The sequence below is a fragment of the Ensifer sp. ENS11 genome, assembly GCF_014851895.1.
Classification (GTDB): Bacteria; Pseudomonadota; Alphaproteobacteria; order Rhizobiales; family Rhizobiaceae; genus Ensifer; species Ensifer canadensis.
Map to the genome: position 1 here is coordinate 344017 of NZ_JACVAN010000003.1, position 57076 is coordinate 401092.

General features: G+C 62.5%; 51 protein-coding genes and 1 riboswitch (1 of these 52 cut by a window edge). Of the genes, 31 read left to right on the top strand and 20 right to left on the bottom strand.

What is annotated here, in order from left to right; all coding sequences use genetic code 11:
• Positions 1–222 precede the first annotated feature (222 nt).
• Positions 223–1212: a zinc-dependent alcohol dehydrogenase family protein gene (locus IB264_RS08610; RefSeq protein WP_025429281.1), complete on the bottom strand. Its 990-nt coding sequence runs from the start codon at positions 1210–1212 to the stop codon at positions 223–225.
• Between the two features lie 104 nt (positions 1213–1316).
• Between IB264_RS08610 and IB264_RS08615 the strand changes: the two genes are divergently transcribed.
• The gene (locus IB264_RS08615; protein ID WP_113568484.1) at positions 1317–2216 is read left to right on the top strand and encodes a LysR family transcriptional regulator; all 900 of its coding nucleotides are present in this window, start codon (positions 1317–1319) and stop codon (positions 2214–2216) included.
• 159 nt (positions 2217–2375) lie between these two features.
• On the opposite strand, the gene IB264_RS08620 is transcribed toward IB264_RS08615, so the two are convergent.
• From IB264_RS08620 to IB264_RS08640, 5 genes are all read right to left on the bottom strand, one after another.
• The gene (locus IB264_RS08620; protein ID WP_025429279.1) at positions 2376–2741 is read right to left on the bottom strand and encodes a VOC family protein; all 366 of its coding nucleotides are present in this window, start codon (positions 2739–2741) and stop codon (positions 2376–2378) included.
• A 107-nt stretch (positions 2742–2848) separates the two neighbouring features.
• A complete protein-coding gene (locus tag IB264_RS08625; protein WP_225906260.1) occupies positions 2849–3766 on the bottom strand; it encodes a LysR family transcriptional regulator in 918 nt (305 codons plus the stop codon).
• Between the two features lie 22 nt (positions 3767–3788).
• Positions 3789–4946: a M20 aminoacylase family protein gene (locus IB264_RS08630; RefSeq protein ID WP_107027547.1), complete on the bottom strand. Its 1158-nt coding sequence runs from the start codon at positions 4944–4946 to the stop codon at positions 3789–3791.
• 64 nt (positions 4947–5010) lie between these two features.
• Positions 5011–5526, bottom strand: a complete 516-nt coding sequence (locus IB264_RS08635) for a hypothetical protein (RefSeq protein ID WP_057222838.1) — start codon at positions 5524–5526, stop codon at positions 5011–5013.
• Between the two features lie 17 nt (positions 5527–5543).
• Entirely contained in the window at positions 5544–6359 is an 816-nt protein-coding gene (locus IB264_RS08640) for a DUF3100 domain-containing protein (RefSeq protein WP_107027454.1), read from the bottom strand.
• Positions 6360–6822: 463 nt separating this feature from the next.
• Here IB264_RS08640 and IB264_RS08645 point away from each other — a divergent pair, with 463 nt between their 5' ends.
• The 6 genes from IB264_RS08645 (at position 6823) to IB264_RS08670 (ending at position 13707) form a co-directional block, all read left to right on the top strand.
• A complete protein-coding gene (locus IB264_RS08645) occupies positions 6823–7848 on the top strand; it encodes an ABC transporter substrate-binding protein (RefSeq protein ID WP_025429274.1) in 1026 nt (341 codons plus the stop codon).
• Between the two features lie 67 nt (positions 7849–7915).
• Complete coding sequence (locus tag IB264_RS08650) at positions 7916–9421, top strand: sugar ABC transporter ATP-binding protein (protein WP_025429273.1); 1506 nt, start codon at positions 7916–7918, stop codon at positions 9419–9421.
• Positions 9421–10413, top strand: coding sequence for an ABC transporter permease (locus IB264_RS08655; protein ID WP_025429272.1), 993 nt, complete (start codon positions 9421–9423; stop codon positions 10411–10413). The genes IB264_RS08650 and IB264_RS08655 overlap by 1 nt, the downstream gene beginning before the upstream one ends.
• On the top strand, positions 10410–11366 hold the full coding sequence (locus IB264_RS08660; RefSeq protein ID WP_025429271.1) for an ABC transporter permease: 957 nt from the start codon (positions 10410–10412) through the stop codon (positions 11364–11366). The genes IB264_RS08655 and IB264_RS08660 overlap by 4 nt, the downstream gene beginning before the upstream one ends.
• Positions 11363–12388: a LacI family DNA-binding transcriptional regulator gene (locus IB264_RS08665; protein WP_025429270.1), complete on the top strand. Its 1026-nt coding sequence runs from the start codon at positions 11363–11365 to the stop codon at positions 12386–12388. The genes IB264_RS08660 and IB264_RS08665 overlap by 4 nt, the downstream gene beginning before the upstream one ends.
• A gap of 74 nt (positions 12389–12462) precedes the next feature.
• A complete protein-coding gene (locus IB264_RS08670) occupies positions 12463–13707 on the top strand; it encodes a Gfo/Idh/MocA family protein (RefSeq protein ID WP_057209846.1) in 1245 nt (414 codons plus the stop codon).
• Between the two features lie 82 nt (positions 13708–13789).
• On the opposite strand, the gene IB264_RS08675 is transcribed toward IB264_RS08670, so the two are convergent.
• Positions 13790–14260 carry a pyridoxamine 5'-phosphate oxidase family protein gene (locus IB264_RS08675; protein ID WP_057209844.1) on the bottom strand — a complete coding sequence of 157 codons (471 nt, stop codon included), beginning with the start codon at positions 14258–14260 and terminating at the stop codon, positions 13790–13792.
• A 252-nt stretch (positions 14261–14512) separates the two neighbouring features.
• Between IB264_RS08675 and IB264_RS08680 the strand changes: the two genes are divergently transcribed.
• Both IB264_RS08680 and IB264_RS08685 read left to right on the top strand, forming a co-directional pair.
• Positions 14513–15559, top strand: coding sequence for an SLC13 family permease (locus IB264_RS08680; protein WP_057222841.1), 1047 nt, complete (start codon positions 14513–14515; stop codon positions 15557–15559).
• Entirely contained in the window at positions 15556–15768 is a 213-nt protein-coding gene (locus IB264_RS08685) for a hypothetical protein (protein ID WP_057209838.1), read from the top strand. Before IB264_RS08680 ends, IB264_RS08685 begins: the two co-directional genes overlap by 4 nt.
• A 3-nt stretch (positions 15769–15771) precedes the next feature.
• Here IB264_RS08685 and IB264_RS08690 read toward each other — a convergent pair whose 3' ends face one another.
• The gene (locus IB264_RS08690) at positions 15772–16266 is read right to left on the bottom strand and encodes an Lrp/AsnC family transcriptional regulator (protein WP_057210102.1); all 495 of its coding nucleotides are present in this window, start codon (positions 16264–16266) and stop codon (positions 15772–15774) included.
• 104 nt (positions 16267–16370) lie between these two features.
• Between IB264_RS08690 and IB264_RS08695 the strand changes: the two genes are divergently transcribed.
• The 3 genes from IB264_RS08695 to IB264_RS08705 are packed head-to-tail and all read left to right on the top strand — an operon-like array spanning position 16371 to position 20043.
• Positions 16371–17579, top strand: coding sequence for a diaminopropionate ammonia-lyase (locus tag IB264_RS08695; RefSeq protein WP_107027455.1), 1209 nt, complete (start codon positions 16371–16373; stop codon positions 17577–17579).
• Between the two features lie 5 nt (positions 17580–17584).
• Positions 17585–18760: a M20 aminoacylase family protein gene (locus IB264_RS08700; protein ID WP_107027548.1), complete on the top strand. Its 1176-nt coding sequence runs from the start codon at positions 17585–17587 to the stop codon at positions 18758–18760.
• 44 nt (positions 18761–18804) lie between these two features.
• Positions 18805–20043 (top strand): Zn-dependent hydrolase, encoded by a 1239-nt coding sequence (locus tag IB264_RS08705; protein WP_192433269.1) that lies wholly within the window; start codon positions 18805–18807, stop codon positions 20041–20043.
• Between the two features lie 266 nt (positions 20044–20309).
• Here the strand turns inward: IB264_RS08705 and thiC are convergent, their stop codons facing one another.
• The 3 genes from thiC to IB264_RS08720 form a co-directional block, all read right to left on the bottom strand.
• Entirely contained in the window at positions 20310–22133 is a 1824-nt protein-coding gene (thiC, locus tag IB264_RS08710; protein WP_107027456.1) for a phosphomethylpyrimidine synthase ThiC, read from the bottom strand.
• Positions 22134–22227: 94 nt separating this feature from the next.
• Positions 22228–22359: riboswitch (TPP riboswitch) on the bottom strand.
• 177 nt (positions 22360–22536) lie between these two features.
• Positions 22537–23898 (bottom strand): sigma-54 dependent transcriptional regulator, encoded by a 1362-nt coding sequence (locus tag IB264_RS08715; protein ID WP_057209831.1) that lies wholly within the window; start codon positions 23896–23898, stop codon positions 22537–22539.
• 3 nt (positions 23899–23901) lie between these two features.
• Positions 23902–25770: a sensor histidine kinase gene (locus IB264_RS08720; protein ID WP_057209829.1), complete on the bottom strand. Its 1869-nt coding sequence runs from the start codon at positions 25768–25770 to the stop codon at positions 23902–23904.
• Positions 25771–26000: 230 nt separating this feature from the next.
• Here IB264_RS08720 and IB264_RS08725 point away from each other — a divergent pair, with 230 nt between their 5' ends.
• From IB264_RS08725 to IB264_RS08775, 11 genes are all read left to right on the top strand, one after another.
• Entirely contained in the window at positions 26001–27326 is a 1326-nt protein-coding gene (locus IB264_RS08725) for a dicarboxylate/amino acid:cation symporter (protein WP_057209827.1), read from the top strand.
• 251 nt (positions 27327–27577) lie between these two features.
• Positions 27578–28846, top strand: a complete 1269-nt coding sequence (locus tag IB264_RS08730; RefSeq protein WP_057209825.1) for an ABC transporter substrate-binding protein — start codon at positions 27578–27580, stop codon at positions 28844–28846.
• Between the two features lie 37 nt (positions 28847–28883).
• Positions 28884–29759: a sugar phosphate isomerase/epimerase gene (locus IB264_RS08735; protein ID WP_057222846.1), complete on the top strand. Its 876-nt coding sequence runs from the start codon at positions 28884–28886 to the stop codon at positions 29757–29759.
• Positions 29756–30556: a hypothetical protein gene (locus tag IB264_RS08740; RefSeq protein ID WP_107027458.1), complete on the top strand. Its 801-nt coding sequence runs from the start codon at positions 29756–29758 to the stop codon at positions 30554–30556. Before IB264_RS08735 ends, IB264_RS08740 begins: the two co-directional genes overlap by 4 nt.
• On the top strand, positions 30553–31479 hold the full coding sequence (locus IB264_RS08745) for an ROK family protein (protein ID WP_025429251.1): 927 nt from the start codon (positions 30553–30555) through the stop codon (positions 31477–31479). The genes IB264_RS08740 and IB264_RS08745 overlap by 4 nt, the downstream gene beginning before the upstream one ends.
• Positions 31476–32549 (top strand): ABC transporter ATP-binding protein, encoded by a 1074-nt coding sequence (locus tag IB264_RS08750; RefSeq protein ID WP_025429250.1) that lies wholly within the window; start codon positions 31476–31478, stop codon positions 32547–32549. Before IB264_RS08745 ends, IB264_RS08750 begins: the two co-directional genes overlap by 4 nt.
• Positions 32550–32553: 4 nt before the next feature.
• On the top strand, positions 32554–33468 hold the full coding sequence (locus IB264_RS08755; protein WP_051509250.1) for a carbohydrate ABC transporter permease: 915 nt from the start codon (positions 32554–32556) through the stop codon (positions 33466–33468).
• 1 nt (position 33469) lies between these two features.
• Positions 33470–34309 (top strand): carbohydrate ABC transporter permease, encoded by an 840-nt coding sequence (locus tag IB264_RS08760; RefSeq protein ID WP_057209818.1) that lies wholly within the window; start codon positions 33470–33472, stop codon positions 34307–34309.
• A 37-nt stretch (positions 34310–34346) separates the two neighbouring features.
• The gene (locus IB264_RS08765) at positions 34347–35432 is read left to right on the top strand and encodes a Gfo/Idh/MocA family protein (protein ID WP_057222847.1); all 1086 of its coding nucleotides are present in this window, start codon (positions 34347–34349) and stop codon (positions 35430–35432) included.
• Positions 35433–35467: 35 nt separating this feature from the next.
• A complete protein-coding gene (locus IB264_RS08770) occupies positions 35468–36034 on the top strand; it encodes a TetR/AcrR family transcriptional regulator (protein WP_038577941.1) in 567 nt (188 codons plus the stop codon).
• Between the two features lie 34 nt (positions 36035–36068).
• Positions 36069–36920 (top strand): cupin domain-containing protein, encoded by an 852-nt coding sequence (locus IB264_RS08775; protein ID WP_025429245.1) that lies wholly within the window; start codon positions 36069–36071, stop codon positions 36918–36920.
• Between the two features lie 33 nt (positions 36921–36953).
• On the opposite strand, the gene IB264_RS08780 is transcribed toward IB264_RS08775, so the two are convergent.
• On the bottom strand, positions 36954–37670 hold the full coding sequence (locus IB264_RS08780) for a YafY family protein (protein WP_113568532.1): 717 nt from the start codon (positions 37668–37670) through the stop codon (positions 36954–36956).
• Positions 37671–37746: 76 nt separating this feature from the next.
• On the opposite strand from IB264_RS08780, the gene IB264_RS08785 reads away from it, so the two are divergent.
• The gene (locus IB264_RS08785) at positions 37747–38358 is read left to right on the top strand and encodes a glutathione S-transferase family protein (RefSeq protein ID WP_113568468.1); all 612 of its coding nucleotides are present in this window, start codon (positions 37747–37749) and stop codon (positions 38356–38358) included.
• Between the two features lie 107 nt (positions 38359–38465).
• On the opposite strand, the gene IB264_RS08790 is transcribed toward IB264_RS08785, so the two are convergent.
• The 4 genes from IB264_RS08790 to IB264_RS08805 form a co-directional block, all read right to left on the bottom strand.
• Positions 38466–39359, bottom strand: a complete 894-nt coding sequence (locus IB264_RS08790) for an aldose 1-epimerase (protein ID WP_192433271.1) — start codon at positions 39357–39359, stop codon at positions 38466–38468.
• 7 nt (positions 39360–39366) lie between these two features.
• Positions 39367–40317 carry an L-arabinose ABC transporter permease AraH gene (araH, locus tag IB264_RS08795; protein WP_192433273.1) on the bottom strand — a complete coding sequence of 317 codons (951 nt, stop codon included), beginning with the start codon at positions 40315–40317 and terminating at the stop codon, positions 39367–39369.
• Positions 40318–40319: 2 nt separating this feature from the next.
• The gene (gene araG / locus IB264_RS08800) at positions 40320–41846 is read right to left on the bottom strand and encodes an L-arabinose ABC transporter ATP-binding protein AraG (RefSeq protein WP_025429240.1); all 1527 of its coding nucleotides are present in this window, start codon (positions 41844–41846) and stop codon (positions 40320–40322) included.
• A gap of 70 nt (positions 41847–41916) precedes the next feature.
• Positions 41917–42900, bottom strand: a complete 984-nt coding sequence (locus tag IB264_RS08805) for an arabinose ABC transporter substrate-binding protein (RefSeq protein WP_025429239.1) — start codon at positions 42898–42900, stop codon at positions 41917–41919.
• A 198-nt stretch (positions 42901–43098) separates the two neighbouring features.
• On the opposite strand from IB264_RS08805, the gene IB264_RS08810 reads away from it, so the two are divergent.
• The 6 genes from IB264_RS08810 to IB264_RS08835 all read left to right on the top strand — a co-directional run bounded on the left by IB264_RS08810 (position 43099) and on the right by IB264_RS08835 (position 49650).
• On the top strand, positions 43099–43860 hold the full coding sequence (locus IB264_RS08810) for a FadR/GntR family transcriptional regulator (protein WP_025429238.1): 762 nt from the start codon (positions 43099–43101) through the stop codon (positions 43858–43860).
• Between the two features lie 71 nt (positions 43861–43931).
• Positions 43932–45080, top strand: a complete 1149-nt coding sequence (gene dgoD, locus IB264_RS08815; RefSeq protein WP_025429237.1) for a galactonate dehydratase — start codon at positions 43932–43934, stop codon at positions 45078–45080.
• Between the two features lie 38 nt (positions 45081–45118).
• Positions 45119–45895, top strand: a complete 777-nt coding sequence (locus IB264_RS08820) for an SDR family oxidoreductase (protein WP_025429236.1) — start codon at positions 45119–45121, stop codon at positions 45893–45895.
• 292 nt (positions 45896–46187) lie between these two features.
• On the top strand, positions 46188–47903 hold the full coding sequence (locus tag IB264_RS08825) for an IlvD/Edd family dehydratase (protein WP_025429235.1): 1716 nt from the start codon (positions 46188–46190) through the stop codon (positions 47901–47903).
• 12 nt (positions 47904–47915) lie between these two features.
• The gene (locus tag IB264_RS08830) at positions 47916–48824 is read left to right on the top strand and encodes a dihydrodipicolinate synthase family protein (RefSeq protein WP_025429234.1); all 909 of its coding nucleotides are present in this window, start codon (positions 47916–47918) and stop codon (positions 48822–48824) included.
• Between the two features lie 115 nt (positions 48825–48939).
• The gene (locus IB264_RS08835; RefSeq protein ID WP_057209797.1) at positions 48940–49650 is read left to right on the top strand and encodes a FadR/GntR family transcriptional regulator; all 711 of its coding nucleotides are present in this window, start codon (positions 48940–48942) and stop codon (positions 49648–49650) included.
• An 18-nt stretch (positions 49651–49668) separates the two neighbouring features.
• Here the strand turns inward: IB264_RS08835 and IB264_RS08840 are convergent, their stop codons facing one another.
• The 4 genes from IB264_RS08840 to IB264_RS08855 all read right to left on the bottom strand — a co-directional run bounded on the left by IB264_RS08840 (position 49669) and on the right by IB264_RS08855 (position 55491).
• A complete protein-coding gene (locus IB264_RS08840) occupies positions 49669–50169 on the bottom strand; it encodes a hypothetical protein (RefSeq protein ID WP_025429232.1) in 501 nt (166 codons plus the stop codon).
• A gap of 477 nt (positions 50170–50646) precedes the next feature.
• Complete coding sequence (locus tag IB264_RS08845; protein WP_025429231.1) at positions 50647–51567, bottom strand: response regulator; 921 nt, start codon at positions 51565–51567, stop codon at positions 50647–50649.
• A complete protein-coding gene (locus tag IB264_RS08850) occupies positions 51560–54946 on the bottom strand; it encodes an ATP-binding protein (protein WP_192433275.1) in 3387 nt (1128 codons plus the stop codon). The genes IB264_RS08845 and IB264_RS08850 overlap by 8 nt, the downstream gene beginning before the upstream one ends.
• A 113-nt stretch (positions 54947–55059) precedes the next feature.
• Positions 55060–55491, bottom strand: coding sequence for an OsmC family protein (locus IB264_RS08855; RefSeq protein WP_025429229.1), 432 nt, complete (start codon positions 55489–55491; stop codon positions 55060–55062).
• 300 nt (positions 55492–55791) lie between these two features.
• Between IB264_RS08855 and urtA the strand changes: the two genes are divergently transcribed.
• Positions 55792–57076 carry the 5' portion of an urea ABC transporter substrate-binding protein gene (gene urtA / locus IB264_RS08860; RefSeq protein ID WP_025429228.1) on the top strand. It continues 8 nt past the right edge of the window, so only the first 1285 of its 1293 coding nucleotides appear in the window; the start codon lies at positions 55792–55794; its stop codon lies beyond the right edge, outside the window.

Here is a 57076-nt window from a genome sequence, read left to right on the forward strand (position 1 = left end):
TTGTTTTGGTGCTGAGAAGGTGGCACGGGGTATTCGGGGCGGGTAGACGGCGGGGCCGGTACACTGCGTTGCTGGCGCCGCAACGTCGGTGGTTCAGCGGATGCCGGCCCGAGGCATCGAGCGTTTCCGGTTTTGGCGGAGTGGCAGAAACGCCCGATCCGTTTGCTTTAGGCATTCCCGACGGAAAACCGCTTGGCTCTTTTCCTGGAAATGCTCCAATCGTCAGATTGTCACGACGATCTTGCCGAACTGTTCGTTCGTCTCGAGATAGCGATGCGCCTCGACGATCTGCTCGAACGGAAAGGTCCTGGCGATGACCGGTTGCAACGAACCTGAGGTCAGCCCGTCGAGGATGAAGGCCTTGGCCGCCTCCAGCCGCTGGGGATTACCGATGATCTCGTGGACGAGGTAACCACGCAACGTCAGCGTCTTGCTGAGGACGGCAAACAGCGGAAAAGGCGTGGGCTCAGGGCTGAGGCCGCCATATTCGATCAGGATGCCGCCATGTGACATCGCCGCCGTCAGCGGTTCGAATATCGGCCCGCCGATCGGGTCGAATACCACGTGGATGCCCTGCGGACCGGCAATCTCCTTCAGTCGGGCTTCCAGGTCTTCCTCCGCTGAGGCGATCACATGGGCTGCGCCGAAATCGAACAAGGCCTGCTTCTTGGCAGAGGTTCGCGTGACGGCAATTGCGGTTGCGCCGACCAGGTTGGCGATCTGGATGGCCGCCAATCCGACACTGCTCGAGGCGGCGGTGATCACGACCAAATCTTGCCTGCCGAGCTTGGCGATGTCGATCAGGGCGCCATAGGCCGTGAGATATTGCATCCAGACGGCTGCTGCCGCTTCCCAGTTGAGCGACGGCGGATGCTTGACCACCTGCGCGGCAGGGACGGTGACCAGCTCACCATAGGCGGGCCAGCGGACCATCGATATCGGCGGAATGATGCTGACGGCGTCGCCTGGCGCGAAACCGTCGACCCCGCCGCCAATCGTTTCGATCACCCCCGCAGCCTCGAGGCCAAGACCGGACGGCAATGTCGGCGTCTCGATGTACCGGCCCGAGCGCAGCAGCGCCTCGGCGCGATTGAGGCCAAGGGCCTTGACGCGAATCTGGACCTCGCCGGTACCGGGTCCGGCAACATCGTGATCCTCAATGCGCAGAACCTCCGGACCACCATGCTCATGAAAACGAACGACGCGTGCCATCAGCCATAAACTCCGTAATGATTGAACTGAATAAGCTATGCGCGTCGGCTGGAATTCGATAAATGTCGGATTTGGCAGAGCAGTAGAAACCAGGAGTTTCGAATATGGATCGCCTTACGAGCATGGCGGTGTTCGTCAAAGCCGTGGATCTCGGCTCGTTTGCGGCCGCCTCGGAAGCGCTCGACCTTTCCGGGCCGATGGTCGGCAAGCATGTTCGGTTTCTCGAAGAGCGGCTCGGCGTGCGTCTGATCAACCGCACGACGCGTCGACAGAGCCTGACCGAATTCGGTCGCGCCTATTATGACCGCTGCCGTGTCATCCTTGCGGAGGCCGAAGCGGCAGACGCACTTGCGGCCGATCAGCTTTCCGAGCCGCGCGGTCGGTTGCGCGTCACCATGCCGGCGCTGCTCGGCCGGCGGTGCGTCGCGCCCATTCTGATGGAGTTTGCCCGGAAATACCCAAGGCTCGAGCTTGAGCTCTCCTTCGGCGATCGCATCGTCGATCTCGCCGAGGATGGTTACGACCTTGCCATCCGCACCGGCACTCTGGAGGACAGGTCCGGGCTGATCGCCCGTCGGCTTGCCAGCCACAGCATGGTTGTGTGCGCATCGCCGTCCTATGTCGAGCGCCATGGCACCCCGAGACAGATCGACGATCTGGGCGGCCATCATGCGGTGACATATAATAGACCTGGATGGGTGCATCCCTGGCTTTTCCCGCGCGACGGGCGGCAGGTTTTGGAAGTGACGCCCGCCAATCGCTTGCGGCTGGACGATCTCGAGGCCATCGCCGATGCTGCGGCTGCCGGAATGGGGCTGGCCTGGTTGCCGTCGTGGCTCGTTCGCCACCGCATCAAGTCCGGCGTCCTTGTCGAAGTGTTGCAAGGCGAGCCGGGATATGTGTTCGACAACTATGCCCTTTGGTTGCGCACGCCGCACTTGCCGCTGAAAGTCCGTCTTGCGGTCGATGCGCTGGTGGCCGCTTTGCCCACGGCGATGATCTAAGCCGTGAACCCATAAACCGGACGACTGAGATGGGCGTGGATTCCGGCCCGTCCGTTTGGTCAAAGACGGGAACCTGACGTCGGTGGCGGAACGCGCCATGACCATGAGCAGACGACGTATCGAAGGCAACCGCCCGCCGCCATCAGCTTTACGTCAGGTTCAGTCCTTCTTGAACTCGAATAGCTCGATGACGTTGCCCGACGGATCTTCGAGTAGGATGGCGCGGCCGGCACCGCCGTCGCTGATTTCACCACGGAATCTTGCATCAGCGCGGCGCAACCGCTCAATGAGGACATCGACCTCGTTTGTAATGATCATAAATCGGTTCCACCCGCCCGGCTTCGGATCACCGCCGGCCTGACCACCGCTCCCGGCACCTGGGGCGCTGAGATACAGCGTCAGGTCGTCGCGCAGCAGCGCGGCGAACTTGCCCGGGTTGTGCTTGTCGATCTTGAAATCGAGATTGTCTCGATAAAACGCGACCGCCTCGTCGACGTCCGCGACGATGTATCGGACGGATGCCATTCAACCTTCTCCTCTGTCCTGGAGCTACAACGGTCAACTCGCGTAAAGGTTTCCTGTCGGTGGAACTGAGTGCAGAACGGGCCGTCCGGATGCCGGTTCGGTAAGCCTCAGGCTTTGAAGGACTGCATTTCCTGCGCGAGATGCTGGCCGAGTTTTTCTACCGAGAGCGGCAGGCGGCGATGCGCACGCACCATCAGGTGAGCGCTCGCCTCGCGCAGCAGCGGATCTTCAAGGTCGACCGCCTGCATGACGCCGCGGTCGATTTCGCCGGAGACGGCGGTCCTCGGCAGGAAGGTGACGCCGAGACCGGAGGCGACGAAACGGCGCAACACTTCGATCGAATGAGTTTCGAGCAACGGCGCCAGTGCCATGCCGGCGTCGGCGGCGACGCGGGCAACGATCTGGGTGACGCCGTTGCCTTTGCCGAGCATGGCGCAGGGCGAGGTCAGACAGTCCGCCAGTTTCAGACCGGTGCGGCTGGCGAGGGCATGCCCGATCGGAGCAATGACGCAAAGCGGCTGGCGGGCGATTGCCAGCGCCCGGATGCGCGGGTCCGTCAGCGGTGTGTAGGCGATGCCGATATCCGCGTCGCTGTTGGCGATGGCATCGACCACGTCCTCGGTGCTGCCGAGTTCGACGATATAGCGGACATATGAATGCGCCCTCGAGAATGACGACAGCCCGTGTTCGACAAGGTCCGCCATGAAACCTTCGCCGCAACGAATGCGGATGCGCGTCTGCTGGACGCCGCGGATCTGGTCGAGCTGTTCGGCGAGCAGGCCGTTGTCTTCAAGAACACGCTTGCCGTGTTCGAGAACGAGTTCGCCGGCATCCGTCAGCACTGTGCCGCGTGCTGTTCGTTCGAACAGCGCAAGGCCGATCTCGCGTTCGGTGTCGGCGATCTGGCGGCTGACGACCGACGGCGCCAGCCCCATGTGTTCGGCCGCACCCCGGATCGATCCGATGCGGGCAACGGCCATAAAAATCTTGAGCGCTTTCGCGTCGAGCACGTCCATGGTGGTCATGTGCGACGGAAACGGTTTGAGGTCAACGACCAAGAGATGTGGCGATCAGCCTTGTCCAGAGGTCGACGCCCTGCGGAACGATCGCATCGTTGAAATCGTAGTGCGGTGAATGCAGGCCGGGGTTGGCGCCTTCGCGGCGTGCGCCGAGCCAGAGGTAACAGCCGGGGCGTTCCTCCAGCATGAAGGCGAAATCTTCCGCAGCCATGCTGGGGGCGGCATCGACGACCGAAAGGGCACTGTCCTTTGCTGCGACCGAGCGCACGAAGGCGGCCGATGCAGCATCGTTGATCGTGGCGGGATAGCGGTACTGATAGTCGAGATCGGCGCTGCAGCCGAGGCCCTCGGCGATGGCCGCCGTCAGCGTCCGCATGCGCTTTTCGAGGATTTCTCCGACTTCTTTCGCAAACCAGCGTGTCGTGCCGCGGATGACAGCTTCCTGCGGGATGACATTCCAGGCATCGCCGCCGTGGATCTGGGTCACGGAGACGACGGCTGCGTCGAGCGGCGAGACGTTGCGGCTGGCAATCGTCTGCAGCGCGGAGACGATCTGGGCTGCGGCAACCAGCGGGTCGGCGCCCTCATGCGGCATCGCCCCGTGGGCGCCTCTGCCGGTGATGCGGATTTCGAACACGCCGAAGGCGGCCATCATCGCGTCGTCGCGGGCAACGCAGGTGCCGACGTTAAGCGCCGGCCAATTGTGCAGGGCATAGACTGCGTCAGCCGGAAAATCACGGAAGAGGCCGTCGGCGACCATGGCGCGGGCGCCACCTTCCGCTTCTTCCGCCGGCTGGAAAATGAAGTGTACGGTACCGTCGAAATCCATCTCGGAGGCTTGTCGCGCCGCGGCGAGCAGCATCGAGACGTGACCGTCATGGCCGCAGGCATGCATCTTGCCGGATGTTTTCGACGCGTAGGCAACGCCGCTGGCCTCGACGATCGGCAGCGCGTCCATGTCGGCGCGGATGGCGATGGCGCGGGTCGAAGTACCGCGTGACAGCGTGCCGACAAGGCCGGTGCCGGCATAGCCGGTTTTGGTCGCGATGCCCCATTCGGCAAGCTTGCCGGCAATGAAGGCGGAGGTTTCCCGTTCCTCGAAGGCGAGTTCCGGGTGGGCGTGCAGGTGATGGCGCCAGGCGATCGTTTCCGCGATACGGTCGGGGCTGATGTCGTGGCGGCTCATCTCGTTCATCCTGTCTCTGCACATTGGAAACCGGCCGCAAACGCGGCCGGCCTGCTGTTCTATCCTACTGGCCCAATCTCAGGAACAGGTCGGCAACGACGACGGAGCCCATATAGGTTCCGATCATCACGCAGATCGCCACGATGACGATCTTCCAGCCCGAACGACGGGCGATGGCGAATTCGCTCGCTGTCAGCGCCAGGCCGCCATAGGCAAGCGCCGGCGTGGCGAGCGCCAGGAAGTTCAGGTGCTCGACCTGTTCGCTGACCCAGGCAGCCCCCGGGACGCCGGGAATGGTGATCAGGATCGCGATCAGCGATACCCAGGCGACACCAGGCAGGTAAAAGGGTACGAAGCGGGCAAAGCCGAGGCCGATGATGCAGGCGACATAGAGCACCGCCATGCCCGGCAGGGCGATGAGCGGCGACGTGCCCGTTCCGACCCAGTTGGCGATCAGGCCGATGGCGCAGGCGATCAGCAGCAGCCCGGAGTGTTTGACGACATCGATTTTGCGCTCATCTTCCGCATTCAGCGGCAGGTCATCAGCAAGATTGGTGGTGGTGTTGGTTTGATTGGCCATTGTTCCTGTCTCCCCGATCAGGCTGTTTTGCGGTCGGACGGGCGGGCTTTGTTGTAAAGCCATTCCGTCAGCGGCAGGGCGACGAACATGCCGACATAAAGGCCGGTCGCGTAGGTCAGGATGTTGCTGGCCGCTGCCAGCGCCAGGATGATGTCCTTCTGGTCCGGAACGACGGCGACGAGACCGCCGGTGCAGGCCGCAAGCATCGAGCCGGAGCCGACGCCGCAGGACATGGCAAGAGCGCGCACGTCGAAGATGCCGAGGCCGTGGACGAGCGGCGGCATGATCGCGAAGACGAATGTGCCGATGAGTGTGCCGGTGGCATAGACTCCCATGGCGCCGGCGCCTTCCGGCGAGTTGAGGCCGTATTTGTCGGCGATCAGCGCGATGTTGGGCTCGCGATCGATCGAATAGGTGGCGCCGACGGCTTCGCGGCCCATCTTCAATAGGAACACGGCGACCGGGAAGGCGATGAGGATCGTGCCGAGATTGCCGAGTTCCTGGAGCACGAGTGCCGGTCCGGCCTCGATGATCTTGGAGATCTGTGGTCCGACTGTTGTGCCGAACTTGGCAATGAAAGGCATGATCGCAACGGTGATCATGGCGCCGGACAGCTTGACCGCATCCTTGGAAATGAACTTGGCGCTCGCCTTGAAAATGGCGGGATTGAGCATGATGCCGAGTGCGAAGGCATAAAGGATCGGCAGGAAGATCACGGTGCCGAGGCTGATCGACAGGCGTTGAATGCCGATCAGCTCGGAGACGATGACGATCGCGAGCACAAGGATGTGCAGATAGAGCCCGCCTGCGGCGGCTCCGGGTTTTCCGGTCATGATGTTCTCCTCTGGTTGGGGACCAGTTGTTGTTCTTTGCCCAAACTTAACACTATTGGCTGAGGGCAAATGCCGGCTAGCCGGTCGGCGAGCAACGAAGTGTTGCAGTTCCAGCAACAGGTCGCTGGGTTGAAGGCGGCTTCTGCAAAACCGCTCATCGCTTCTGTCATTTCATGGTCGCGGTCCTGCTTTGGCCGAGTGCGGATGCGAATCGAGCTTTCGCCTTGCCTTGCTTTTGCATGTGCCGCCTCGATGGCCAAGGACACATACGGCCAAGTGGGGACGAGCGGCACGGAAAGCGCCAACTTTCCCCAGCAATCCGGGCGATTGGCCCGGCCAGATCACACCTTGCGCAGGTTCACGACAGAAATTCGAAAAACCCATCAAAAATCGCTGAAAACCCCCATTGAAATCGATTACATTTTCTGGCTTCATGGTTCTCGCAAGATTTTGGGAGGATCTTATGAAGAAGCTTATCGCCGTAGCACTCGGCACCGTCGCATCCATTGCCATCTCCGCCTCGCTCGCCAATGCCGAGACCTTCAAGATTGGTCTGTCCAATGGTTGGGTCGGCAGCGAGTGGCGCACGCAGATGATCGACGAGGCCAAGGCGGCCGCGGAAAAATGGAAGGAAAAGGGCGTCGACGTCGAAGTCAGCGTCCAGAGCGCCAATGTCGACGTGCCCGGGCAGATCGCCCATGTGCGCAATTTCATTGCCGAGGGCGTCAACGCCATCATCATCAACCCCAACAGCCCGACGGCCTTCGACCCGATCTTCGCGCAGGCGAAGGAAGCGGGCATTCTGGTGATCGCCACTGATGCCGAAGTCTCTTCGCCGGATGCCACCTATGTCGGCATCGACCAGACGGCATGGGGTGCGGCCGGTGCCAAGTGGCTTGCCGAAACGCTCGGTGGTAAGGGCAAGGTCGTGGCGATCAACGGCGTCGCAGGCCACCCGGCAAACGAGATGCGGGTCGCCGGCTATAAGAGCGTCTTCAAGGACTATCCGGATATCCAAGTCGTCAACGAGGTCAACGCCAACTGGGATCAGGCGCAGGGCCAACAGGCCATGCAGAACATCCTGGCGACCTATCCTGACGTCAACGGCGTCGTCGTGCAGGACGGCATGGCTGCCGGCGCCTGGAAGTCGATCATGGATGCCGGCAAGGCCAGCCAGATCGCAGCAACCGGCGAGATCCGCAAGGACTTCATCGATCTCTGGAGCAAGGATAAGCTGAACTCCGGCGCGACCGTCAATCCGCCCGGCGTCATGGCAAGCGCGCTCAATGTCGCCGTCCTCATGCTGCAGGGCAAGGAACTGAAGGAACCGGCAACGGCTGGCCAGTACAAGAACGCCATGTACCTGCCGATCCCGTTCATCGACTCCAAGAACCTGGCGGATGCCGCCAAGCAGGTCGACGGCAAGCCGGGCTACTACTCCTACACCAGCGCCCTTTCAATCGAAGACGCTGAAGCGCTCTTCAAGTAAGCGCTCAAGACCGGGCGGATCTCGTGGTCCGCCCGGCGCTTCTGACCCGATCATACGGACGATCCTCATGTCGAAACTTAAGATGAACGGAGTAAGCAAGGCTTACGGCGCCACCCTGGCTTTGCGCCGCGGCGACCTTGAGATCGCCGCCGGCGAAGTCCATGTGCTCATGGGCTCGAACGGCTCGGGCAAGAGCACATTGTGCAAGATCATTGCCGGCAGCGTGCGCCCCGATGGCGGAGAGATCCTCATCGACGGTCGGCCGGTCACGATATCAGGGCCGCAATCGGCCAGGGCGCAGGGCATCGGCATCTTCTACCAGGAGCTCAGCCTTGCCGGAAACCGCTCGGTCGAGGAGAATATCTGCCTTGCCATGCTGCCGGTCAAAGCCGGAATCTTTATCGACCGTGCCGCCCTGAAGGCGCGCGCGGCGCGCTACATCGATCTTTTCTCCGGCGTTTCCGGTGATGGTTTTGCGGCCGAGACGCTCGTCGGCAATCTGCGCGCCGATCAGCGACAGCTTGTCGAGATCATGAAGGCACTGGCAAGTGAAGCCCCGATCCTGATCTTCGACGAGCCAACCTCGGCACTCGACAGGGCACAGGTCGACCGCTTCTTCGATATCCTGCGCGGGCTAAAGCGCGACGGCCGCGGCATCATCTTCATTTCGCACCGCATGGACGAGATCACCGCGATCGGTGATCGGGTGACGATCATTCGCGACGGTGAGACGATCAAGACGCTCAATCTGAACGAGACCGATCCTGCCGCGGTCATCCGGCTGATGGTCGGCGGCGCCGGCGACATGCCGGCCTCGCAGTCCTCAGTGCCTGCCGTGGCAAGCTTTTCGGCCGGCGACGCCATGACCGTCGACAAGCTGTCGGGTGCCGGTTTCCGCAATGTCAGCTTCGAGGTCGCCAAGGGTGAGATCCTCGGTCTCGGCGGGCTTCACGGCCAGGGGCAATCGGCGGTGTTGCGGGCGATTTTCGGCGCCGGCTCCACAACTGCGGGCGAAATCCGCATCGGCGGCGATCGTCTCGATGCGAGAAGCCCGCGCGACGCCATCCGGCGCGGTTGCGCCTATGTCTCGGGTGACCGCGGTCGCGACGGCGTCATTGCCGGCAGACCGATCATCGAGAATGTGACGCCCATCCATTACCTGCGTGATCGGCTGATGATTGCACGTCCGTCAACGCTCAAGGAAAAGGCGATGCCGGCGCTTGAGGCGATGCATACGAAGTTCGCGAGTCTCCTGCATCCGATCAACTCGCTTTCCGGCGGCAACCAGCAAAAGGTGATCATCGCCCGCTGGCTGATCGATCGGCCGGATGTGCTGCTGCTGGACGACCCCACCAAGGGCATCGACCTCTCGGCCAAGGCCGATCTCTTTGCCCTCATTCGCCAACTGGCAGGCGAGGGGCTCGGCATCCTGCTCTATTCCTCGGAGGACGCCGAATTGCTCGGGAATGCCAACCGCATCCTCGTCTTCAACGGCGGGTCGGTCACTCGCGAGCTCACCGGCGAGGATCGCACCCGCTACAATCTTTACCAGGCTGCATACGAGGCCGCGTGATGACACCGACCACGACAGAAATTCGACCTTCCCGCGCCGGTGGGCTAAAACTCTGGCTCGAGCGCTATCCGTTCCTGCCGGCGCTGGTCATTGTCGTCGCGCTTCTGGCGTTGAACGGCGTGTTCTCGCCCAACAGCTTGAGCTACCGCTCGCTGACGGGGCTGCTCAGCACCTATATGGCGCTGATCATGCTGGCGATCGCCCAGACCTATGTCGTTTCCGCAGGGGATATTGACCTGTCGGCCGGTGCGACGCTGTCACTCGTCAATGTCGCCATTGTCGTTTTGATGGAAAAATGGGGTGGTGGCGCCGGCGCCGTCATCGGTGCCTTGATCTGTGGCATTCTGCTCGGGCTCGTCTGTGGGGTTATCAACGGCATCGTCGTTGCAGCGCTCAGGCTGCAGGCGATCGTCGCTACCTTTGCGACCAGTATCTTCTTCACCGGCGTTGCGCTCTATGTCATGCCAGTGGCCGGCACGCCGGCGCCGGCGCTGTTCTGGCGGACCTATGGCGGGCGGTTGCTCGGTCTTCCCTTCGTCTTCTATGTGCTTGCAGCACTCGCTGTTCTGCTCTTCCTTTTGTCGCGCACCCGCCTCGTCACCCAGCTTCTGGCCGTCGGTGACGACCAGCAGGCGGCCTACCAGACCGGTCTTCCCGTGGTCCTGGTCCGCATCAAGGGTTATGCGCTCTGCGGCCTGTTTTCGGCGCTCGCAGCGTTCTGCCTGACCGGCGACACCGCCAGCGGCGATCCGCTCGTCGGTGGCAAGATGACGCTCTATAGCGTCGCGGCCGTCGTGCTCGGGGGCAGCGCGCTTGCCGGCGGCTGGACGACCGTGGTCGGTTCTCTGCTCGGCGCGCTGACGATCGGTCTCGTCAACTCGCTCGTCTTCTTCATGGGCACGCCGTCGGAGTGGCAGAACTTCGTTCAAGGTCTCGCCATCCTCCTCGTCTTGATGGCAGGCGTGCTTGCCGGCCGGAGGGCACGCGCATGAACGCCGTTATTTCCTTCCTCAAGAAGCCGCTGGTCATCGCGCTGCTTTTGATCGTGGCACTTCTCTATCTTGGCGAAAGCCTGTCACCGGGCTTTGCCTCGGCCGACCAGATCCTGCGCTTGCTGATTGTCGCCTCGCTGCTCGGCATTGTTGCGGCCGGCCAGAACGTCGTCATTCTCGGCGGCCGCGAAGGCATCGATCTCTCGGTCGGCGGCGTCGTTTCGCTTTCGGCGATCATTGCCGGCAATGTCATGAACGGCGCCGACGGCGGCATCCTGCCGGCGATCCTTGCCTGCGTGGCGACCGGGGCTTTCTTCGGCCTCCTGAACGGGCTGGGTGTCACGCTGCTGCGTATCCCGCCGCTGGTCATGACGCTCGGCATGCTCGGCGTGCTCCAGGGCCTGCTGGTCGTCATCCGCAACGGCATTCCCTCCGGCCGCGCGGCACCCGGTCTTTCCGCCTTCGTCACCCAGCCGCTGGTGTTCGGCATTCCCGGCATCATCTGGCTCTGGATCGCCGTCGGCCTGTTTATGGCCTTCATGCTCAACCGCACCGTCTTCGGGCATCGCATTTATGCGATCGGTTCCAACGAACATGCGGCCTATATGGCCGGCGTGCCGGTCCGCCGCATGCGCATCGGCCTGTTCATGATCTCCGGCATGTTCGCGGCGATCGCAGGCCTCTGCCTGCTTGGCTATTCCGGCTCGTCCTTCGCCAATGTCGGCGAGCAATACATGCTGTCCTCGATCATCGCGGTCGTCTTTGGCGGTACGTCGCTTGCCGGCGGCAAGGGCGGATACACCGGCACCATGGCAGGCGCGCTGTTGCTGGTGATCCTCCAGGGCATCCTGACTACCGTCAACATCGATGAATCCGGCCGTCAGATGGTGTTCGGCGCGACATTGCTGCTCTTGATGCTGTTTTACGGCCGCGGAAAGGCGATGCGGACATGAGCGATCACAGGCCGAAGATCAAGGATATTGCCGAGCGTGCCGGCGTTTCCGTTGCCACCGTGTCGCGGGCGCTCAGCGATTCCGGCCTGGTGACGGCGGAAACGCGCCAGCGCATCCATGCGCTTGCCCGCGAACTCAACTACCGGCCGAACGTCAGCGCCCGCAACCTGCGCACCCGCAAGTCGATGTCGGTGCTCTTGGTCGTGCGCGACGTCGGCAACCCGTTCTATCTCGACATTCTGAAAGGCGTCGAGGCGACGGCGCGCGAGGCCGGCTACTCCGTGCTCATGGGCAACACCGAGAACGATCCGGATCGCGAGACGGAGTATTTCAACATGCTGCGCGATGGCCATGCCGACGGCATGATCCTGATGACCGGCAAGCTGCCGCCGGCAGGGCATGATGCTGGTCTCGACCTGGCGCATCTGCCCGTCGTCGTCGCGCTGGAAATGATCGACGACTCGGGGCTGCCGCATGTGCAGGTCGACAACCTTGCCGCCGCCAGGGCTGCGGTCGAGCATCTGATCTCGCTTGGTCACCGCAAGATCGCCCACATCGCCGGGCCGCTGCCCGAAGTGATGGCCATTCACCGCCGAGACGGTTATCGCGCCGCGATGCACGAGGCCGGCCTTGCGATCCCTGACGGCTACGAGGCTCGGGGCGATTACCTGCTTGAAACCGGCCAGCTCTGCTGCGGCCAATTGTTTGCCTTGGCCGAGCCGCCGACGGCGATATTCGCCGCCAACGACGAAATGGCCTATGGCGCCATTCACGAGTTGCGTCGCCTCGGCCGTGATGTGCCTGGTGATGTTTCCGTCGTCGGCTTCGACGACCTCTATCTGAGCAAGGCTTTCTATCCGCCGCTGACCACGGTCAACCAGCCGCGCGCCGACATCGGCAGAACGGCGATGTCGCTGCTGCTTCGTATGCTTTCCGGCGAGGAGGTGGCGCATGCGCCGCCCATAGTGCTGCCGACGACCCTGAGCATTCGGGCCAGCACCACCGCGCCACGTCACTCATAAGGCGAGCATGATGTCGACCGAAACCGCTTACACTTTCGGCATCATGCTCCGGCCGAAAAATCTGGGAGAAGAAAATGACACAGCTACCGAAGCACACGCTGCGCGTGGGTTTCGTCGGAACGGGCTTCATCGCCCATTTCCACCTGAAATCGATGATCGGCGTGCGCAATGTCGAAGTGACGGGCGTCTTCAGCCGCAAGGCGGAAAACCGCGAAAAATTTGCGAAGGAAGTCGAAACGCTCGGGCTCGGCTCCTGCCGCACGCATGAGAGCCTGGAAGCGCTGCTGTCAGCCGACGACGTCGACGCGATCTGGATCCTGTCGCCGAACTATACGCGCCTCGACGTGATGCGCGCCCTGCACGGGGCGATCAAGTCAGGCCGCAGCAAGGTCTTTGCGGTCGCCTGTGAGAAGCCCTTGGCGCGCACGGTGGCGGAAGCCCGCGAGATGCTGACGCTGGCCGAAGATGCCGGCCTCAATCATGGCTATCTCGAAAATCAGGTGTTCTGCACGCCGGTGTTGCGCGGCAAGGAAATCATCTGGCGTCGCGCCGCCTCCACCACCGGCAGACCCTATCTTGCGCGGGCGGCAGAGGAACATTCCGGTCCGCACGAGCCCTGGTTCTGGCAGGGCGACAAGCAGGGCGGCGGTGTTCTCTCCGACATGATGTGCCACAGCGTCGAGGTGGCGCGCTATCTCTTGACCGCGCCCGGTGCGCCGCGCAATTCACTGAAGATCAAGTCGGTCAACGGCACCGTCGCCAACCTGAAATGGACACGTCCCAACTATGCCGAACAGCTGCGCAAGCGCTTCGGCAACGATGTGGACTATCGCAACCGCCCTTCGGAGGATTTTGCGCGCGCGACGGTGACACTCGAGGATCAGGACGGCAACGAACTGATGATCGAAGCGACGACCTCCTGGGCCTATGTCGGCGCCGGCCTGCGCATCCAGCTCGAATTGCTCGGACCGGAATATGCGCTCGAATACAATTCGCTGAGCACGGGCTTGAAGATCTTCATGTCTCGCGAAGTCACGGGGTCGGAAGGCGAGGATCTGGTCGAAAAGCAGAATGCCGAGCAGGGGCTGATGCCGGTGCTCGAGGACGAGGCTGGCGTCTACGGGTATACCGACGAAAACCGCCACATGGTCGAATGCTTCCGCAAGGGCCAGAAGCCGCTCGAAACTTTCGAGGACGGTCTGGCCGTGGTCGAGATGCTGATGGGGCTTTATCGCTCCGCAGAGATCAACGCCACCTTGCAGTTCCCCGCGCCGGAACTCGAACATTACGTGCCCGTGGTCGCGCGCAAGGGCGCTTGATACGGATCGGCTGAGGCTGGCTGGCGGGGAGCACCCCCCGTCGTCTCGATGAGCCAGGCCTCCCAGCTTGGGCGTCTTCTCGTTAATGCGAGGAGATGTCCACCGGATCTTCGTCCATGGCGCGCCCGGTCATCTCGTCGATCTCGATGACAAAGAACAGATGTGGAGACGTTCCGACGACACCCTGCTCCGCCGGCTTCAAACCGCCCGGTTCCCACCAGTTGGTGCGCTTCTCCAGCAGCGACCATGCCTGCAGGCGCTCTTGATGCCCTTGCTCCGTATCCGGCAACTCCCGATACCTGCCGTAGATGACCGCGCTTTTCCAACTTCCCCTGTCAGAGAACTCGTCGATCTGGACACAGACACGAGGATTTGAGCGCATCCAGTCGACTTTCTGTCCGGGCATGGAGAAGCCGTATAGCCGGTTCGCGGCAGAGGCGTACTGGATGGGGACGATGTAGGGCTGGTCATCCCTGGCACAGGCCAGCCGACCGATATGGTGCGAGGAGATGAGGGCGATACATTCCTCACGCGACAATTCCCTGACGAACATAATTCGCTTCCTCCAACGGTGAACCGTAGCCCAAGACTGCCGGCATTTCGCGGTCCACTACATTGATATGGCGCACGGCGTGAACATTGACAGGCGCGCTGGCCGAAGTGCGCGCAACTACCTCGTCCGATCAACAAATTGAAACGGGCCGTGCTTCGGGCGGGAATAAACCGCGTGCAGCACCGTTAGGCCCTCATCGAGACATCATGACGGTCGGTTGTCGCGCGGGAGTTTTCACCGCGAGCCGGTCAGATGCCGCTGCGCCAAGTGCGGCTGTTGACCGGGTCGCTGCTGATCTTCGCGACGATCCTGATCTTTGTTGCCGCTGATGGGCTGACCATGCCGATGCGTCTGGCGCTGATGGTGTTTGCGACAACGCTTGTCTGCTGGACGATCTTCGACCTGCCTGAAACGCCGGTGGCGCTTGCCGGAGCGCTGGCTTTGGGCGCCACCGGTACCGTCAGCGAAGAGGCGATGTTTGCAGCGCTCGGCAACGATATCGTCTGGTTGATGATCGCCGCCTTCGTCATTGCCTCGGTGCTTCAGGCATCCGGGCTGGTGGAGCGTCTCACCTTCCGGCTGCTGGCACCGTTCCAGCGCGTCAGCAGCCTTTTCTGGGCTGTAACTCTGACGATCTTTGCGACCGCCTTCATCATCCCATCCACGTCAGCACGGGCGGTAATCTTCATGCCGGTCTTTCTGGGGCTGACGGCCGCCATTGGCCGGCCCGGCGTGACACGGGCGCTTGCCTTGCTTTTCCCGTCGGTGATCCTGCTTTCGGCCGCCGCCTCGCTGACCGGTGCCGGCGCCCATCTGGTGGCGGTCGATTTCATCCGTCGCAGCGGCGGCAAAGCGCCCGATTTCCTCGATTGGGCCTTGCTGGCTGCCCCGTTCGGATTGGTCACGAGCCTGATTGCCTGTGGCCTCATCCTGCGGTTCTTCCTCGGCGCCGAGGATCGTAACGCTGCTTTCGAGCCATGCACGCCGGCTGAAAGGCAGCCGCTCAATGCGCAGGAGCGGACGCTGCTGGCGGTGACGGCGCTCATCGTTCTGGCGCTTGCGACATCGGGCCTTCATGGCGTTGCCTTGCCCTTCGTTGCCTTGATCGGCGCCCTCGTCATGGCCTCGGAAAAGGTCTCGGGGTTGTCCTTTCGCAAGGCACTGAAAACAGTCGAGTGGAACCTGCTCCTGTTTCTCGCCGGCACGCTCGTCATCGGCGAGGCACTGATGAGCACCGGCACGGCGGCCTTGCGACGTTCCAGGTCGGCGGCGAGCAGATTTGCCGCGAATATGAGATGAAGCGGCCGGATCAGCCGGATTTCGTGTCGGTTGCCTGCCGAAACGCCGGACGCTGGCAGACGCAACTGGCGATCGTCACACCCGAAAGCGGTGAAGGATTTGCGCCGGCTTCGTCGCTCGAAACCGTCGATGCCTATCTGACCTCGATCGGTGCCGGCGCACCTCTGGAGGCGGAGGCGGAGAAGAAGGCGCTCGCCGGACGAAAGTAGCCTTCAGCGCGGCTTTTCCACCGGCACTGACAGACCGACCTTGACGCGGTCCATAGTCACGAAGGTTCGGAAGCGCCGGATGTTGGGATTGCCGAAGAACATGCGGCGGGTGAAGGCTTCGTAATCGCCCATCGTCGGCACGATCACGACAAGCATGAAATCCACGTCGCCCGTGACGTAATAGCATTGCTGGACTTCCGGAGCGGCCGAGAAGGCGGCCTTGGCCGCATCGAGCAGGTCGATCTGCTCGCTTTCCACCTCCACTTCGACAAGGATCGTCAGGGCCTGGTTGACCCGCGCCGGCTCGATCACCGCGACATTGCTGCGGATGACCCCAGTTTCTTCCATGCGCTTGATCCGCCGTTGCACGGCCGGCGCAGACAGGTTGACGGCCTCGCCGATCTGTCGCTGTGGCGTCGTGTTGTCCTTCTGCAGGATTGAGAGGATTGCCAGGTCGAAGCGGTCGAGCTCCGCCGATGTGCTCTTTGAAACGGCCATCATTTCCTCATTGTCATTTACAAACTTGCGTAAGGGCTCTCCATTTAGAGCGCATTTCTCTCGTTCGGTGAAATATAACTTCATCGAACGAGGAGATTGCCCACATGCTCATTCGCAACCACCATGCCGATTTCGGATCGCCGCTGCTGCCTGACGATGCCGAAATGCTCTCGATTGCTGCGGCTGCAGAGGTTGAGCGGCAGCTATCGCGCCGTGACGATCATCGGCCGACGCCGCTTCATTCCTTGCCGGCGCTTGCGGCCGAACTCGGGGTCGGAGCAATCTTCGTCAAGGACGAGGGCCATCGGCTCGGGCTCGGCAGTTTCAAGGCGCTTGGCGGATCCTACGCGGTGATCCGGCTGGTGCTTGACGAGGTCCGGAAGCAGACAGGCCTGGACGTCGACATAGACGATCTCACGCGCCCTGACGTTCGCGCGGTCGCGCGCCAAATGACGTTCGGCTGCGCCACGGATGGCAACCATGGTCGCTCAGTGGCGATGGGCGCTGAGCTTGTCGGTGCGAAATCGGTGATCTTCGTGCATTCCGGTGTCAGCCAGAAACGCATAGAGGCGATTGCGCATTACGGCGCCGAGATCGTCCGGGTCGAAGGAACCTATGACGACTCGGTGGAGTTTGCGGCGAAGGTCTGCAACGAGCGTGGCTGGACCGTCGTATCGGACACCTCCTGGCCGGGATACGAATATATTCCCGGTCTGGTCATGCAGGGATATACGGCGCTTTTGTGCGAAGCCTTGCGGACGATCGACGCACCACCGACGCATGTCTTCGTGCAAGCCGGCGTCGGCGGAATCGCTGCTGCAACGGCCGGGCAACTGGCGCTGCGTTACGGTCATGACCGGCCGCGCTTCGTCGTAGTCGAGCCGGCCCGAGCTGCCTGCCTGCTGGCAACGGCAAGGGCCGGCCATCCGGTGAAAGTGCCACATGGCGAGCCAACTGTCATGGCGATGCTCGAATGTTACGAGCCTTCTCTTGTCGCCTGGCGCATTCTTTCGCGTGTTGCCGACGCCTTCATGATGATCGACGAGGAGGATGCCGTTTCGATCATGAACCGCCTCGCTCGCCCGAAAGGGGGCGATCCGGCAATCGTTGCTGGTGAAAGCGGCGGTGTCGGGCTGGCTGGCCTCATCACGGTCGCCGGAGACCCGAACATGCGCGCCGCCCTCGGCCTTGATGCCAATTCGCGGATCCTGGTGATCAATACCGAAGGTGCCACGGATCCTGAACGCTACGAAGAGCTGGTTGGCCTCGCGCCGGCTGATGTCGCCGGGGCTGAGAAATTGGAAAGGGTATGACGCGGATGGCAAACACGGATATCGACAAGCTTGTGGCGGAGATGACGGCGTGGCGTCATGACCTGCACGCCCATCCGGAATTCGGTTTCGAGGAAAAGCGGACAGCGGCCTTCGTTGCCGCCAAGCTGCGGGAGTTCGGCCTGGACGAGGTCGCCGAAGGTATCGGTGGCACCGGGGTGATCGGCACGCTGCGGCATGGAACGGGAAATCGCGCCATAGCGCTGCGTGCCGATATGGATGCGCTGCGTATCGCGGAACAGGGGACAATTGCCTATTGCTCTACCCGGCCCGGCACGATGCACGCCTGCGGCCACGACGGCCATACGGCGATGCTGCTCGGCGCAGCGAAGCTGCTGACCGAGGAGGGCGGCTTTGACGGGACCGTGCGCTTCGTTTTCCAGCCAGCTGAAGAATGGGGGAAGGGTGCACTTGCCATGCTCGCCGATGGCATGCTGGAACGCTTTCCCTTCGACGAGATCTATGGGCTGCACAACATGCCGGGCCTGCCGGTCGGAAAGTTCGAGACCCGTGCCGGCGCCATCATGTCGGCCGAAGACAATTTCGAGGTCACGCTCAAGGGCGTCGGCGGCCATGCCGCGCGACCTCACGCGGGCAACGAGACGCTGGTCGCTGCCTGCGCGACAGTGGTCAATCTCCAGACCATCGTTTCGCGAAGGCTCTCTCCGGCCGATATCGCCGTCGTCTCCGTGACCGAATTGATCACCGACGGCACGCGCAATGCCTTGCCAGGCCTGGCCCGCATTCTCGGTGATGCGCGCAGCTTCCGACCTGAGGTGAGCGCCAGGATCGAACAGCAGATGCGCACGATCGCCAAGGGGACGGCGGATGCCTATGGCTGCGAGGTCGAGGTGACCTATACGCGTGAGTTCGTGCCGCTGCTCAACGATCCGGCTCTCGTCGATCATGCCTTCGCAGCGGCCGGTGCGGTGTTCGGGACGGACAATGTCGCCGTCGCCGCCGAGCCGATGACCGGATCGGAGGATTTTGCCCGGTTCCTCGCGCATGTGCCGGGTTGCTTCGTCTTTATCGGCAACGGCCAGGAATCCGCGCCGCTGCACAATCCGCATTACGACTTCAATGACGATGCCTTGATCTTCGGTGCCCGGTTCCACGCCGAAATCGTCCGGCAACGGCTGGCCGCACCGGATGTGGGGCAGTGACAGTCGCGATGCTCAATACAAACACGATTGAAGGCGGCGCCGTCATGTCTCATCAGTCCATTAATGCCGAACGTCTGCTTACCCGCATCCGCGAACTCGGCGCGATCGGGCGCAACGATCAGGGGCAACTGACACGGCTTGCTGCGTCTGACACCGACAAGCTCGGGCGGGACCGCCTAGTCGCTTGGCTGCGGGCCGCGGGGCTGGAGATCGCCGTCGACCGCATCGGCAATATCTTCGGCGTCTGGCAAAGCCAGGATAACGCCGGGCAATCGCCGTTAATGCTCGGCTCCCATATCGACACGGTCATCAATGCCGGCATCTACGATGGCAGCTACGGCGTGCTGGCCGCCCTCGAAGTCATCGAGACACTGAAGGAGCAGGGATTCGCGCCTGTCCGCCCGATCGTCGTCGCGGCCTTTACCAACGAGGAGGGGGTGCGCTACGCGCCCGATATGCTGGGGTCGCTTGTTCATGGGGGCGGCCTTGCGGTCGAAGCCGCGCTTGCGACGGTCGGAACCGATGGCACGACGCTCGGATCGGAACTCGCGTGCATAGGTTACGCCGGCACCGCGGAGCCCGGCTTTCTGAAACCTCATGCCTATGTTGAATTGCACATCGAGCAGGGGCCGGTGCTTGAGCGCGAAGCGACCACGATCGGCGCCGTCGAAAATCTGCAAGGGATTTCCTGGCAGCGCGTGACCATCGACGGCGTTGCCAATCATGCCGGCACGACGCCGATGGCAATGCGCTCCGATGCGGGCCTTGCTGCCGCGCGCGTCGGCCTGTTCCTGCGCGAGCACATCGCGCGATCAAACGCGCCGAGCGTTGCGACGATCGGAACCATGCGCTTCGAGCCGGACGCGATCAACGTGATCCCCTCGCGCGCGGTCTTTACCATCGACCTGCGCGACCCGGACGAGGATCGCCTGAGGGCACTTGAAAGCGCGCTTTCCGGCTTTCTCGACCGGCTTGAGCAGGAAGAGCATGTGATCGTCTCTGTCGAGCGTCTCGCCCGGTTCGAGCCCGTCAGTTTCGACGGTGCGATCGTCGCGGCGATTGAAGTTTCCGCGAAGGCCCGTGGGCTGAAGAGCCGGCGGATGACCTCCGGCGCCGGCCACGACGCCCAGATGATCGCGCGCATCGCGCCGGCGGCGATGATCTTCGTGCCGAGCCGCGACGGGATCAGCCACAATCCGCGCGAACACACGGATCCGGCAGATCTCGTCGCCGGTGCCAATGTCCTGCTCGACGTCGCCGTCCGGCTTGCAGGTAGCCCTTAGGGCGCCGGAAGGGGCCGGGTGCGACCTCCTTGGAGCGATCAAGATGCTGATGCGGCAGCAATTCCTCTCACACCGTCATGCTCGGGCTTGACCCGAGCATCCAGCCGGCACCTCTGTGTCAGCCTCGTATCGACAAGCCGGCTGCCTCCAATGTGGATGCTCGGGTCGAGCCCGAGCATGACGAAGAGATGGGCCATTGCGTAAAGAGTGCCGGAGCCCGCCGGGCGCCAGAAGGGGCGGGGTCGCCGCCCCTTCTGGCGTGGTCGTTATCCCCGAACGTCTGCCTCGCTGTCGACCGGCATATAGAGGTCGCCACCCTCACGATACTTGGCCGCCATCGCTTGAAAACCTTCCTTCTGCGCCTCGGCGCGGATGTCGTGCGAGATCCGCATCGAGCAGAATTTCGGCCCGCACATGGAGCAAAAATGCGCGACCTTGTGCGCCTCCTTCGGCAAGGTTTCGTCGTGGAAGGAGCGGGCGGTTTCCGGATCGAGCGACAGGTTGAACTGGTCCTCCCAGCGGAACTCGAAGCGGGCGCGCGACAGGGCGTCGTCGCGGGTGCGGGCCGCCGGGTGCCCCTTGGCGAGATCGGCGGCATGGGCCGCGATCTTGTAGGTGATGACGCCCACCTTGACGTCGTTGCGGTCGGGAAGCCCCAGATGTTCCTTCGGTGTCACATAGCAGAGCATGGCCGTGCCGAACCAGCCGATCATCGCGGCACCGATGCCCGAGGTGATGTGGTCGTAGCCCGGGGCGATGTCGGTCGTCAGGGGCCCAAGCGTATAGAACGGCGCCTCGCCACAGACAGCGAGCTGCTTGTCCATGTTTTCCTTGATCTTGTGCATCGGCACGTGGCCGGGGCCCTCGATCATCACCTGGCAGTCTTTCGCCCAGGCGATCTTCGTCAGCTCGCCCAGCGTTTCCAGTTCGGCAAATTGCGCCGCGTCATTGGCATCGGCGATCGAGCCCGGACGCAGGCCGTCGCCGAGCGAAAACGAGACGTCATAGGCGCGGCAGATGTCGCAGATCTCTTCGAAGTGCTCGTAGAGAAAGCTCTCCTTGTGGTGGTGCAGGCACCATTTCGCCATGATCGAGCCGCCGCGCGAGACGATGCCGGTGACGCGGTCGACGGTCAGCGGGATATAGTGCAGCCGGACACCGGCATGGATGGTGAAGTAATCGACCCCCTGTTCCGCCTGCTCGATCAGCGTATCGCGATAGACTTCCCATGTGAGATCCTCGGCGATGCCGTTGACCTTTTCCAGCGCCTGGTAGAGCGGCACGGTGCCGATCGGCACGGGCGAGTTGCGGATGATCCATTCGCGGATGTTGTGGATGTTGCGGCCGGTCGAAAGGTCCATCACCGTATCGGCGCCCCAGCGGGTGGCCCAGACCATCTTCTCCACTTCCTCGGCCATCGACGAAGTGACGGCGGAGTTGCCGATATTGGCATTGATCTTCACCAGGAAATTCCGGCCGATGATCATCGGTTCGGATTCTGGGTGGTTGATGTTGGCCGGCAGCACGGCGCGGCCGCTGGCAATCTCCTGGCGGACGAATTCGGGCGTGACGTGATCGGGGAGATGGGCGCCAAAGCTTTCGCCGTCGCGTAGCGCGGCGCGTGCAGCGTCGCGGCCAAGGTTCTCGCGGATGGCGACGAACTCCATCTCGGGCGTGATGATGCCGGCCCGCGCATAGGCAAGCTGCGTCACCGCGCGCCGGCCGGTTGCGCGCAGCGGCGCGTGACGGAGGGGAAAGGTCGGCGTCAGCCGGTCGCCGGAGGCAAAGCCGTTGTCTTCCGGCCGCACGTCGCGCCCGTCATAGGCTTCGACATCGCCGCGAGCGATGATCCAGTCGCGGCGCGGTCTTGGCAATCCATCCTCGATGCGGATGTTGGCATCTTCTACGGTGTAGGGACCGGAGGCGTCGTAGACGGTGACCGGCGGCTCGCCCGACGTCGGGTGCAGGGTGATTTCGCGCATGGGAACGCGGATGTCGGGATGGATCGTGCCTGGCTTGTAGACCTTTTTCGAGGCGGGAAGCGGGCCTTTTGTGACCGAGAGTTCTGCGGGTTTGGTGGCAATATTCATGATGAGGCTCCAAGTTTGCGGTTGGAGACCCAGTTCTGAAGCCGGAAGGAAAAGACATGTTTGCCTGAAATTCCGCGCGAATGACGGAATCGTGGCGTCAATGTCTGCACCGTCCCTACGCCAGTATGAACTGGATCAGGTTCAACGGGTCACTGCGCCTCGGTCGGCAAAGCCGATCCGCCCAGCAGTATCTCAGCCCCTTGACGGGACCCCCCTGGTGAATGCCTAGAGATAGCCATCGATCCGGATGCGCCGTCAAGCGTTAATCCGAAGGTTGCGTGTCAGGCCTGTTGATTGCCCGGTAGAGCGTTTCCGGATGAGACGAAGCCGCGGGCACGCTCGTTCTTTTCGTTTTTACGCATTTCCTGACGGAAAACCGCTCCGCACTTTTCCTGGAAATGCGCTAGCGGCCGGACTTCTCTGATCCCCGGCGATCGGCATAATCCGCACGGTTGATGCCGTGCCGCTGCAGCTTGTCATAGAAGGTCTTGCGCGGAATGCCGAGCGCTTCGATCGTCGCCTTGACGTCGCCGTGCTGCGCCCGCAGCGCTTCTTTCAGAATTTCCGCCTCGTAGCGCTCGATCCGCTCGGGCAGGCCGGCACTGGTCGGCGCCGCGGCAATCGGTTGGCCGAGCGAACCTTCGACGCCAAGGGCGACGCGCTCGGCGAAGTGCGAGAGCTCGCGCACATTGCCCGGCCAAGAATGAGACCTCAGATAGTGGCTGACGGCCGGCGAAAGCGTCGGCACGTCGCGCTTGAAACGCTCGGCTGCCCGCGTCAGGAAATGCGAGAAGAGAAGGGGGATATCGTCCCGGCGTTCGCGCAGCGGCGGGATCGACAGGGTGACGACGTTCAGCCGGAAATAGAGATCCTCGCGAAAATCGCCCCGCTGGGCCGGGTCGCCGAGGTCGATCTTGGCCGCGGCGATGACCCGAATATCGACGGGGCGCACGATATTGGTGCCAAGCGGCGTGATCTCACGGGCTTCAAGCACTCGCAGCATCTTGACCTGCGTTGCCGGCGGCATCGCCTCGATCTCATCGAGGAAAAGCGTGCCGCCGCTCGCATGCTCGATACGGCCGACGCGCTTCTTCAGGGCACCGGTGAAGGCGCCGGGCTCGTGGCCGAAAAGCTCGCTCTCGATTACCGTTTCCGGCAGTGCGCCGCAGTTCAGCGCCACGAAGTTGCCGTTGCGGCGCCGGCTCCAATTGTGCAGCAGCGTCGCCACCACCTCCTTGCCGCTGCCGGTTTCGCCGGCAACAAGCACATCCACGTCGGTGTCGGCGATATGCCGCAAGGTCTGGCGCAGCCGTTCCATGACCGGTGTCTGGCCAATCAGCGGCAGGCTCTCACCGGCGACTTCGGCTGCGCGTTTCAGCGCGCGGTTTTCCATCACCAGCCGGCGTTTTTCCAAGGCGCGGCGTGCGCTCTGCACCAGACGGTCGGCGGCAAAGGGTTTCGGGATGAAATCATAGACGCCGTCCTTAATGGCCTGAACGGCCATCGGGATATCGCCGTGGCCGGTGACCAGAATGACGGGCAGGTCGGGGTCGAAATCGGCGATCCGGCGAAACAGCGTGAGGCCGTCGATCCCGGGCATGCGGATATCGCTGATGACGATCCCGCTAAAATCCGGGTTGAGGATTGCGAGCGCTTCCGCCGCGCCGGGAAAGGCGGAGACCGCGAGGCCGGCAAGCTCCAGCGTCTGCTTCATCGCCCGCCTGAGTTCGCTGTCGTCGTCGACGAGGCATACGGATTGCTGCATCGCTCAGGCCCTCTTCAAACGCACGGTGAAGACGGTGCCCTCAGGGCTGGTCTTGACCTCGATGTCGCCGCCATAGTCGGCGACAATCTCCTTGGAGATGGCAAGGCCGAGACCGAGACCTTCATCCTTGGAGGTGTTGAACGGCGTGAAAAGGTCTTCGAGGATATCGGGCCGAATGCCCGGACCATTGTCGGCGACAACAAGCGAAACTGTTTCGGAGGGGCCTAACTCGCACCGCACACGGATCTCAGCGTCTGCCCGATCACCGAGGGCTTCCAGGGCATTCTGCAACAGGTTGATCAGCACCTGTTCCAAGCGGATGCGATTGCCGAGCACGCTGAGGCCGTTATCAGGCAGGTCGATGACGATCGCGTCCATGCGGCCGGCAAAGCGGCTGCGCAGCAGCATTCGAGCGCCTTCGATCACCTCCCGCATCGCCGTCGGTTCGGCGACGAAACGGCCCTTGCGCGCAAAGCTGCGCAGTTCGTCGGTGATGGTGCCGACCCGCTCGGTCAGCGCAGCGATGCTTTCGAGATTTTCGACGGCGGTTTCTTTTTGGCCGCGGTCGAGGAAGGTGCGCGCATTGTCGGCATAGGCGCGGATGGTTGCGACCGGCTGATTGATCTCGTGGGCAACGCCCGCCGCCACCTGTCCGAGGATTGCCAGGCGGTTGGCCTGGACCAGTTCCTGCTGCACCGCCTGCAGCCTCTCGCCCGTGCGCCTGTGGTCGGCGATCTCGGTTTCGAGGTGATCGCGGGCGAGGCTTAGGTCCTGTGTGCGCTCGGCCACTCGGCGTTCCAACTCATCGCGCGCGGCGCGTTCGTTGGCCGCGACCTGCGTCAAAGCCTGGCGCCGGCGAAGAAGGAATGCGGCAAGCGCCAGCAGCGGCACGATAACGGCAAGGGCCAGCAGCCTTGCCTCGCGGCTCGCGGCGCCAAGGGCTGCGTCTAGCGGTGCCAATTGCTCCAGCCGCCAGCTGGTCGAGGGCACCATGGTCTCGACCCTGAGGTATTGCCGCTCGCTGCTGCCGGGCAGAAGCGCTGTCAGCACGCTCGATCCATTGCTCGTTGGCTCGATCCGGCGGAACGGTAGCGGCAGCAGGGAGGCATCGCCGAACTGCAGGCTGTCGCGGATGGCGGCGAGGCGATCCCCGGGGATGGTACGGGTCGTCATGAAGCGCCAGGACGGGAAGCTGGTGATCAGCACGATGCCGCGCCGGTCGGTGACATAGACCGGCTTGCCGGAGGCGAGCCAATCGGCCTCGACCCCGCCGAATTCGAGCTTGGCGACCACGACGCCAATCGGGCCGTCAGGCCCGTCGACACGTCTTGATATGTAGAGGCCTGGCCGCTTGCTGACGGTGCCCATGGCGAAATGCTCGGCCTTGCCATCGCGCATCGCCAGCCGGAAATATTCGCGGAAAGCGTAGTCATTGCCGACGAAGCTGGTTGGCTCGCGCCAGTTGCTGGCAGCCACCGCCACGCCGTCGAGGCCAATCGCGTAGATCACCGCCGCATCCGTATTGGCGGCCAGCGCCTCGAGCTTTTGATTGAGCCGCTGCAACGGCTGGTCGCCACCCTTCTCAAGCGCCGTCTTCACCTCTACATCGTCTGCCAGTACCAGAGGCAGCGCGCGCTGCCGCTCCAGCACTGCCCTCAGCAGCGAGGCCTTGAGATTGGCATCGATGCGGCTCTGGATGTCGACGGTTTCAAGCGCCTTGTTTCGCCCATATTCGCCGGCGAAAAAAAGCCCCGCTGCCAGCAACACCAACGCTAGCGCGGCAAAAATCAGCCAGGCGCGGCGCATGTGCCGGTCGAGATCCTCTGGATTGATAGGGCTGGGCGCGGGCATGGACATGGCGGAATTGTGCATTATTCCGCGCAAGTTTCCAGATGATCTGTGCGGATATCCGCTCAAATATTCGTGTGCGTGATCCAAGATTCTCGAAAAAGTGGCGATATTTCAATGGCCTGATCAGCTGTGCTGCGATCTGGCACGCCCATTGCAGATGACATCCTCATGACAGCCCGAGCTGTCGCGCTTCGGAAATAGGGCCTGGGAGGCCCGGCATGACGCCGGACTGGGCCTAAGTGGAGGATATCATGATTATCGACCAATCCGCGGAACCGCGCGGCAAGACACCTTTCTATCGTCATCTCTATGTCCAGGTTCTGGCGGCCATCGCCGCAGGCATCCTGCTCGGCCATTTCTACCCGGAGGTCGGCACGCAGCTTAAGCCGCTAGGCGATGCCTTCATCCGCCTGGTGAAGATGATTATTGCCCCGGTCATCTTCCTGACCGTCGCCACCGGCATTGCCGGCATGACCGATCTCGCCAAGGTCGGGCGGGTCGCCGGCAAGGCGATGATCTACTTCCTGACCTTCTCGACGCTCGCGCTCATCATCGGCCTGATCGTGGCCAATGTGGTGCAGCCCGGCGCCGGCATGCACATCGACCCCGCGTCGCTCGACGTCAAGGCGGTCACCTCCTACGCCGAGAAGGCGCATGAGCAGTCGATCACCGGCTTCCTGATGAACATCATTCCGACCACGCTCGTCGGCGCATTTGCCGAGGGCGATATCCTGCAGGTGCTGTTCATCTCCGTTCTGTTCGGCCTGGCGCTCGCCATGGTCGGCAAGAAGGCGGAGCCTGTCGTCGATTTCCTGCACGCGCTGACGCTGCCGATCTTCAAGCTGGTCGCGATCCTGATGAAGGCGGCGCCGATCGGTGCGTTCGGCGCCATGGCCTTCACCATCGGCAAATATGGCGTCGGTTCGATCGCCAATCTCGCCATGCTGATCGGCACATTCTATTTGACCTCGCTGCTCTTCGTCTTCGTCGTGCTCGGCGCGGTTGCCCGCTACAACGGCTTCTCGATCGTCGCCCTCATCCGCTACATCAAGGAAGAACTGCTGCTCGTTCTCGGTACATCCTCTTCGGAAGCGGCGCTGCCGGGACTGATGAGCAAGATGGAAAAGGCCGGTTGCAAGCGCTCGGTTGTCGGGCTGGTCATTCCGACCGGCTATTCCTTCAACCTCGACGGCACCAACATCTACATGACGCTCGCCGCACTCTTTATTGCCCAGGCGACCGACATTCCGCTGTCGCTCGGCGACCAGGTGCTGCTGCTGCTCGTGGCGATGCTGAGCTCCAAGGGTGCAGCCGGCATTACCGGCGCCGGCTTCATCACGCTTGCCGCCACGCTTTCGGTCGTGCCGGCGGTGCCGGTTGCCGGCATGGCGCTGATCCTCGGCATCGACCGCTTCATGTCGGAGTGCCGGGCACTGACCAACTTTGTCGGCAACGCGGTTGCGACCATCGTGGTCGCCAAGTGGGAAGGCGAACTGGATGAGACCCAGCTTGCCGCAACCCTTGGCGGCCGGGCGCTGCCGGAAAGCCCGGTTCCGGGTCTTCAGCCAGCCGAATAAAGCTGCCTCCTAGGGCAAGACCGCATCTCGGTGCGGCAAGGCGTGGTCCACTTTCTGGTGGGCCACGCCTTTTTTCTTTTGCGGGATAGCCTCGTGGCGTTGCCGCCCTAGGTCATAGGCTGGCGGTTTGCTGCCGGGCCGCCAACGTTCCTGTGAAATTCTCGTTCTCCCCACTTTACTGTACCGTCTGGACGGTATAGTAATTTGTCATCACTGATCGAGGCAAAGCGTTTTCTGGGGAGGAGACGAGAATGCATTGGACGAAGTGTGTGAAAGCGGCCGCCTTGGCCACCGCGGCGTTTGCCGCATTTCCAGCGGCTGCGGCCGAAGTATCGATTTTCTGCAGCTCGGCCGGCGCGGAGCTCGAGCTCTGCCAGTCGGCCTCCGAGGCCTGGGCCAAGGAAACCGGCAATACTGTCAAGATCAACAAGATGCCGGCCAATTGGGGCGAGGCGCTGCCGCTCTACCAGCAGCTGCTCGCCGGAAAGTCCGGCGACGTTGATGTCTTGACCCTCGACAATATCTGGGTCGGCACGCTCGCGTCGCACCTCGTCGATCTCCGGCAGAAGGTGCCTGCCGACGAAGTTTCCAGCCATTTTGAATCGTCTCTTGCCGACGCGACCATCAATGGCCAGCTGCTGGCAATGCCGTGGTTCGTCGACGCCGGCCTGATGTTCTATCGCAAGGACCTTCTGGAGAAGTACGGCAAGGCCGAGCCGAAGACCTGGCGGGAGCTCACCGAGACGGCGAAGCTCATCCAGGACAAGGAGCGGGCATCAGGCAGTCCCGACATGTGGGGCTATGTCTGGCAGGGGCGAGCCTATGAAGGGCTGACCTGCGACGCGCTCGAATGGGTGGCATCCTACGGCGGCGGAACCTTCATTTCGCCCGAGGGCGAGATCACAGCCAACAATCCGAAGGCGGCCGAAGCGCTCGATATTGCCCGATCCTGGATCGGCGGGATCAGCCCGGAAGGCGTGTTGAACTACGACGAAGAAGGCTCGCGCGGCGTGTTCGAAGCCGGGAACTCGGTTTTCCATCGCAATTGGAGCTATGTCTGGGGCACGACGCAGGCCGACGGATCGTCGCTGCGCGGTAAGGTCGGCGTCATGGCGCTTCCGGTTGGGGCTGAAGGCGGCAAGTCGAGCGGATGTTACGGGGCGGGTCTTCTCGGTGTGTCGAAATACGCCGACGATGTAGACGCCGCCGTCAGCCTGGTGCGCTATCTCACCGGCGCCAAGGAACAGAAGCGCCGCGCGCTCCAGGCCTATAGCCCGACGCTGAAGGCGCTCTACGAAGACAAGGACGTTCTGGCGGCCAATCCTTCGCTGCAGTTTGCCGAGAAGGCATATGCCGAAAGCGCCTCGCGTCCGTCGCAGGTCACGGGCGCGTCCTACAACCGGGTGTCCCAGCGGATCTTCAATGGCGTGCACAATGTGCTGAGCGGCAAGGAAAGCGCGGACGATGCCCTGGCGAAGGTTGCGAGCGACCTGGAACGTCTAAAGGCGCGGGGCTGGTAAGCCCCCGCCTATTTCCCACCGATCGAGGACATCACCCGTGAACATTGCGATAGCACCGTGCTGCTGGGGCGTTTACTGGCCCGAAGGCAACGAAATCAACTGGACCGACTATCTCGACCGCATCAAGGCGGCCGGTTACCGGCACACCGAACTTGGACCCTACGGCTTCTTTGCCACGGATCCAGAGGTGCTTTCATCCGAGCTTGGCAGCCGCGGCCTTTCGGTCGTCGCGGCGGCCCATGTCCACACACTCGCCGATCCCGCCTCCTGGCCGGTCCTTAAGGAAAAGACGCAAGCGATCTGTCGGCTGCTGTCTGAGGTCGGCGCGACGCATTTCATCCTGATGGACGAGTCGGAGTTCTATCCGAAGGACAGGATGGGCGTGGTCGATGAAGCAGGCTGGCGCTCCGTCGTCGAGCAAACCACGGGCGCTGCACGCATCGCCCGCTCGCATGGGCTGGAGTTCAGCTTTCACCCGCATGTGGGCACCTGCGTCGAGCTTGAGCCGCAGATCGAGCGCCTGCTTGCCGAGACGGAGCCAGGCCTTGTCGGGCTCTGCCTCGATACCGGTCACCACGCCTATTGGAAGGCCGATCCGACTGATTTCCTTGTCCGTCACCGGGATCGGATCAACGCCATCCACCTGAAGAACGTCGATGGCGCCTATCGCGAACGGGTTCTGGCCGAAGGCATCCACAGCGACCGCGCCTTCGAAGAGGGCATCATGACCGACCTCGATCGCGGCGTCGTCGACATTGCCGCTTTCGTCGATGCGCTGCGGCAGACGGGCTACGATGGCCCGCTCGTGGTCGAGCAGGATCTTGCGCGCGGCCATCCCGACACGCCGGAAACCATCGCCGAACGGAATTTCCGCTTCGTTTCCGAGCTTTTGGCTGAGCGGGCAAAGGCATGAAGGTCGAGGTCCACGATACGCCGCTATCGATCGGAGAGCATCTGGCGGAGCGGATCGTCGATGGCATCCGGGCGCGAGGTTCCGAAGGCCGTGCTTATGTGCTCGGCTGTCCGGGTGGGCGCAGCCCCATGCCGGTCTACGAGGCGATCGGCCGGCGGCTGAAGGTTGAGCCGATCAATTGCTCGCGGCTGGTCATCGTCATGATGGACGAATACTTGCAGGCCAGCGGCGGCGACCGTCTGACGCCACCGCCTTCATCGGTGCATTTCTCCTGCCGCGGGTTCGGCGAGCGTGAGATCGTCGGGCGGATCAACGCGGCGCTACCTGCCGAGTTTCGCATTCCACGGGCAAACTTCTGGATGCCGGACCCAAGCAATCCCGACGACTATGATGCCCGCATCGCCGCTGTCGGCGGCATCGATCTTTTTCTGCTCGCTTCCGGCGCCGGCGACGGTCACATCGCGTTCAACCCGCCAGGCTCGGCGCGCGATAGCCGGACGCGGGTGGTCGCTCTAGCCGAGCAGACGCGGCGCGACAATCTCGCGACCTTCCCCGACTTTCGCGGCATCGACGAAGTACCGTCGCATGGCGTGACCATCGGTATCGCCTCGATTGCGGAGCTGTCGAAATCCGTAGCGATGATCGCCTGGGGCGAGGGCAAACGCCACGCCTGCGAACGCATGAGCGGCGCCACGGCCTATGACGCCACTTGGCCGGCGACGATTGCCGCCGAATGCCGGGCCGCCGAATTGCACATCGATGCCGCGGCGGCCGGTCGATTGGGAGCGCGCCCGTGAGCCAGCACGCGATCGGCATCGATGTCGGCGGGACGAAGACCAAGGCTTGCCTCGTGCGTCTGGCCGACGGTGCCGTTATCACTGAGCGCACGGCCGCGACGCCCTGCCAGCAAGGCGGCCGTGCAGTCCTCGAACTGGTCGGGGTGCTCGCCGAGGCCATGGAGGCCGAAAGCAGCGCACGCAAGCTCGATACCGCAGGCCTCGGCCTTTGCCTGCCGGAACTCGTGACCGGCGCCGGCGAACCGGCATCGGCCTGGAATTTCGATTGGCGCGATCTCGACTACCGCCAGCATCTCAGCCGCTTCGGTGTTGTTCATATCGACAGCGATGTACGGGCCGCGGCCTACGCCGAAGGCTGGATCGGAGCTGGCGTCGATGCGGATCCCTTCGTTTATGTGACGATTTCGACCGGCCTGTCGCATTCGCTGGTGATCGGCGGCACCCCCTATGCCGGCGCCCGCGGCTTTGCCATCCATTTTTCCGGTAGCGACCTCGTGGCGTTTGGCGGCGAAGATCAGGACCTTCAGGTACGCCACAATCTTGAGCTTTTCGCCAGCGGCAAGGCGCTCGGCGAGCGCTACGGCAAACTCATCGACCGTCCGGGGACGACCGCGCTGCAGCTCTTCGAAGCGGAAGCACACGATCCGAGGGCGGCCACGATGGTCGGTGACGCGCTTTTGTCGCTTGCCTCCTATCTCGGGCAGCTCGTCAACACACTCGACCCTGAAATCCTGATCCTTGGCGGCGGTATCGGCGGCGACCCTTCGGTCAACGAGCGCCTTGCTAGCCTGACGCGCCCATTCATCTGGGCCGATGGCGCCCGGGATCTTCCCATTATCAGAAGCGTCCTTGGCGACACGGCCTGCGCGGTCGGCGTGGCGGCGCTTGCAAACAAAGCTCGCAAACAGGCGGTGCGCATATGAGTGGAATTGACCTAACCGATGTCGTCAAGCGCTTCGGCGCGCTGACCGTGATCGACAAAGTCAACCTGAAGGTTGGCGAAGGAGAGTTCGTGGTGTTCGTCGGCCCGTCGGGCTGCGGCAAGTCGACCTTGCTGCGGATGATTGCCGGGCTCGAGGAGATTTCCGACGGCGAACTGCAGATCGGCGGCAGGCGCATGAACGAAACGCCGCCGGCCGAGCGCGGCATCGCCATGGTGTTCCAGTCCTACGCGCTCTATCCGCACATGAGCGTCGAGCGCAACCTCGGCTTCGCGCTGGAGACAGCGCGACTGGGCGCCGGCGAAATCAAGGAGCGGGTCAGCAAGGTCGCGCGCTTTCTCAAGATCGAACATCTGCTGCACCGTCGACCCGCCCAGCTCTCCGGCGGGCAGCAGCAGCGGGTCGCCATCGGCCGTGCGCTGGTGCGTTCGCAAAAGCTCTTTCTCTTCGACGAGCCGCTCTCCAACCTAGATGCCGATCTGCGCATGGAAATGCGCGTCGAAATCGCGCGTATTCACCGCGAGCTCAAGGCCACCACCGTCTATGTCACCCACGACCAGCTCGAGGCAATGACGCTTGCCGATCGCATCGTCGTCCTGAAGGACGGCCGGATTGCCCAGGTCGGCACGCCGATGGAACTTTATGAGCGGCCGGCGAGCAAATTCGTCGCCAGCTTCATCGGCGCACCGCGGATGAATTTTCTGCCGGGCACGTTGCATCGCGAGACAAGCGCGAGCCGGCTGGAGGTCATGGGGGGCACCCATACGCTCGGCCGTATCGACTATGACGGCGAGATCAGCATCGGCCTGCGGCCCGAGGATCTGATCCTTGGCGGCGGCGAGGTGCAGATCCCGGCGCAGGTGCTGCTCGTCGAGCCGCTCGGTGGCGAGGCATTGGTGCACGCGCGTGTCGGCGATGGCCAGATGCTGGTGATGAAGGTGCAGGGCAAGCCGGATCTCCGGCCGAATGCCGACATCACCATCGGCTGGATGCAGTCGAAGGCGCATCTGTTCGGGGTCGACGAAAGTGCGCTTCGCGCTGCGGAGGCTTGAGACGATGACGTCAGGGGCAGTAATAAGATCTCTCGGATTGCGGCAGGCCCGCGCCCGCACCGCCTGGTGGTTTCTGGCGCCGAGCCTATTGGTGCTGACCGCCGTCGCCCTCTGGCCGCTCGGGCGCACCTTTGTCTTTTCCTTCACCGACGCGCTGCTGACGGAGCCGGACTTCTACAGTTACATCGGCTTCGACAACTATCGGGCGCTGTTCGAAGATCCGCTGTGGTGGCAATCCGTCCGCAATACGCTGTATTTCACCGTCATTTCGGTGTCGATCGAGACCGTTCTCGGGCTGACGATCGCGCTCCTTCTCAACTCCCACATCGCCGGGCGCGGCGCCATGCGGGCGATCATCCTGATCCCCTGGTCGATCCCGGTCGTGGTCAGCGCCCGCATGTGGCAGTGGATGCTGCATGACCAGTTCGGCATCGTGAACCACGTGCTGAAGATGGCCGGTTTCATCGACAGCGGCATCGCCTGGACTGCCAATGCCTCCCTGGTCATGCCGGTGATCATCGCCGTCGATGTCTGGATCACCACGCCCTTCATGGTGCTTTTGATCCTGGCGGGTTTGCAGATGCTACCGCGCGGCATCTACGAGGTCGCCGCGATCGACGGCGTGCCGGCATGGAAGCAGTTCACCTCGCTGACGCTGCCGCTGCTGGCGCCGAGCATTGCAGTTGCCGTGCTCTTTCGCCTACTCGATGCGCTGCGCATGTTCGACCTGAGCTTCGTGCTTTCCTCCAACAGCGACGACACCAAGACGGTGTCGATCTATGCCCGCGAGGTCCTTGTCAATTTCCAGGACATGGGGGTGGGCTCGGCTGCTAGTACCGCCGTCTTCCTGATGATCGCCGTCGTGACAGCGATCTACGTCACCGTCTTCCGTCTCAACCGCCGTCTGCTGGGAGTTTGACATGGTCAGAAGCAACGCCCGCAAACGCCTGCACAGGATCGCGATATACAGCCTCTTCGGCGTCGTCGCGCTCTACACGCTGTTTCCGTTTTATTGGATGATCGCCTCATCGCTGAAATCAGGTCAGGCGATCTTCGACGTGACGTTCTTCCCGGACCTGAAGTTCAACAATTATACGGCGATCCTGTCGGACGGCGTTTTCCTGCGCAGCCTCTTGAATTCGCTGGTCGTCGCTTTCTCGGTCGTCGCACTCTCGCTGGTGCTGGCGATTGCGGCCGCCTATGCGCTCGGCCGGATCGACTTTCGCGGTCGTTCGCCGATCATGCTGCTGGTGCTCGCGGTCTCGATGTTCCCGCAGATCGCGCTTCTGTCCGGCCTGTTCGAGATGATCCGCTGGCTCGGGCTCTACAACACGGTCGGTTCGCTGATCTTCTCCTACATGATCTTCACGCTGCCGTTCAACATCTGGGTGCTGACCACGTTCATGCGCGATTTGCCGAAACAGATCGAGGAGGCGGCGATCATGGACGGCTGCTCGCCCTTGCGGATCGTGCGCTGCATCTTCCTGCCGATGATGGGGCCGGCACTGATCTCGACGGGACTGCTGGCCTTCATCGCCTCGTGGAACGAGTTCATGTTCGCGCTGACCTTCATCCTGACGGACGAGAACCGCACCGTGCCGGTGGCGATCGCCCTGATCTCGGGCTCCAGCCGGTACGAATTCCCCTATGGCGCGATCATGGCGGCATCGACGATCGTCACCGTGCCATTGGTCATCCTCGCTCTCATCTTCCAGAAACATATCGTCTCCGGCCTGACGGCCGGTGCGGTCAAAGGTTGAATTGTTGCCTCGTTCGTGAGGCGGAAAGGTTGCTTTCATGCGTGTCGTTCGCGTTGGTTTGATCGGGCTTGGCGAAGTCAGCCAGCTCATGCATCTGCCGATCCTTTCGGATCACCGGAACTTGTTTGAAATTGCTGGCGTCTACGACGTCTCGCCGAGCCTGACGGCCTATTGTTCGGCGCGCTACCCCGGTGCAAAGCCGTTCGAGACGGCAGAGGCGCTCGTCTCTTCCCCCGACATCGATGCCGTTTTCATTTTGACGCCGGACCAGACGCACAGCTTCTATCTCGAACTGGCGCTCAAAGCCGGCAAGCATGTCTTCCTGGAAAAGCCGGCCTGCCTCACGCTCGGTGAGATCGACGCGGTCGCGCCGCTCGCCAAGGCCACCGACAAGCTGCTGTTCGTCGCCTATATGCGCCGCTATTCGCCGAGCTTCCTTCGCGCCAAGGCAATGATGCCGAAGCCGGAAGAGCTCCGTTACGTCCGCGTGCGCGATATCATCTGCGAGGGCCCGTTCTTCATCAAACAGACCCGTAACATCTTCTACCCAACCGATCTGGACGCCGCGTTCCTCGCCGAATCCCGCGCGCAGACATCGGCGCTCCTGAAGCAGGTCGTCGGGGAGGATGCGCCCGCCGACCTCATGCGCGCCTATCAGGTCCTGACCGGGCTGTCGTCCCACAGCCTTTCGGCGATGCGCGAACTGATCGGGCTGCCGAAGCGGGTGATCGCGGCCCATCACAAGGCCAATGGGGAATCCATCGTCGCGCTTTTCGACTATGGCCATTTCACCGCGATCTACGAGGCGATGATCGACAACGTTGCCCGCTTCGACGCGCGCATCGAGGTGCTGTCCGACCGGCGGCAACTGCGTGTCAGCTACGACACGCCCTATATCCGCAACCTGCCGACCTCGCTGGAGGTGATCGATTCGACCGAAACCGAGACGGAGACAAGGGTCTTCGGTCCTGATTATACCGACCCCTTCGCGCTCGAATTGCGCGCCTTCCACGATCATCTGGTCAAGGGCACGCAGCCGAAAACCACGCTCGACGATTCACGCAACGATCTGGCGCTGATGGCCGAGATCGTCGATCGCCTGCGCGAGAGTTCAGGGATATAGCGTGCGCAGATTTTTCAACACTGGATTGTACCGACATGGCAAAACGTGAAAGCGCACGGGACCGTATTTTGACTGCCGCCGAGGCGATCGTCGTGGGCAAGGGCGTTTCCTCGCTCACCTTCGACGAGGTCGCGGAGCAGACGGGCCTGAGCAAGGGGGGCATCCTCTATCATTTCGCCAGCAAGGACGCCCTTGTGCGCGCCATGGTCGAACGGTTCGTCTACCGCTTCGAGACCGGTCTTGCCGGCATCGAGCATGAGGACGAGGATCCGCACGGCCGCTACACACGAGCCTATGTCGGCGCGACGCTTGGGGAAGCCGCAAGTACCGGCGAGCAATACGACCGCCTCGGCGCCAGCATCACGGCGGCGCTCTCCAACTTTCCCGACCTGCTTGAAATCGTGCGCCAGCAGAACATTCGTTGCCAGGCGGCGGTCGAAGAAGACGGTCTGGATCCGGTCGACGCCACGATCATCCGCCTTGCCGTCGAGGGCCTGTGGATGGCGGAGGTTTTCAACGTCATGCATCTCGACCCGGAAATGAAGCGCAAGGTCACCGCCCGCCTGATCGAACGGACGCGCGCGTCCTCAAACCGAAAATAGCGCGCAACGACGCGCCGCAGCCAAGGAGTTACCGATGGGCTACAAGCCTTCACCGCGTCCAGTCTTCGACCGCGCCAGCCACATTCCCTATGCTGGCGTCACCCGGCATCTCTGGGGAGAGGAGAATGCCGGCCTCGTCGACGACTGGATCTACGCCTCCACCGACAGCATCCACCAGATCGTCTTCGGCATGCAGCCCGGCGGCTGCTTCAAGCATACCGACGCTTTCAGGACGATCTTCGGTGCCGATGAAGTGCTCTATGTCTTGAGCGGCACGCTCGGCCTTGCCAATCCCGAAACAGGGGAGTTCTGCATCGCGCAAAAGGGCGAGGCGCTGTTCTTCCGCAAGGATACCTGGCACCATGGCTTCAACCTCGGCAATGACCAGGTACGGGTGCTGGAGTTCTTTGCGCCGCCGCCGGCAAAGGGCACGTCCGGTCCCTATGCCCGCACCAAGCCTTATCTCGAGCTTGCGCAGTCGCGTTACAGCCAGAGCGAGTTCATCGGTCGCTGGCCGATGGAAGCAAAAGCCCAACGCGACGCACGCACGATCCATCCGATGCGCGATGCCGATCTGCTGTGGAGCCTGGACCAGGCGACGCAAGGCGCCTTTACCGGCCTCTATTGCGCCACCGACCAGTTGACGGTCGGCAAGACAACGCTGCTGGCCGGCAAGCGCACGGGCGTCGAGCGCCACAAGGGCGATGAATGCCTCTACGTCGTTTCCGGAACGCTCAACATTCACGTGCCCGACGCGGAAGGCCAGGCCTGGTTCGAGCTCAATCCGCGCGACGGGTTCTATATTCCGGCCGGTACCGATCACCAATATTACAACATGTCGGGCGAGCAGGTGGAGTTCGTCTTCGGCGTAGCGCCGGACTTCTGAGAGCGTCTCTACACTGGCGTTGGCGGCGTCGACTTACCCTTTGCGGTGGGCCGGCGCCGTGTCCGTTGCGCCGGCATTCATGCGGGCAATGAACTCGCGCAGCATCGGCACGCGCCGCGGCCGGAAACTTTCGTCCGTCGGCCTTATCTCGGCGATGCGATCGATACGAAACTTGCGGAAGTCCTCACGCAGGCAGCACCAGCCGAGCAGAACAAGCACATGTTCGAGATAGACGATGCCGAGCGGCAGGACGCGTCTTTCGCTATGCTGGCCCCCGGCGTCGACATAGTCGATGACGATTGCCCGTTCCTGCCAGCAGGCTTCGCGAAGCAGCCCGACGTCGATGTCGGAAGTGGATCTTCTTTCGAAACGGTGGACCTGCGAGACGGCATGGATCGTCTGCTGCTGTAAGCGATCGGGCAGGGTGGCGGTAATCTTCGAAAGCACTGCCTCGGCCGCCTTCGCCAATTCCGGTTCACCCATGTGGCGAACTTCGCCCAGCCCCAGCACCAGGGCTTCGATTTCAAGGCGCGTGAACGTCTGGGGCGGGAGGGCGATATCTTCGGTGAGGCGATAACCAAAACCGCGCTCGCCGTCTATGACGGCGCCGGCGGCGCGCAGGCTGTCGATGTCGCGGTAGAGCGAGCGTGGCGACACGCCGGTTTCCTCGGCGAGCCTGGCCGCCGTCACCGGCGGTGGCAGGCTGCGAAGGGCCTGGAGAAGACGAAACAAACGATCGCTGCGCGCCATGAGCCTACTGACGGAAATTGACAGTTGGGTCGTTTTATAAAGAGCCCAGACAGAAACCGCAATCGAGGACCTTTCCATGTTGACGCTCTATCACGCCCCGCGCTCCCGCTCTTCGCGCATCATCACTTTGCTTCGCGAACTGGATGCGCTCGACAAGGTCAACATCGTCGTCGTCGACATCACCCGCGGCGACGGCAGCGGGGCCAAGGACCCGAAAAATCCGCACCCGGAGGGCAAGGTGCCGCTGCTGGTGCATGATGGCGTCGTCATCTGGGAAAGCATCGCCATCATTCAGTACCTGACCGATCTTTTCCCCGCCAAGAAACTGGCGCCGCTTCCCGGCGATGCCAAGCGCGGCCGTTATCTGAGCTGGCTTGCCTGGTACGCGGGCGTGGTCGAGCCGGTGCTGATCGTCGAGGCGGCGGGGCTCTCGCATCCCTATCTGCAGTTCACGTTCCGCAGTTCCGTCGAGATGGCGCGTCAGCTCGAGACGGCGCTCACTGCAAGCCCCTATCTGATGGGCGAGCAGTTCTCGGCTGCCGACTTGCTGCTCTATTCGCCGTTTGCATGGTTCCCGGAAGCAACGCCGGATGTGCCCGCCGTCAAAGCCTGGATCGAGCGCTGTGCGGCGCGGCCGGCCGTGCAATGGGCCGCAGATTTCGACGCGTCGTCGCTCGCGGCGGCATAGGCTCGAAATCGGTTCGAGAGATGAAACGATGAAGTGCCGCGCGCCAGACATGACGTGCGGTGCTTCATCGTTTGGAACTACGGTTCAGCTGTGCCCGCAACCTGTTCCTATTCAAGGTCTTTTAGGGATGAGATCGGGCGCGGGGAGAAGGTCAGCATACCGGTTAGGCTTTGCCCGTGTTCGACGATTGTCAGACCGCCGAGGCCGGCCAGGTGATGACCATTCGGCAGGTGCGTCATCGGTTCGAAGCAAAAGAAGTCTGCGTCCGTAGGCGAATAGAGCATGAAATGACCGAAGACCGGCTGAGCGTCGATTTCAAGGTAGAGGTCGTGTTCCGGCCACGCGATCACGGCCTTGCCGTCCCATCCCTCATAGGCGTTGTTCAGCCATCGGCGCGGCAAGAGATTGCCCCGCTCGAACTCAAGAGTGTGCGGTATCGGCCCGGGCCGGTCGGGCAGGTGACCTTCTCTTTCCGTCCAGAACCGTTCGGCCTTCGCGATCAGCCGTGTGCTGGCGGTTTTCGGGAAGAAGGGATGGTGGCCGAGGCCGATGGGCAGAGCGAAGCCCGACCTGTTGGCGACGGAAAGCGTGACGGCCAGGCGGTCATCTTCAACAGTGAAACGCTGAACAGCTTCATAGGCATAGGGATTGGGGGCAACAGCCTCGTGCACATAGCGCAGGCATGCTTCGGTTTCGCTGTGCGAGACGACCTGCCATGCCGCCAGCCAACCGTCGCCATGCAGATAACAGGGGTCGCTGGCGTTGCGAGCTAGGACGAAGCGATTGGCTGAGAAGGTGAAGCTGTTGCCCTCCAACCGGTTGCCGAAGGGAACGAGCGGAAAGCTTGCCTCCTGACCGTGGCGCTGCGAGCCAAGCCCGCCAGTCGAGGTGGCTTGGAAGATCGGCACGTCGCGATAGGAGCCTGCCAGAATTGAACCGCCGAAGCGGCTCAATTCGATCGAAAGCTCTCCGTCGCGAAGCTGCAGGACGTCCGAGGACATGCGGCTGCTAAACGCGTCGGCCAACGGCGGACGAGCGCAGGTTGTCGAGCAGAACGGCCAGCAGCAGGATGAAGCCGCGCACGACATACTGGTAGAAGGCCTGGATGTTGAGCAGGTTCATGACGTTTTCCGCAATGCCCATGATCAGCACGCCGACGATGACGCCGGTCATCGCCGCCCGTCCGCCGGCAAGCGAGACGCCGCCGAGCACGCACGCGGAGATAACCGAAAGTTCGAGGCCGGTCGCCGCATTCGGCTGGCCCGAGGTGATGCGCGACGCCAGCAACACGCCGGCGACGGCGCAGACGAGACCCTGCAGCGCGAAGATCCAGATACGCATGCGCGCAACGTCGACGCCGGCAAGGCGCGACGCCTCCGGATTGCCGCCGATCGCCAGCGTGTTCTTGCCGAAGACGGTGCGGTTCAGCAAAAAGCCGAAGGCAACGAAGAACAGGCCCATGACCCAGATCGGCGTCGGGATGCCGAGGAAGCGCGAAAGCGCCAGTTGGTAGAAGCTTGGATCGTTGATGCCGACGGCGCGGCCGTCCGATGCGATGAGCGCCAGGCCACGCACGATCTGCATGGTGGCAAGCGTCGTGATCAGCGCGTTGATGCGGAAACGGGCGATGACGACGCCGTTGACCGTTCCGACGAGACCGCCGCACACCAGGGCCGCGACCAGGCCGAGCAGGATCGATCCGGTCGCATTTGAGGCCATGACCGCGACCATGCCGGAGAAGGCAACGGTTGAGCCGACCGAAAGGTCGAAGTCGCGCGAGGCAAGGCAGAACATCATGGTGCAGGCGACAATGCCAATGGTGACGACCGACTGCAGCAGGCCGAGCATGTTTCGCTCGGTCAGGAAGTTGGGGACCGTCAGCGACACGACGGCGAAGGCGAGTGCGAAAATGACGACGAGGCCCTGTTCGCCAAGAAGGAGTTTTTTCAAGGAGGTCATCGTCACCGTACCTGTGCGTGAGGAAGAGTGTTTAAGTTTTGAACGTCCGGCAGGGCGGCGGCGAGAATGCGCCGCTCGTCGAACTCGGCTCTGGGAATGTCGGCGGCGACGCGGCCCTCGCACATGACCATGATGCGGTCGGCGATGCCCATGACCTCAGGCAGTTCGCTGGAGATCACCACGATCGCCATGCCCTCGGCGGCGAGCTCGTAGAGAATTTCGTAGATTTCCGACTTTGCACCGACATCGATGCCGCGTGTCGGCTCGTCGATAACAAGCACCTTGACGCCCTCTTCGGACAGCCAGCGGCCGAGGATGACCTTTTGCTGATTTCCGCCCGACAGATTGATGATGTCCTGGCGGCGCGACGGCGTGCGCACGCGAAGCTTGGCGATGAATTTGTCGGCAAGCGCGCCTTCTTTTGCAGGGTTGATAAGGCCGAAGGGCGAGAAATGGCGACGTGAGGAGATCGTCATGTTCTCTTCGATCGAGCGTCCCTGGACGATGCCGTCGAACTTGCGGTCTTCCGGGCAGAGGACGATACCGGAACGGATGGAATGGGGTGGGCTGTCGGCCTGGATGGTGACGCCGTCGACCGATACCGAGCCGCCGTTTCGGGCATCGGCGCCATAGACGAGGCGGGCCATTTCGCTGCGGCCGGCGCCGATCAGGCCGAAGAAGCCGAGGATCTCGCCGCGCCTGACGGAGAAGCTCAAGGGGTGGCGAAGTTTCGCTCCCGAAATGCTCTCGACGCGCAGCCGCTCTTCACCGAGGCTGCGCTCGCGCCAGCCCCAGATATTGGCGATCTCGCGGCCGACCATTTCCGAGATGATCTGGTCGCGCGTCACCTTCGAGATTTCGGGATGATGGGCGGCGAGTTTCCCGTCGCGCAGCACCGTCAGGCTGTCGCAGAGGCGGAAGATCTCATCCAGGCGGTGGGAAACGTAGAGAATGACCGTGCCGTTGGCGCGCAGGCGATCGATGAGGGTAAAGAGGATCTCGCTTTCTCGCGAGGACAGCGACGAGGTCGGCTCATCAAGCGCGATGACTCGCGCGTCGAGCATCACCGCCTTGGCGATTTCGACCATCTGCCGCTCGCCGATCGAAAGCGAGGCGACCTTGATGGCCGGATCGACATCGATGCCGATCTCGGCAAGCTTCTTTGAAACGACCCCGGTCAGCTGCTGGCGATCGATGACGCCAGCCTTGCCCGGAAAGCGCCCGAGCCAGAGGTTTTCGGCGACCGTCAGTTCCGGGACGAGCTGCAATTCTTGATGGATGACGATGACGCCTGCATGAAAGGCGTCGCGCACCGAGCGGTAGTGCTGAGGCTCGCCGTCGATCAGGATTTCGCCGGTGTCGGCGGACTGGTCGCCGGAGAGAACGCGGATGAGCGTCGACTTGCCGGCGCCGTTTTCGCCCATCAGGCCGTGAACTGCGCCCTTTTTCACCGAGAAAGAGACGTTCGACAGCGCTTGAACGCCAGGGTAGCCCTTGGAGATGGATCGGAATTCGAGGAAGTCTTGCATCTGCGACGCTCCGGGAATGGGGCGCCCGGCGGTGTCGAACCGCCGGGCTCAAAGTCATCGAAGACGACGATTATTCGATGCCGAGGTCCTTGCGAACAGCTTCATAGTTATCGCGCAGCGCGATCTGGCCGGCCGTCAGCGTCAGCTTTTCCGGCTCCTTGCCGTTGGCGACCCACTCGTACATGTTGAGTGCGGTCTCATAGCCGTGGCGCTTCGGCGAGATGATCACGGTGCCGTAGAAGCCGGTTGCTGCGGGCTTCTTGAACTCGTTGATGGCCGAGTCCGCACCGCCGATGCCGACGCCGATCATGCTGTCGGGGGCAATGCCGACGGTTTCGGTGGCGCGCACTGCGCCGAGGACCGCCTCGTCATTGAGGCCGACGGCGACCCACTTCTTGATGCCGGCATTCTTGTTGAGAACGACGGTTGAGGCGTTGAGTGCGGCTTCGGTATCGGTCTTGGCCTGCGGAGCGTCGAAGATGTTTGCTTCCGGGAAGCCGTTTGCCTTCAGCACTGACAGTGCGCCTTCGACACGGTCGACGGCCGTCGGCAACTGGTCGTAGGATACGCGGATCGCGCCGACGTCCTTCATGTCCCAGCCGCGCTTCTTGATCTCGTCGACGATCGACTGGCCGACGGCTTCGCCGATCTTGGTGGCCGAGATGCCCATATGCGGCACGTCTTCGATCGGGCTGCCGTCGGCGTTGACCAGTCGGTCGTCGACCGTGATCATTTTGAGATCGTTGGCGGCCGCCTTGGCGATGATGCCCGGGCCGAGTTTGACGTCAGGCGTGCAGATGATGAAACCCTGCGCGCCTTGTGCGCCGAGATTGTCGATCGCGGACTGAACCTTTTCGCCATCTTCCGCGCCGATCTTGACCAGCGTGAAGCCCTTTTCCTTGGCAGCGACGTCGGCGAACTTCCATTCGTCCTGGAACCACGGTTCCTCGGGCTGCTTGACGATGAAGCCGATCTTGACGTCGGCGGCGAAGGCCGAGGTTGCGGCGAATACGGCGACGGTGCCGGCCAAAATGGCGGCCTTGAAGAAGCGCATGATTTCTCTCCCTGGTGAACTGCCTCCTGCAGCTGCCATTTGTGTATGATGAATCATCATATCCGTCAATTGCCTTTGTATGATGAATGAGGTAGTGATGTATAATAATTGTCGAAACGCTCCTTGGATCCCTGTCGCGAGGGAAGGTGATCTGGGATAAAAGCGTCGGCAGATACGAAGGCATGGGTGGAGATGCAGATGGAAGGTCAGGAGCCGCAGGGCGCAGCGGAGATGCAGGTGCAGCGCCGGCCGCGCGTCCAGAAGAACGTGACGCGCACCATCGCTTCCGACATCTGCGCCGATATCTTTCCTGTTGGTTCCTATCTGCCGCGCGAAAACGACCTGTGCGAGCGTTATGGCGTCAGCCGGACCGTTATCCGGGAATCGCTGAAGATCCTCGAATCAAAGGGCATGGTGCGTGGCCGTTCGCGGGTCGGCACCGTCGTTTGCGGCAAGGACGAGTGGAACATTCTCGATGCCCAGGTGCTCGAATGGATCGGCGAACGCATCTTCGAATTCGACCTGTTGAATTGCATCCTGGAAGCGCGCCGGGCGATCGAGCCGGTTGCCGCCGAATTCGCCGCCGAGCGTGCGACGGTCCAGGAAATCGCCGATCTCGAGCGAGCCTGGCAGGCGATGCGTGACGGCGAGAGCGATATTGCCGGCTTCACTGACGCTGACGTGGCGTTCCACACCTGCCTGCTCAGGGCCAGCCATAATCAGGTCTTCCTGCAGCTAGTGGGCATCATCCAGGCGGCGCTCAAGTTTTCGCTGCATGCATCGAACGAAGCCGCCGAGCGGCGCGACGAAGCGATCGACGTCCATCGCGAACTGGTCGAAGCGCTGCGCATGCGCGACAAGTCAGCGGCGCGCGACTGCTCGATCCGCATGCTCGATCTTGCCGCGCGCGATCTGGCAACCGCGGTCAAGCAACACAGCCCTGCGAAACCCACCCTCTGAAATCCCGGTCGCGGTGAGCCCGGCAGGGCTCGGCCGTGACAAGCCATCCCCACCGAACTGGACCTCAACTCATGAAGATCACCAAGCTCACCACCTATATCGTTCCCCCGCGCTGGCTGTTTCTCAAGGTGGAGACCGACGAAGGTATCGTCGGCTGGGGGGAGCCTGTCGTCGAGGGACGGGCGCTGACGGTCGAGGCTGCGGTGCACGAGCTTGCCGACTATCTCGTCGGCAAGGACCCGTTCCTGATCGAGGATCATTGGAACGTAATGTATCGCGGCGGCTTCTACCGCGGTGGCGCCATTCACATGAGCGCGCTTGCCGGCATCGACCAGGCGCTTTGGGACATCAAGGGCAAGGCGCTGGGCCAGCCGGTACACTCGCTGCTCGGCGGGCAGTGCCGCGACAAGATCAAGGTGTATTCCTGGATCGGCGGCGACCGCCCGAGCGATGTCGCCCGCAACGCCAAGGATGTGGTGGCGCGCGGTTTCAAGGCGATCAAGCTTAACGGTTGCGAGGAACTGCAGATCGTCGACACCAACGAGAAGATTGACAAGGCGGTGGAGACGATCGGCATCATCCGCGATGCGATCGGCCCGAATATCGGCATCGGCGTCGACTTCCACGGCCGGGTGCACCGGCCGATGGCAAAGGTGCTTGCCAAGGAACTCGAGCAGTTCAAACTGATGTTCATCGAGGAGCCGGTGCTTTCGGAAAATCGCGAGGCGCTGAAGGAAATCGCCAACCATTGCTCGACGCCGATCGCGCTCGGCGAAAGGCTCTATTCGCGCTGGGACTTCAAGTCGGTGCTTGCGGACGGCTATGTCGACATCATCCAGCCCGATCTCTCCCATGCCGGCGGCATCACCGAATGCCGCAAGATCGCCGCCATGGCCGAGGCCTATGACGTGGCGCTGGCGCCGCATTGCCCGCTCGGGCCGATCGCGCTTGCCGCCTGCCTGCAGATCGATGCCGTCAGCTACAACGCCTTCATTCAGGAGCAGAGCCTCGGCATTCATTACAACGAGGCCAACGACATTCTCGACTATGTCTCGAACAAGGACGTCTTCCACTATGAGGACGGTTTCGTCTCGATCCCGCAGGGTCCGGGCCTCGGCGTCGAGGTCGACGAGGCTTATGTCATCGAGCGCGCCAAGGAGGGCCATCGCTGGCGCAATCCGATCTGGCGCCATGAGGACGGCAGCGTCGCCGAGTGGTGACGGTTGCGCGGGATCATCAGTCGAGGGAGGCAGAAAATATGAGCAAGCGGCTCGCTGGAAAACGCATTGTCATTACAGGGGCAGCCCAGGGCATTGGTCTTGCCATGGCCGAAGCGTTCCTGAAGGAAGGCGCCAGCCTCTTTCTGATCGATCGCGACGGGCCGCTGCTCGAAAAGGAGACGGCCCGGCTTGCGGCGGAAGGCGGCACGCTTGCCTCGACGACGGCAGATATCACCGATGCCGATGCGATTGCCGAGGCCATCCGCCAGGCCGAAAAGACGATCGGCAGGCCGAATGCGCTGGTCAACAATGCCGGCATCAATGTCTTTTCAGAGCCGCTAGCAACGACCGATGCCGACTGGCAGCGCTGCTTTGATGTCAATCTCAAGGGCGCCTGGAACTGTAGCCGCGCCGTTCTGCCCGGTATGATCGAGGCGGGCGGTGGGGTCATCCTCAACATCGCCTCGACACATGCCTTCACGATCATACCGCATACGTTTCCCTATCCCGTGGCGAAACATGCGCTTCTCGGCATGACCAAGTCGCTCGGCATCGAATATGCCTCCAGAGGCATCCGGGTGAATGCCCTTGCGCCTGGATACGTGCTGACCCAGAAGGCGGTCGAATACTGGAACAGCTTCCCGGACCCGGTCGCCGCCGAGGCGGAAACGATGAAGCTGCACCCCGGCGGCCGCATCGCCACGGCGGATGAAATCGCTCGCGCCGCACTCTTCCTGGTGTCGGACGAGTGCACCTTCATCAACGCCACCTGCCTGACCGTCGACGGTGGACTGAGCGTTTTGCATCATCCTTAAGCCAAGTCACGCCGCCATGCCCCGATAGCTGTCCGCCGTGCATCGCCGCGGTGGTGCGGCGCCTGCCGTTCGTGCGGCCAGGGGGCGGCACGCTTTGCCCCCCGTGACCGGTTTCGCCCGCGATCTCGAGACGTCATTTCATCTTCTGCGATGTGCCCGCCCACTCCCGCATAGGCTGGTGGGCACGGGCAATTGTGCGTGGTAGATGCTTGACCGCGAATAACTCCGATTATATGAGAAATAAAAATGCCCGTCGGCCAACACATGGCAGGGTACGTAGGGAGAGCTGAACGTGTCGAGAAAACTGAGATCGCAGCATTGGTTCGGGGGGCTCGATAAGGATGCCTTCATTCATCGCAGCTGGATGAAGAACAACGGCCTGCCGGATGACGCCTTTGACGGTCGCCCGGTGATCGGCATCTGCAATACCTTTTCCGAACTCACGCCGTGCAACGCTCATTTTCGCGGCCTGATCGAACATATCAAGGCGGGCGTGCTGGAGGCGGGCGGCCTGCCGCTGGAGTTTCCGGTCTTTTCCTGCGGCGAGTCCAACCTGCGTCCGACCGCCATGCTCTTTCGCAACCTTGCGTCCATGGATGTGGAGGAGGCAATCCGCGGCAACCCGATCGACGGTGTCGTGCTGATGGCCGGCTGCGACAAGACCACGCCATCCCTCGTCATGGGAGCGGCATCCTGCGATCTGCCGGCGATCGTCGTCTCAGGCGGACCTATGCTGAACGGGCGGCTCAAGGGCAGGACCATCGGCTCGGGCACCGATGTCTGGAAATTCTCCGAGGATGTGCGCGCCGGTGTCATGACGCCGGCCGAATTCATGGCGGCGGAAAGCGCCATGTCGCGTTCGCCTGGCCATTGCATGACAATGGGCACGGCTTCGACCATGGCGTCGATGGCAGAAGCATTGGGCTTGGCTCTGCCAGGCAACGCCGCCTATCCTGCCGTCGATGCACACCGCGCGCGCCTGGCGCGGCTTTCCGGCAGGCGGATCGTCGCGATGGTGGCCGAGGACTTGCGCCCGTCGCATATCCTGACGCGTGCCGCTTTCGCCAATGCCATCCGTGTCAACGGCGCTATCGGCGGCTCGACCAATGCCGTCGTTCATCTGCTAGCGATTGCCGGACGGGTGGGAACCGAACTGACGCTCGAAGATTGGGACCGATTTGGCCGGGATGTCCCGACGATCCTCAACCTCATGCCTTCAGGCACGTTCCTGATGGAGGATTTCTGTTACGCCGGCGGTCTTCCCGCCGTCATGAAGGAAATCGCCGATCTGCTCGATCTCGACAACCCGACGGTTACCGGCCAAAGCGTCGGCGCAAACATTGCGGATGCGGAGAATTACAATCCCGATGTCATCCTGCCGCGCGACGTGGCGTTGACGCAGCAGGGCGGGATTGCCGTCTTGAAGGGCAATCTGGCGCCGCAGGGGGCGATCCTAAAGCCCTCCGCCGCGACCCCGGCCCTGATGCAGCATCGCGGCCGCGCGGTCGTCTTCGAAACGATCGATCACTACAAGCAGCGTATCGACGATCCCGACCTCGCTATCGACGAGACATCGATCATGGTTCTGAAGAATTGCGGCCCCAAGGGCTATCCCGGGATGGCCGAGGTGGGCAACATGGCGCTGCCGCAAAAGCTGCTGAAGAAGGGCGTGCGCGACATGGTGCGCATCTCCGACGCTCGCATGTCGGGCACCGCCTTCGGCACTGTCGTTCTGCACGTCGCGCCGGAGGCTGCGGTCGGTGGTGCCTTGGCGCTGGTCAAGGACGGCGACTGGATTGAACTCGACGTGGCCGGGCGCCGGCTGCACCTCGATGTCGACGAGGCGGAGCTAGCGCGCCGGCGGGAGGAATGGACACCACCGGAAATCGCCATGCCCGGTGGCTACCAGGGCCTTTATGTCGAGCGCGTGATGCAGGCCGATCGCGGCGCCGATCTTGATTTCCTTGTCGGTTGTCGCGGGCACGCCGTGCCGCGCGAGAGCCATTGAGGAGGAGCGACGATGTCTCGGTTCGATCCTGCCGACCTGCATGGCATCCACGCCATCCTCTACGCGCTGTTTGATGACGACGAAAAGCTCGATCGCGAGGCGATGCGTCGGCAGACGGAAGTCTGTCTCGTTGCCGGCGTGCACGGCATGGCAGCGCTTGGCCTTGCGACCGAAGCCTCGAAGTTGAGCGAGGCCGAACGCATGGCCGTGATGGAATGGCTGGTCGAGGACACGGCCGGCCGCGTGCCCGTGGCGCTGACCATCTTCGGCCCGTCGGTCGAAGAGCAGGTGCGCCAGGCGCGCCATGCCGTTGGCGCCGGTGCTGACTGGTTGATCCTGCAGCCGCCGATCGTCGGCCAGTTCTCGGCCCAGGAATATATCCGTTTCTTTGGTCGCGTCGCCGATGCGATCGACGTGCCCGTCGCAATCCAGAATGCGCCAGCCTTCATGGGCAGAGGGCTGACGGCGACCGACATCGCCGAGCTGGTCCGCCAGCATCCAAACATTACCCTCATCAAGGGCGAGGGGCCGGTGGTCGATATCGCCACACTGATCGAGGTCACAGAGGGCCGCCTGCCCGTTTTCAACGGTCGCGCCGGTCTTGAACTCATCGATAACCTGCGTGCCGGATGCCGCGGCTTCATCCTTGCGCCCGATTGCATCGACCATGCGGTGAGGGCCTATGAATTCTATCGTGACGGCTGGGACGAGGAGGCGGAAGCCGCCTATCGCGATATCTTGCCGGCGGTGGTGTTCACCATGCAGGGGATCGAGAACCTGATGTGCTACGGCAAGCGTCTCTTCGGCGAACGTGCCGGCCTGCCCGTCTTCGATCGCGCGCCTGCGCTGCGCCCGACCGAGACAGGATTGGCAATGGTTCGGCGTTTTGCGGGCGAGCTTGGTCGTCTCGGCGAAGTGTAACCGCCTTCGCCCAGGCTCAACCTGGCTTGGCCGTGTTGGGGCGTGGCAACGGCTATGGTAGCAAGGGGTCGAATCGCGCCAGAATGCGCGCCGGGATTTCGGAAACGGACGGCTGATGACGACATTTACGATCGGTGACCGCGGGCTGCCCGCGCAGATCGCGGCGGAGATCGGCCGGCGCATCGCGCTTGGCGAACTTAAACCCGGCGACATCCTGCCCAAGGAATCCGAGATGCTGGGCAATCTGCGCGTTAGCCGGACGACTTTGCGCGAAGCGCTGAAGATCCTCTCGACCAAGGGGTTCATCGAGGCCAAGCCGCGCCTGGGCACCCGTGTCCGCGCACCGGAGCATTGGAACACGCTCGATCCGGTGGTGCTCTCCTGGCATGAGGGGGCGGAGGATCAGCAGCAACTGGCTGAAGAACTGTTTGAAATCCGCCTGGCGATAGAGCCGATGGCAGCGGGCCTTGCTGCCCGCCGAGGATCGGCGGACGAACTCGTGCGCATCCGCGCGGCCTATTCCCGGATGACCGAAGACCACGCGACGGTTTCCGCCGCCATCGAAGCCGACATCGAATTCCATCTGGAAATCATCCAGGCGGCGCGCAATCGCTTTCTCTTGCCTGTCTCGTCGGTGATCCGCACCGCACTGACGATCAGCATTCCCCGGACACTCAGGACGTTTGGCGGATTGCAGCACTCGTTGAAGATGCACGAAGCGATCGTCGACGCCATTGAAGCGCGCGATCCGATGGCGGCGTCCACCGCGGCGGAATCACTGTTGAGCGCTACATATCAGCGCAATTTTCAGGCCGGAAAACGATAGGCGCGCGCTGAAAAGGCGTCACTTGCGGCGCAGGTTGATCTCGCTGGTGACGACCTTGTCGCCGGATGCGGGGTCGACGTCGACGGTGGTCAGCCGCATGCCGTTGGCGCCGACCTTCTGTAGCGTCAGGTTGGCGCTGCGGTCGCCGTTGACTTCCTTTGCCCAGCGAATGGTGAGATTGATGGCGTCGCCGCGACGGCTGCCGCTCAGGCCCGCCCGTCCGCCGCGCGGACCCAGGTAGGATCCGCTGTATTTCGTGCCACTGAACTTCAGTTGGGCATCAATCGATTTTGAAATCAGGATCAATCCGCGACAGACGCCTTCCATTGAGAGTGCCAACCCTTGGGATTGGGAATCGAAGTTGCAGGAAACATTGACGGGCGACATATAGGTGCGGATTCTGACCGTCCCTCCGCCCGTCCAACTGCCCTGCAGCGACTTCAGGAATGCACCTTCATCCGCTTGAGCAACACCGGCCAGGGACGTGGTCGCGGCGGCAAGTACAAGCCATCGCAGCATGTTGCAACCCTCCGTTCAGAAACCGCCATGGTACACCAGCAAAGGCCAAGGTCACCAGCGGCAACGTGTGCGGCGGCCGGATGTTCCGCACGCGACGCTCGGTCAGGCGTGGCCGGCTGCACTGTTCCAATACCTATGCCGGAGCGTTGCTTGTGCAAGAGTGGGTGGAGGCTTTAGGCCGATATTGTGTTTATAGCGGCGGAATTTGTCCTACTTCGATTGATCTATACGCCCGAAAAGCGCGCTGGCGGCAGATCGCTCTGGCGATCATAGGCGCGCTACGTGTTCGCGCGCGGCGTGCGTTTGCTGAACAGGTTCTTCAGCCTAGCTAGAGCACTCGGCGGCAACGCCGGAAGCAAGGCGATCCCCATCACTCTTTCGCTCTCCGGATTCTCGGACGCCCTTCTCGGGCCCAGGGAAATGCGAAGAAGGCTAGCAGCGATTGAGTGAGGTGCGGTGCGGCCGGAACGCTGTTGCTTATATCCCGTGCAGGACCTGTGTCGCCTTGACCGCCGCCGAGGCACGGTTTTCGACGCCGAGCTTCACATAGATCTGTTCGAGATGCTTGGTGACGGTGCGTGAACTCAGTCCGAGAATCTCGCCGATATCGCGGTTCGATTTCCCCTTGGCGATCCAGAGCAGCACTTCGGATTCGCGCTGGGTCAGCGAGAAGTGCTGCCGCAGCATCTCGTCGTCGCTGCGTCGGCTCTCGGCCGTCAGGCGGAAGAGATATTCGTTGGCGCCGATCGCGCCGAGGAAAGAGATCTGCAGTCCCGCTTGACCGGGCTCTTCGAGGGTAAAGCTGTTCTCCCGCTTGCCGCCTGTCTCGGTTTTTTCCATCCAGGCGGCGATGCGCCGAGCGATCGTCGCAAGGCCCTCGTCGCTGCCGGTTGCGGCGTTGACGAGGCGGTTGGCCTGCGGTGTCGACCAGCGAACACTGCCGTCAGAGCGAACGGCAAGCAGATGGCGCCCGGCGGCGTCTAGCGCAACGCGGGCGCTTTGCGCCGAGCGGGCATTGGAGAGATGAACACGGATGCGGGCCCTGAGCTCATCGATGTTGATCGGTTTCGTCAGGTAGTCGACGCCACCGGCTTCGAGGGCGTGCACCACATGCTCGGTTTCCGTCAGCCCGGTCATGAACAGCACCGGCGTCTGGCCGACGGAGGCGTTGGCCTTCAGTCTCAGGCAGGTTTCAAACCCGTCCATACCGGGCATGACAGCGTCCAGCAGAATGACATCGGGCGTAATCCGGTCGGCAATCGAAAGTGCGGCACTGCCCGAGGTGGCGATCAGTACAGAAAAGCCCGACTGCTCCAGCGCCTCGGTCAGAAAGCCGAGGGCCTCCGGGGAATCGTCCACCAGCAGTACGATGTCGCGACGATCGTAAGTCTCAACCACGGGTGACAGCTCCATTCGCCGCTTTTTTCTTCAGGAAGGCGTCATAGCCCGTGAGGTCGAAGGCCTGGACATAGGCGCGAGCAGCATCGACGAAGAGCTGATGTTCGGGCTCCAGCGCGATCTCCGTCAGCTTGGCCTCGATGCCTCTGACGTAGCCGATCTCGCCAAGCCGGATCAATTCCTCAACATGATGCTCGTCGGGCAACGTCATCGCACCCGCTTTTGGCCTAATCGGCTTCTCGGACGCTTCGCCCTCATGGATCCAGGTGAGGCCAAGTTGAACGGCAAGCTTGTCCGCGAGTTGGCCGACGCCGAAGGGCTTGGCGAGTGTGTCGTTGTGGCCGACAAAGGCGCCGGTGGTCGAGCCGTCGCCGATGTTGGCCGACAGCATGATGATCGGCGCCGTCTGGCCGTTGCGGCGCAATTTGTCGACGAGTTCCCAGCCGTTCATACCAGGCATGGAGATATCGACGAGGAAGATGTCCGGCGCCAGCGCCTCGACCATCGCGAGGCATTGCCCGCCACTTTCGGCGGCAAGCACCGTAAAGTCCATCGGCTGCAGGATTTCGCGCATCAGTTCGCGGTGATCGGCATTGTCGTCGACAACCATGATCGTGCGCCGCGGGCCGAGATAGGAGGTGATCCGGCGCACCGCAACGAGCGGCGCCGGCCGGTCGACGGCGGAAAGCATCAGCCGGACCTTGAACGTCGTGCCCCTGTTCGGTTCACTTGTCACGGATATCTCGCCGCCCAGCGTCTGCGTCAGCAGGCGGGTGATGGTCAGACCGAGGCCGAGACCCGGCATGCTGCCGAGGTGTTCCGCCACGCCGCGCTGGAAGGGGTCGAAGATGCGCGGCAGATCCTTTTCGGCAATGCCGCGACCACTGTCGGCGATCGTAAACGTCGCAACCTGGCTGCGATAATCGATATCGAAGCGGATCTCGCCGCGTTCGGTGAACTTCAGGGCGTTGGAGAGCAGGTTGACGAGGATCTGGCGCAGCCGCTTTTCATCCGTCTTGACGTAGCGTGACAAGGTGGGCGCGCGTCGATGTTCGAAGGCGATGCCTTTTGCCTGGGCCTGCGGACGGAACATCTCGACGACCTGATCGAGGAAGTCGTGAATGTTGATCTCGTTGGAATAGACCTGCAGCTTGCCGGCCTCGATCTTTGAGATGTCGAGAAGTCCGTCGATGAGCCCGGAGAGGTGATCGGCGCTGCGCTTGATGACCTTGATCGCGCCTTGTCGGGCCGGTGGGATCGTTTCATCGCGCTCGAGCACCTGTGCGTAGCCGAGCACGGCATTGAGCGGTGTGCGCAGCTCATGGCTAAGGCCGACGACGTAGCGGCTCTTGGCACGATTGGCCGCCTCGGCGGTCTCCTTTGCCTGCTGCAGGGCGGCATCGGTCTTCTTGTGTGCGGCGATTTCCTTCAGCAGCAGCGTGTTCTGCCGTGACGATTCTTCTTCGGCGACGACGCGGCTGTCGTGGGCGAGCACATAGAACCAGCAGACGATGCCGGCGAGCACGGCAAAGACGAAGAAGACGACGGCAATGGTGCGCTCAACCACTGTTGCCGTCTCGGGCGAAGCGTTGCCGGTCTGGTGCGCGATCATCGCCAGGATCAGGCCGATGCCTGCGATCGAGAGCACCGCCGAAATGGCGTAGCGCCCGAGCCGCGTCGTGAGCTTCGCCGTTACCTCTTCGGGTAGAAGCGCGTTCGCGACCGTTGCCACCTGCGCATTGAAGCGTGCCTTCGGCTTGCACATGTCGTGGCAGCGGCTGTCGAGCGAACAGCAGAGCGAGCAGATGGGCGCCGCATAGGCCGGGCACCAGGCCATATCCTCCGGCTCGAAGGGATGCTCGCAGATCGAGCAGGTGATCTCGCTTTCGCTCGCCCAGCTTCGTCTCGGCTTTCGGGCGAGGTAATATTTGCCCCCGGTCGCCCAAGCGATCAGAGGCGAGGCGATGAAGGCGACAAGCAGCGCAATATAGGGCGCAAGCGATGCGGCAATGGCGCCAAAGGCACCGAAATGCGCCGCCAGCGCGATCGTCGCCGAAAGCGCCATGGCACCGAGGCCGACCGGGTTGATATCGTAGAGATGGGCGCGCTTGAATTCGATGCCGGGTGGCGAGAGGCCGAGTGGCTTGTTGACGAAGAGATCGGCCGAAATGGTGCAAAGCCAGGCCATGGCGACGATCGAGAAGACGCCGAGCGTTTCCTCAAGGAGCTTGTAGATGCCGAGTTCCATCAGAAGCAGCGCGATCGCCACGTTGAACACCAGCCAGACGACGCGGCCGGGATGGCTGTGGGTGAGGCGCGAGAAGAAGTTGGACCAGGCAAGTGACCCGGCATAGGCGTTCATGACGTTGATCTTCAACTGCGAAACGACCACGAAGGCGACCATCAAGAGGAGGGCGGCGGTCTCAGACGGGATCATGTAGCCGAAGGCGGTGTAGTACATCTGCGCCGGGTCGGCCGCCCGCGTCGACGGAACGCCGGAGGAAAGCGCCAGCACGACAAGGAACGAACCGGCCAGAAGCTTCGGTGCCCCGACGAGCACCCAGCCGGAGCCGGCCAGGAAGATGGCGACGCGGTGATGCAGCTTGCGCTGGCCGTCGGGCGGCAGGAAGCGCAGGAAGTCGACTTGCTCGCCGATCTGCGCCATCAGCGCAAAGATCACCGCCGAGGCGGCGCCAAACTCGATGAGGTCGAAGGGCGCGAGCGTGCCCGGTGGACCGGATGCATGATGCATGCCGGCATAGGCAAGCCAGGTGGCGACCTTCTCCCAGTCCGCAAAGGCGATGAAGATAAAGGGCAGGATATTGAGCACGATCCAGAAAGGCTGGGTGATCAGCTGGAACTTGCTGATGAGCCGCACCCCATGGGTGACGAGCGGAATGACGACGACCGCGCTGACGATGTAGCCGACCCAAAGCGGTATGCCGAGCGCCAGCTCGAGCGCACCCGACATGATCGAGGCCTCGATCGCAAAGAGGATGAAGGTGAAGCTCGCATAAATCAGCGAGGTGAGGGTCGAGCCGATGTAGCCGAAGCTGGCGCCGCGGGTCAGAAGGTCGATGTCGACGCCGTGGCGGATCGCGTAACGGCTGATCGGCAGGCCGACCGTCAGGATCATCAGGCTGGCGATCAGGATGGCGACGATGGCGTTGGTCGTGCCGTAGGACATGGTGATCGCGCCACCGATCGCCTCCAGCGCCAGGAACGAGATCGCCCCGATCGCCGTCTGAGAGATGCGCTCGGAGGAAAAGCGCCGCGCACTCTTGGCGGTGAAGCGCAGCGCATAGTCTTCAAGCGTCTGGTCGGCGACCCAGCGATTGTATTCGCGTCGAACGGGAATGATGCGCTGGCGTGCCGCCATGTTGCCTCGTCATCTCCAGCATTGCCGACACATATGTGCCTATTTTCACGGCACGCACATTCCGTGCGTGAAATTTATGCAATGCGGAGATGGCGAAAGCAAGTGTGAAAGGATCATCCGCTCACTGCTGATGTGTCGACGACGACAAAATCATGGGTAATCCTCGCGGACTTGGCGAGCATGGCTGACGCCGAGCAGTATTTTTCAAGCGAGAGGGCGACCGCGCGCTCGACCTTCTTTTCCGAGAGGCCACGCCCCTTCACCACGAAGTGCATATGGATGCGGGTAAAGACGCGCGGGTCTTCTTCTGCGCGGTCGGCGTCGAGCTCCACGGAGCAATCTTCGACCGGCTCGCGACCCTTTTCGAGGATATGAACGACGTCGTAGGCCGAGCAGCCACCGGCGCCGATCAACATCAGCTCCATCGGGCTTGGTCCAGGCGTCCGCCCTTCCGGACCGGATGCCGTCCCGAGGACGATCTTGTGACCGCTTCCGGACTCGCCGACGAATGTCCGCTCTTCAACCCACTTGATACGTGCTTTCATGATCTCTCACCTGTGTTGAGCTGCTGTTGATGGCCAGTCGGCCTTCGATGTTTCAATAGCCGGAAAAGCCATCCTGCGGCCAGACTGGCACGTTGATTTCAACGTCATGGCCTTTGCACAATTCCTGCACGGCGGCGTGAACTCCGGATCGCCCATATCGCGGCAGCTTCCTCTTTGCCCCCTCGACCTACGTAGAATGACGTATGTGCAGTGCAGCACGACTGGCGGATGATCCCTCAAGCAACGGTCAAAAGGTACGAAGCCTCGTTGCGGCGATCAGAACGAGAGGGGTTCAATCAGATGAATATCAAGGCACGCGTCACCGGCGCTTTCCTGGCAACGATCTTGTCGACGACGGCATTCAACGGCGCCTTTGCGGCCGACGACACGATCAAGGTCGGCATTCTGCATTCGCTGTCGGGAACGATGGCGATCTCCGAGACGACGCTGAAGGACGCCATGCTCATGCTCATCGACGAGCAGAACAAGAAGGGCGGCCTGCTCGGCAAGAAGTTGGAAGCGGTTGTCGTCGATCCCGCGTCCGACTGGCCGCTCTTTGCCGAAAAGGCGCGCGAGCTCGTTTCCGTCGACAAGGTTTCGGCGGTCTTCGGCTGCTGGACGTCAGTCTCGCGCAAATCCGTCCTGCCGGTTTTCGAGGAGCTTAATTCGATCCTCTTCTACCCGGTGCAGTACGAGGGTGAGGAAAGCCAGCGCAACGTCTTTTACACCGGCGCCGCGCCGAACCAGCAGGCCGTTCCGGCGGTCGACTATCTGATGGAAAACGAAAGCGTCGAGCGCTGGGTTCTAGCGGGCACCGACTACGTCTATCCGCGCACGACCAACAAGATCCTCGAGGCCTATCTCATCTCCAAGGGCGTGAAGCCCGAGGACATCATGATCAACTACACGCCGTTCGGTCATTCCGACTGGCAGACGATCGTGTCCGATATCAAGAAATTCGGTTCTGCCGGCAAGAAGACGGCGGTCGTCTCGACGATCAACGGCGACGCAAACGTGCCGTTCTACAAGGAACTGGCGAACCAGGGCGTCAAGGCCGAGGATATCCCGGTTGTCGCCTTCTCCGTTGGCGAAGAGGAACTCGCCGGTCTCGATACGGCCCCGCTCGTCGGCCATCTCGCCGCCTGGAACTACTTCCAGTCGGTCGATACGCCTGCCAATGCCGAGTTCATCAAGACCTGGAAGGGCTACACCAAGAACGACAAACGCGTCACCAACGACCCGATGGAAGCCCACTATATCGGCTTCAACATGTGGCTCAAGGCGGTCGAGAAGGCCGGAACGACCGACACCGACGCAGTGCTTGACGCCATGATCGGCGTATCCGTGCCCAATCTCTCCGGCGGCTATTCGACGATGATGCCGAACCACCACATCACCAAGCCGGTGCTGATCGGTGAAATCCAGAGCGACGGCCAGTTCGAGACGGTTTGGGAAACGCCCGGTCTCGTGGTTGGTGACGAATGGTCCGATTACCTGCCTGACTCCAAGGACCTGATCGCCGATTGGCGCGCGCCGATGTCCTGCGGCAACTTCAACGTCGCCACGGGCAAATGCGGCGGCAAGG

Excerpts from the sequence above, each read along its gene's own strand:
- IB264_RS08610 (WP_025429281.1), bottom strand. The coding sequence starts at position 1,212 with ATGGCACGCGTCGTTCGTTTTCATGAGCATGGTGGTCCGGAGGTTCTG.
- IB264_RS08615 (WP_113568484.1), top strand. The coding sequence starts at position 1,317 with ATGGATCGCCTTACGAGCATGGCGGTGTTCGTCAAAGCCGTGGATCTC.
- IB264_RS08620 (WP_025429279.1), bottom strand. The coding sequence starts at position 2,741 with ATGGCATCCGTCCGATACATCGTCGCGGACGTCGACGAGGCGGTCGCG.
- IB264_RS08625 (WP_225906260.1), bottom strand. The coding sequence starts at position 3,766 with ATGACCACCATGGACGTGCTCGACGCGAAAGCGCTCAAGATTTTTATG.
- IB264_RS08630 (WP_107027547.1), bottom strand. The coding sequence starts at position 4,946 with ATGAGCCGCCACGACATCAGCCCCGACCGTATCGCGGAAACGATCGCC.
- IB264_RS08635 (WP_057222838.1), bottom strand. The coding sequence starts at position 5,526 with ATGGCCAATCAAACCAACACCACCACCAATCTTGCTGATGACCTGCCG.
- IB264_RS08640 (WP_107027454.1), bottom strand. The coding sequence starts at position 6,359 with ATGACCGGAAAACCCGGAGCCGCCGCAGGCGGGCTCTATCTGCACATC.
- IB264_RS08645 (WP_025429274.1), top strand. The coding sequence starts at position 6,823 with ATGAAGAAGCTTATCGCCGTAGCACTCGGCACCGTCGCATCCATTGCC.
- IB264_RS08650 (WP_025429273.1), top strand. The coding sequence starts at position 7,916 with ATGTCGAAACTTAAGATGAACGGAGTAAGCAAGGCTTACGGCGCCACC.
- IB264_RS08655 (WP_025429272.1), top strand. The coding sequence starts at position 9,421 with ATGACACCGACCACGACAGAAATTCGACCTTCCCGCGCCGGTGGGCTA.
- IB264_RS08660 (WP_025429271.1), top strand. The coding sequence starts at position 10,410 with ATGAACGCCGTTATTTCCTTCCTCAAGAAGCCGCTGGTCATCGCGCTG.
- IB264_RS08665 (WP_025429270.1), top strand. The coding sequence starts at position 11,363 with ATGAGCGATCACAGGCCGAAGATCAAGGATATTGCCGAGCGTGCCGGC.
- IB264_RS08670 (WP_057209846.1), top strand. The coding sequence starts at position 12,463 with ATGACACAGCTACCGAAGCACACGCTGCGCGTGGGTTTCGTCGGAACG.
- IB264_RS08675 (WP_057209844.1), bottom strand. The coding sequence starts at position 14,260 with ATGTTCGTCAGGGAATTGTCGCGTGAGGAATGTATCGCCCTCATCTCC.
- IB264_RS08680 (WP_057222841.1), top strand. The coding sequence starts at position 14,513 with ATGCCGCTGCGCCAAGTGCGGCTGTTGACCGGGTCGCTGCTGATCTTC.
- IB264_RS08685 (WP_057209838.1), top strand. The coding sequence starts at position 15,556 with ATGAAGCGGCCGGATCAGCCGGATTTCGTGTCGGTTGCCTGCCGAAAC.
- IB264_RS08690 (WP_057210102.1), bottom strand. The coding sequence starts at position 16,266 with ATGGCCGTTTCAAAGAGCACATCGGCGGAGCTCGACCGCTTCGACCTG.
- IB264_RS08695 (WP_107027455.1), top strand. The coding sequence starts at position 16,371 with ATGCTCATTCGCAACCACCATGCCGATTTCGGATCGCCGCTGCTGCCT.
- IB264_RS08700 (WP_107027548.1), top strand. The coding sequence starts at position 17,585 with ATGGCAAACACGGATATCGACAAGCTTGTGGCGGAGATGACGGCGTGG.
- IB264_RS08705 (WP_192433269.1), top strand. The coding sequence starts at position 18,805 with ATGTCTCATCAGTCCATTAATGCCGAACGTCTGCTTACCCGCATCCGC.
- thiC (WP_107027456.1), bottom strand. The coding sequence starts at position 22,133 with ATGAATATTGCCACCAAACCCGCAGAACTCTCGGTCACAAAAGGCCCG.
- IB264_RS08715 (WP_057209831.1), bottom strand. The coding sequence starts at position 23,898 with ATGCAGCAATCCGTATGCCTCGTCGACGACGACAGCGAACTCAGGCGG.
- IB264_RS08720 (WP_057209829.1), bottom strand. The coding sequence starts at position 25,770 with ATGCACAATTCCGCCATGTCCATGCCCGCGCCCAGCCCTATCAATCCA.
- IB264_RS08725 (WP_057209827.1), top strand. The coding sequence starts at position 26,001 with ATGATTATCGACCAATCCGCGGAACCGCGCGGCAAGACACCTTTCTAT.
- IB264_RS08730 (WP_057209825.1), top strand. The coding sequence starts at position 27,578 with ATGCATTGGACGAAGTGTGTGAAAGCGGCCGCCTTGGCCACCGCGGCG.
- IB264_RS08740 (WP_107027458.1), top strand. The coding sequence starts at position 29,756 with ATGAAGGTCGAGGTCCACGATACGCCGCTATCGATCGGAGAGCATCTG.
- IB264_RS08750 (WP_025429250.1), top strand. The coding sequence starts at position 31,476 with ATGAGTGGAATTGACCTAACCGATGTCGTCAAGCGCTTCGGCGCGCTG.
- IB264_RS08755 (WP_051509250.1), top strand. The coding sequence starts at position 32,554 with ATGACGTCAGGGGCAGTAATAAGATCTCTCGGATTGCGGCAGGCCCGC.
- IB264_RS08760 (WP_057209818.1), top strand. The coding sequence starts at position 33,470 with ATGGTCAGAAGCAACGCCCGCAAACGCCTGCACAGGATCGCGATATAC.
- IB264_RS08765 (WP_057222847.1), top strand. The coding sequence starts at position 34,347 with ATGCGTGTCGTTCGCGTTGGTTTGATCGGGCTTGGCGAAGTCAGCCAG.
- IB264_RS08770 (WP_038577941.1), top strand. The coding sequence starts at position 35,468 with ATGGCAAAACGTGAAAGCGCACGGGACCGTATTTTGACTGCCGCCGAG.
- IB264_RS08775 (WP_025429245.1), top strand. The coding sequence starts at position 36,069 with ATGGGCTACAAGCCTTCACCGCGTCCAGTCTTCGACCGCGCCAGCCAC.
- IB264_RS08780 (WP_113568532.1), bottom strand. The coding sequence starts at position 37,670 with ATGGCGCGCAGCGATCGTTTGTTTCGTCTTCTCCAGGCCCTTCGCAGC.
- IB264_RS08785 (WP_113568468.1), top strand. The coding sequence starts at position 37,747 with ATGTTGACGCTCTATCACGCCCCGCGCTCCCGCTCTTCGCGCATCATC.
- IB264_RS08790 (WP_192433271.1), bottom strand. The coding sequence starts at position 39,359 with ATGTCCTCGGACGTCCTGCAGCTTCGCGACGGAGAGCTTTCGATCGAA.
- araH (WP_192433273.1), bottom strand. The coding sequence starts at position 40,317 with ATGACCTCCTTGAAAAAACTCCTTCTTGGCGAACAGGGCCTCGTCGTC.
- araG (WP_025429240.1), bottom strand. The coding sequence starts at position 41,846 with ATGCAAGACTTCCTCGAATTCCGATCCATCTCCAAGGGCTACCCTGGC.
- IB264_RS08805 (WP_025429239.1), bottom strand. The coding sequence starts at position 42,900 with ATGCGCTTCTTCAAGGCCGCCATTTTGGCCGGCACCGTCGCCGTATTC.
- IB264_RS08810 (WP_025429238.1), top strand. The coding sequence starts at position 43,099 with ATGGAAGGTCAGGAGCCGCAGGGCGCAGCGGAGATGCAGGTGCAGCGC.
- dgoD (WP_025429237.1), top strand. The coding sequence starts at position 43,932 with ATGAAGATCACCAAGCTCACCACCTATATCGTTCCCCCGCGCTGGCTG.
- IB264_RS08820 (WP_025429236.1), top strand. The coding sequence starts at position 45,119 with ATGAGCAAGCGGCTCGCTGGAAAACGCATTGTCATTACAGGGGCAGCC.
- IB264_RS08830 (WP_025429234.1), top strand. The coding sequence starts at position 47,916 with ATGTCTCGGTTCGATCCTGCCGACCTGCATGGCATCCACGCCATCCTC.
- IB264_RS08835 (WP_057209797.1), top strand. The coding sequence starts at position 48,940 with ATGACGACATTTACGATCGGTGACCGCGGGCTGCCCGCGCAGATCGCG.
- IB264_RS08840 (WP_025429232.1), bottom strand. The coding sequence starts at position 50,169 with ATGCTGCGATGGCTTGTACTTGCCGCCGCGACCACGTCCCTGGCCGGT.
- IB264_RS08850 (WP_192433275.1), bottom strand. The coding sequence starts at position 54,946 with ATGGCGGCACGCCAGCGCATCATTCCCGTTCGACGCGAATACAATCGC.
- IB264_RS08855 (WP_025429229.1), bottom strand. The coding sequence starts at position 55,491 with ATGAAAGCACGTATCAAGTGGGTTGAAGAGCGGACATTCGTCGGCGAG.